Raw genomic sequence first — 54,788 nt, 5'->3', positions numbered from 1 at the left:
CCGCTTTCGAGCAGGCGACAATATCCCTGGAGCGGCCGCAGGGGGGTGAGAGTCAACATTCTAAGGTCGCGCTGGGCGCGCGCTCGGCGGTTGAGCCACTGCACACTTTCCACGATCCGCGACGCGGGGAAGGCTGGCGACGGCCCGATTGCCCGATCTGGGAAGTCACTCGTCGGCTTTCACATCGATGCGCATCTCATCTGAAAAAACGGTTCAACCTTGGAGCCAGCGATATGCAAATTCTAATCATTCCAATGATGCCCGCAATAAATCCTCCAATTAATGAGATCAATGCTGTCAAAACACGGCTGATGGGCCAGTTTTTTCCATAATGGACATCGTGCGGGACCAATAAGTCGTAGACGGACATAGAAAGCACGAACGCGGCGACGGCGCAGATGAAGGTGCCCGCCATGACGACGGCTCCGCCGGTGACGCTTATCAAGGCAGCGACTCCGAACTTGAGCCAGAGCAAGGATTTCACTCCCTCTTTCCTGCTTCGCCGGCTGTGATGACGGCAATCCTAACCCTCTCCACCGCCCAGGAGCGTGTCCCGACCGAGCGATATCGACCACGCGGTGGCGTCGGCGGAGGATCGTGTCTCTGGCCTACGATCATGAGCGCGGGTCAGCGGCCGGAGCCGCGCATCGCCATCTTCAGCCGTCCCTCGAGCAGGGTCCAGCGCGCCGAGATGCTGGACGACACGCAGGCGCCGTAGGTCTGGCCGACGAAGAACCCGCTCTCGGACCGGCTTCGGCAATCGAGGACCGGGGGAAGCGCCAGGATGAGCAGGACGAGTCCGAGGACCATCGCGATGCTGGCCAGGATGCCGAGCAGCCATGCCGATTGGGAGCCGAACGCCTTTTCATCCTCACCCACGCGACCGTCGGACCTCCCGTCGGTGAGATCGCGGGCGATGACCTCCACCTTGCGGCGGTGATCGCGGATGGAGTCCAGGGTGGATTTGCTCGCTGGCCGGGTCACACGTGGTTCTCTCCAAGGGGAGTGACCAATAGGTAGACCGGCAGGATTGAAGGAACATTGAAGGAGAGACGACCCTCCGCCCTTGTCCGGTGAAAAGCGGGATGGCCGGGCTTGAGCATGCGCCGCGTTTGGGCAACATGCGCTGCGCCGGCTTGGTCGACCAGGCCGGACAGGGGCGGGATTTCAGATGTCGGCACTCCATCCAGACCCCCGCGATTCTGATCCCGGCAAGCCGGGTTCCGGCCACCCGGCGGGTACGACGGAGAGCGATGGGGCGCTTTCGCGGCTCGGCATCCGCTTCACCGTCTGGGCCGAGCGCTGGTTTCCCGACGCCTTCATCTTCGTCGCCATCGCCGTGGTCATCGTCGCCCTGGGCGCGCTGGCCAACGGCGCCCCCGCTTTGGTGGTGGCCAAAAGCTTCGGCGACGGCTTCTGGAGCCTGATCCCCTTCACCATGCAGATGGCCTTCGTCACCATCGGCGGCTACGTCGTGGCGACGGCGCCCCCGGTGCAGCGCCTGATCGACCGGCTCGCCCTCGTGCCCAAGACCGGCCGGGGCGCCGTCGGGTTCGTGGCGGCGGCGACCATGCTGTCGTCCTTCCTGAGCTGGGGCCTCAGCCTGATCTTCGGCGGCCTCCTCGCCCGCGCCCTGGCCCGCCGCACCGAATTGCGGATGGATTACCGGGCGGCCGGAGCGGCGGCCTATCTCGGCCTCGGCGCCACCTGGGCCATGGGTCTCAGCTCGTCGGCCGCCCAGCTGCAGGCGAACCCCAAGAGCCTGCCGCCGAGCCTGCTGCCGATCACCGGCGTGATCCCGTTCAGCGAGACGATCTTCCTGTGGCAGTCGATGCTGATCGCGGCGATCCTGTTCGTGATCTCGATCGTCATCGCCTATGTCTCGGCGCCGAAGCCCGGCACGGCCGTGACCGCCGACGACCTCGGCCTCGACGTCTCGCGCGACACGCCCGACGAGTCCCGTCCGAAACAGCCCTCGGAATGGCTGGAGCATTCGCCGATCCTGACCCTGCTCCTCGTCGTCATCGCCGGCGGCTGGCTCTACCAGGAATTCGCACGCCAATCCTGGATCACGGCGATCTCCAACCTCAACACCTACAACCTGCTGTTCCTCAGCCTCGGCCTGCTGCTGCATTGGCGCCCGAGGAACTTCCTCGCCTCGGTGGCGAAGGCGGTGCCCGCCACCGCCGGCGTGCTGATCCAGTTCCCGCTCTACGCGGCGATCAGCGCGATGCTGACGAGCGCCAAGAACGCGGGCGGCACCTCGGTCTCGGACGTGATCACCCACGCTTTCGTGGCGCTGAACACCACGGGCAGCTTCCCGATCTCCATGGGCGTCTACTCGGCGGTGCTCGGGTTCTTCGTGCCGTCGGGCGGCGGCAAGTGGCTGCTGGAAGCCCCCTACGTCATGCAGGCGGCCAACGAGCTGCAGGTCCATCTCGGCTGGGCGGTGATGATCTACAACGCCGCGGAGGCGCTGCCGAACCTGATCAACCCGTTCTGGATGCTGCCGCTCCTCGGTATCCTCGGCCTCAAGGCTCGCGACATCGTCGGCTTCAGCTTCCTGCAGCTCATCGTCCACTTGCCGGTGGTGCTGTTCCTGCTTTGGGCGCTCGCCTTCACCCTGACCTATCACCCGCCGGTGATGCCGTAGGCTTGTCGCGCGTCCTTCCGGAGAGAGCGAATCCCATGCGTTTCATGATCCTTCCGGTCCTGTCGACATTCCTGCTCTGGAGTCTTCCCGCCTTGGCCCAGGACCGAATGCCGGACATCCCGCAGGATCGTCTGAGCGATGCCCAGAAGAAGGCGTCCGAGGACTTCCTGGCTGCCCGCAAGGTGCCGGTTTTCGGACCGTTCGTGCCCTTGCTGCGCAGCCCGGAACTGATGACCAACGCGAGCAACATGGGCCTGCACCTGCGCTATCGCAGCGTGCTTCCCCTCCGTCTCAGCGAATTCATCATCCTGATCACGGCGCGGGAATGGACGCAGCAGCTCGAATGGCACATCCATCAGCCGATCGCGCTGAAGGCCGGCCTCGATCCGGCGGTCGTTTCGTCGATCCAGGAAGGTCGCCGTCCGGACGCGATGGGGAACGAGGAAGCGCTGGTCTACGCGTTCTCGACCGAGCTTCACCGCAACAAGGCCGTGAGTGACACGACCTACCGCCGCGCGGTCGAGGCCTTCGGCGAGCAGGGTGCCATCGAGATGGCGGGGATCAACGGCTACTACACGCTGCTCGCCATGAGCATGAACATGGCGCAGACGGCTCTGCCGGAAGGTACGACCCCGCCATTGCCGCCACTGATCAGGTGACGCGCCGGCACGGGGTGAGTCATTACCCCGGCGTTCGCCGGTCGCCTTGGTCCAGTCGCACGGCGACGTCTCCGATCGCCACGACGAAGGCCGGAATCATGACGAAGGCCACCCGCGACATCGTCGGTGTCAGCTTCCTGCAGCTCATCGGCCACTTGCCGATGGTGCCGTAACACCAAGTCTCCCCGAGCTCGACCCAAAGGTCGGGCTCGACGAGGTCGGGTATAGGGTGAGTGAAATCCTGTTGAGAAGATCGGCCCGATTTCCGTGGGACCTGCAATTGACGGGTTAAGCTGCGGCCAATAGACAGTCCCGATTAGTCGCCAAAGGCGGGACATAAGACGATGGCCGGCACGTATATTACCCCGGGCGGCGACTATTCATCGTCGCTTTCGAGCGTGACGATGGGCGGGGATTATTTCTCCAGCGATGCTTCCATCGACATCCACGTCGATTTCCGATCGGGCGTTCTGGCGATCGGAAATGAAAACGATACGGACGGCCAGGATCTAACCTTCAACTTCGGCACTCTACTGCGCACGACAGGTGGTTTGTTTCTGAATTACGCCGATAGAACCGGCTCGACCACGCTGGTGGGCGGCAATTTCGGCGATGTCCTCCATGGCGGCTCGGGCGACGACATCCTCGAAGGCGGTGCCGGGGCGGATCGCCTCGATGGCGGCGGCGGCGACAACACGGCCAGCTACGAGCATTCCGCAGCCGGCGTGAGGGTGAGCCTCGCCTCGGGCGTTAGTACGGGTGGCGATGCCCAGGGCGATACCCTGACCCATATCGGCAATCTCCTCGGCAGCGGCGGAGCCGACATCCTCGCGGGGAATGCCGGAGACAACCTCCTGGCAGGAGGCGCCGGAAACGACACCCTGCGCGGCGCGGGCGGTCATGACATTCTGCTCGGCGGTGCCGGCGACGACCGGTTGGTCATGACCGGGGCCGGAGCGAGCCTCGACGGCGGAATCGGCAAGGACACGCTGTTCGTCCAGGGATCGGACTATACCGAGTTCGACGATCGGTCCTTTGCCCGCATCGAGAAGGTCTATGTCGGCGATACCTCGACCGTGAACTTCTCGGACGTCACCACGGGGACCATCATCATCTCGCGCGCCGGGGATGACGGCGGCGTCGGCCTGATCGGGTCGCGGGGCAACGACACGATCGTCGGGGGCAGGGGCGCCAACTTTCTCTATGGCGGAGCCGGCGACGACGTCATCAGAGGAGCCAAAGACAGCGGCTTCTCCATATTGGCCGGAGAGGGCGGCGACGACATCATCAAGGCTGGACCCGACCTGTCGCTGATCGTCGGCGGCACCGGCAACGACCGGCTCTATGGCGGCGCCGGACCCAACCTGTTCGTGTTCGAGGACGGTTTCGGGGCGGACGACATCTACAAGTTCAAGATCGGAACCGACAGTCTCGACGTCTCTCTACTCGTCCAGAGCTTCGATGACGTCATCTACCATCAGATCGCCGGGACGAAGGATACTCTGGTGATGTTCGCCGGCATCGATCCTGCGAACGCCATCACGCTTCACAACGTCAATGCGTCAAGGCTGAGCGAAAGCGACTTCAACTTCGTCCCTCCGAACGGTCCCTTTCCCCTGGACCACGTCACATTCCTCGACGCCTTCGTCGTGTGAGCGCCGGATAGGCGGCGCGAAACCCGGCCGATCGCGATCGCGATTGCGATCACCGAGCTCCCTGCGTCGAGCGATCGTAAGAGCCGTGGAACAGCCTGTCGTTTGTCCTAGTCAATCCTCTGACGGCTGACTGTGCTGCAGGCCCTGTTTCGCGGGTCTTGAAAGAATGGTCGAGGCGATGCGTCTGAGATCCTGGCCGGGGAGATGAATGGAGTGTCGTCGACTCCACATGAAGCTCATCTCGTAAAGGCAAGTGCAGATGACCCGCAGGTCTTGGAATATCCAGATGCGTGACGCCGGGTCGCCGTTCCAGATAGTAAAGGATCGATAATGGTCGTCGTTTATGCGTAAGCCCGGCGGAACATCGGTGTACTGCTCCCATCGATAGCCATCGTATCTGTCGACGATCGATTGACCCAGAAGCGTGGCAAGATCGAACTGCACGTTCTCCGAGCGCCAATGTCCTTTCCATTCCGGCTCATGCGTCAGATGGGCTGCGCCGGTCTCACTGACTTTGAGAAAAGCGCCGTACTGCCAAAGCCACCGGTCCAGGTTCGGGATGCCCAGGGCGGTCTCATTGATGTCGACCCGGAACGAGCGGAGGAATGTCCGCAGATTTTGGCTTCGGTCGCCTTTGGTATCGAGAAAATGTCGAAAATTCGCTTCGGCTTGCTCGTCGGTGAGTGTCGGCGGAAATCCTCGAAACGGTGGCGAATAGACTGGATAATCGGCGATGGACGAACGAAACCGTCTTTTCGACAGCCAGAATCGGACATGCGTCATCGGCTCCGGCTTGGCGGCGGAAGGGGTCAGATAGAAGTCGGAGACTTCTCGCGGCGCGCCCTCGATCTCAGCGACGAATTCGTCGGTGACCTCGACTTGGCGATCCACGACGTCGCCATGCGTCGCGGTCGAGATCAGGGGGAAGTCATAGCCGTCATCCGCGAGAACGAGCCGGAAGTTCAACGATGGAAAGTTCCGTGACAGATGCCCGATCAGAGGATGAACCGTCACGCTCTTTGTCGTCAGCCTGATCGTGATCTCGGTCGCGTTCTCGTAAACGAGACCGAAGGACAGGACGAGACACTCCATGTCCTCCGCGCTGCCACCCCAATTGGCGGTCTGCCATTCCTGACGCGACCAGTGGGCGGTGAGTTCATAGGCTGCGAGAGCCGCTCGACCTATCTCGAGAGCGCCCGGATCGTTCTCCCATAGCCACGCCTTCAGCCCGCCGTGAGTCGTCAGACCCAAAGATCGAGCGTCCTCGCTCTCGAGTATGCTCGCCGAGGTCAGTCCGAGTTCCGCCCTATCCGGTGACGATCGCGCGCGGCCCGTCAGCGCCTCGACTCCCACATCGACGTCACAGCCGAGGCGACCGATCGTATTCCCTTCCGGGAGGCATACCGGTGTGGGAGCAATTCGCTCGAAAGCAATGCCGATTGGAACATCGTCACTGCCGATGTCGATACATCGGGCGACAAAATGCAGAAGAGTACTTTTAGATCCAGAAATCGATAGTTTCTGTTCGAAGTATACGCCCATCCCGTCATCTCCGAATAGGGCCTATCATCAATCATCGGAGATATGTCAGATCGATGTGTCCGACCCTAGAGGCGGGCCTCGACGCACGCGAAATCGTGATGCTTCTCGGGCCCGGCTGCTATCGCTTCGCTATAGGCAATGGCGTGCCGCGACATGGACATTCGCCGCCGAGCGATCCCGAAGGATCGACGATCGAGTAGCAAAAACCAGCATGGGCGGCTTGCCCGACCCGGCCGCGCCGCTGCCGGTTTCAAACGCTCGAAGGCGACGTCCGCCCTCGTCGGGCCGTATCGTTGTCCGCGCGGAGTTGGTCGAAGGTGGTGACGAAGGCTCAGACAGCCGGGTTCGCGGACGACCGAGCGATCTTCCGGTCACTCCTGCCGGAGCGTGATCGTTCGCCCGCAAGCGTCAGCCGCGCCGCACCGGAACGAGAGCCGCGATCGCCGCTACCAGCCACCCGCCCATCAGCAGGAACCCGCCGCTCGGTGCGGCCATCGGGAAGAGCGGCGTGCCGTGTAGCGCGCGCAGGGCCAGGTCGCCGCAGAACAGCGCGAGTCCGAGGACGAGCGCGGAGGCCGCGATGCGGGTGGTGAGGCGGTGCGTCGTTCCAGTGGCGATGAGCGCCACCAGGGCGAGGATCGCGGGGGCATGGAAGAGCAGGAACTGCGCGGCCGTCTTCAGGCTGTCGGCGCCCTGGATGTGGGCGGCGGCGGCGCTGGCGGCGACGCCGAGCAGGCCCGCGAGGGCGCCGAGCGACAGCAGGATGCGATCGGGCAGGCCGAGGCTCATGCGCCGCGCTCGGCCAGGAGCCGGGCCACGCTGGCGCGCAGTTCCGGCACGCCGCGGTCGTCGCGGCTCGACGTGATCAGGATTTCCGGATAGGCCGCCGGGCGCTTGGCGATGGCCGCGCGGATGCCGGCGATGCGGGCCTCGACCTCGGCCTTCTTCAGGGCGTCGCCCTTGGTCAGCACGATCTGATAGCTCACGGCCGCCTTGTCGAGCCCGTCGAGCACGTCGGTGTCGATGCTCTTCAGGCCGTGGCGCGAATCGATCAGCATGAAGACGCGGGCGAGGTTGGCGCGGCCCTTCAGGTAATCGTGGATCAGGTCGGTCCAGGCCTCGACCTTGGTCTTCTCCACCGCCGCGTAGCCGTAGCCCGGCATGTCCACCAGGGTCAGGCGGCCACCGATATCGAAGAAGTTGAGCTGCTGGGTCCGCCCCGGCGTGTGCGAGGTCCGGGCCAGGGTGTTGCGGCCGGTCAGGGCGTTGACGAGGCTCGACTTGCCGACGTTGGAGCGCCCGGCAAACGCGATCTCGACGCCCTTCATCGGCGGCAGGGCGGCCACGTTGGGCGCGGAGGACAGGAAGTCGGCGACGCCCGCGAACAGCAGCCGGCCGGATTCGAGAAGGGCCGCGTCGGCCTCGGCTTGGGACATGGTGCGGCTCCGGAAGGCGAAGGTCTGTAGGGGTACCCGACCGGAACACCTCATCCTGAGGCGCTTCGCAAAGCGAAGGCCTCGATGGAGCCCTCCAGGGCTCGGGGAGCGGACTGGAGAGTTCCTTCGAGGCCGCTCGCGGCACCTCAGGATGAGGGCTTCGGTCTGGATCGTCCGAAGGACAGGATCAGCGCGCGCTGGTCAACTCCCTCGGACCGGCTCTCGCCGGTCAGCTCTTGCCGGTCAGCTCTTGGCGACCGCGCCCTTGCCGGCTGGCTTCTTCTTGAACATCCCCGAGATGTTGTCCCACAACTCCACCTTCACGCCGTTGCGGCGCATGATGACGTATTGCTGGATCACCGAGAGGGTGTTGTTCCAGGCCCAGTAGATCACCAGACCGGCCGGGAACGAGCCGAGCATGAATGTGAACACGATCGGCATGAAGGTGAAGATCTGCGCCTGGACCGGGTCCGGCGGCGCGGGGTTCATCTTCATCTGGATGAACATCGTGATGCCCATCACGATCGGCCAGATGCCGAGATGGATGAAGTCCGGGGCGGCGAAGGGCAGCAGGCCGAACAGGTTGAGGATGTTGGTCGGATCGGGTGCCGCCAGATCCTGGATCCAGCCGAAGAACGGCGCGTGCCGCATCTCGATGGTGATGAACAGGACCTTGTAGAGCGCGAAGAAGACCGGGATCTGGATCAGCACCGGCCAGCAGCCGGCGACCGGGTTGATCTTCTCCTTCTTGTACAGCTCCATCATCGCCTGTTGCTGCTTCATCTTGTCGTCGCCGTAGCGCTCGCGGATCGAGGCCATCTCCGGCTGCACGGCCTTCATCTTGGCCATGGACTGGTACGACTTGTTGGCGATCGGCAGGAACAGCAGCTTGAGGCAGAAGGTCACCACCAGGATCGACACGCCGAAATTGCCGAACAGGTGGAAGAAGAAGTCCAGAGCCCGGAACATCGGCTTGGTGATGAAGTGGAACCAGCCCCAGTCGATCATCAGATCGAACTGCTTGATGCCGAGATCCTTCTGGTAGTTGTTGATCGCGTTGACTTCCTTGGCGCCGGCGAAGAGCTGCTGGGTCGACGTCACGGTGGCGCCCGGATCGACGCTGCGGCCGTCGCCGCGCACGCTGGCCTGGTAGACCTTGGTCGCGCCGTCGGTGCGCTCGGTGAAGCTGCCGGTATAGGAGGTCGCCTGGTCCGGGATGGTGGCCGCGGCCCAGTACTTGTCGGTGATGCCGACGAAGCCGCCGGTCACGTTCGCCCAGGCCTTGCCCTTGGTGCCGGCATTGCCGAGCGCCGGCTCCTTGGCGACGTGGTCGTAGGTGTATTCCTGCAGGCCGTCGGCGCCGAGGACGCCGATCATGCCCTCGTGCAGCACGTAATAGCCCTGCGTCGTCGGCTTGCCCCAGCGCGAGACCAGCCCGTAGGGGTAGAGCATGACCGCGGCCGAGCCCTTGTTCTCGACCTCGTCGCGGATCGTGAACATGAACTTGTCGTCGACGGCGACGATCCGGCGGAACAGCAGGCCGGCGCCGTTATCATAGCTGAGGGTCAGGGGCTTGGCCGGCGTCAGCACGGTCCCGTCGGCGGTCCAGACGGTGTCGCCGGTGGGGAGCGGACCGGAATTCTGGCCGACCCAGCCGAACTCGGCATAATACGGGTTGGCGCTGCCCGTGGGCGAGAGCAGCACGATGCGCGGGCTCGAGTCGCTGACGGTCTCATGGTAGTTTTTCAGCGACACGTCGTCGACCCGGCCGCCCTTGAGGGCGATCGAGCCGGCGAGAGCCGGGGTATCGATGGCGACGCGCGGCGAGCGGGCGAGCGCCGCCTCACGGCTCTCCACCGTCACGGTCGCGTTCGGCAGGGTGCCCGGCACGGGCGCCGAGGGACCGCCTTCCGCCGGGCTCGCCGAGGGAGCGCCGGTCGGGTTGGCGGCCTCGGTCGCCGCCTTGTTCTGAAGCGTCGCCTGACGCTGCTGCTCCACGCGGGGAGCGGCGATAAAGTAGTTCCACCCGAGCAGGACCGCCAGTGACAAGGCGATCGCGACGATCATGTTCGTCTTGTCATTACCCATCGAGAGATCCGTCGCGTGTGTTCGAAGGAGGGGAGGGGCTGAAGGCTCCGCTCGCGGCGCGAGGCACGGGCGGCGCCTCGTGCTGCGCGGGTGCTTCGGCCGCATGGGGGGACGATTGGGAGTCGGACGATTTGTACGTGCGTGCGGACGCGGACGCCTTCCCGGCGTCGGCCGTATTGCCGCGGCCCTTTCCGCGACCCGGGCGGTTCTGGCCGCCGGGCCTGCCGTCGCGGGGTTTGCCGTCGCCCGGCTTGATCACGGCGCCGATGGAGCGGCGCAGATCCGTGACGAGCGTCTCGAACGGCGCATGCAGGGCGGGGCGGCGCGCGACGAGGACGACATCCGCCGCCGCCGCCGGCAGGTCCGCCGAGGCGCGCTGCACAGCATCGCGCAGCCGCCGGCGAATGCGGTTGCGCTCCGTGGCGTGACCGACCCGCTTGGTGATCGTGAAACCGATGCGCAGACCCTCGATCGCCGCCTCATCCGTCGACGCAGGCACAGAAATGCCGGCCGCGTTGCGCAGCCGACCCTGGGCACTCATGTGCTCGGTATGAAAACGGCGCCCGCCCGCTGCTGCGAGAAAGTCCGGTCGCCGCTTCAGCCGTCCGATCGTCGACACTGCCGGTTCGATCCTGCGGCCAAGGGGCGAGGTCATCGGTTGAGCGGGGCTCGGCGTGAGCGAGACTCAGTGCGAGTCAAGGCTCGACCCGGCGGATCAGGCCGCCGAGGCGCCGAGACGTCAGGCCGAGAGCTTCTTGCGGCCGTGCGAGCGACGCGCTGCGATGACCTTGCGGCCGCCGGCCGTCGCCATGCGAGCGCGGAAGCCGTGACGGCGTTTGCGCACGAGCTTGCTGGGCTGGTAAGTTCTCTTCATGGCGCGATCTCCGATGGCCGAGGATCGATCCGGCTGGCTGCAGGAGCCCCACCGACATCTTCACTCGCCCTGAAATGTGTCTGCAAGCGCGAAGAGCGCCCACATGGGGCGCGGCGACGCGATGGCGCGGCTTATGGCGGAGAGGGGGGGCGAAGTCAATTCTGGCGCGGCCATTTCCATCGACGCCCCGCCCCGATCGAAGGCCGGCCCGGCGGCGTTAGCGTCGCGTTAACCTTTTCAGCTTATGAAGGAGACATGTCCGGTTTTCCGGATGTGGGGCAGATTTCGATCTGCCGCTGTTTTGATGCCTCTGTCGACTTCACAAAGCCGCCCCTCACGGGCGGCTTTTTTTTCGCCCGTCGATTCCCGCTCCGATTCGGACGATCCGCGGCGTGCGACGGCACCCCGATGGCACCGGCCCTCCCCGTTAACGTTAACATCCGGTCAACGGGGCGGAGCGACGCGTTCGGCGCTAGTGTTGCTCCTCTGGCCGTGAACGCACCGATCGCGTCCCAAATCGGGACGAAAGGGTCCGGCGGCGGCACAGGAGGCAGGATGAACGAGTTCGAGGTCACCTTCCGCGACGAGCGGGATTGGGTCAATTTCGGCGCGACCTATGTCGGCTCGGAGGCTTTCAAGGTCCTGTTCCGCGAAGGCATGACCATGGTCGAGGAGGCGGCGGCCTATCTCGACGGCGACGGGCGCGAGGAATCGCGGCTCCTGTCGCGCGACAGCACCCTGTCCTATGCCAGCGAGAGCATGCGCCTCACCACCCGGCTGATGCAGATCGCCTCCTGGCTGCTGGTGCAGCGCGCGGTGGCGGAAGGCGAGATCACCCCGGCCCAGGCTCTTCAGGAGAAGACCCGGGTCCGGCTCGCGACGCCCGAGACCTTCCGCGCCGAGACGTTCGCGATCATGCCGGCCCGCCTGCAGGATCTGATCGTGCGCTCGCGCCGGCTGCATACCCGCATCCTGCATCTCGACGGCCTGATCTCCGACGACCGCCCGACCCCGATCTACCGCGAGAGCCCCGTCGCCGCCCAGCAGGGCCTGCTCCGCAGCGCGTTCGGCACGGCGCATTGAGGGGAATGGCCTGGGCGCTGACCTGCATTGATCTGCCGGGTTCGAAAGCACGGATCCGCCGTTTTTCCGCGAGGCGAGGTTGTATCGCTTCGATCCCGGAATTAGCGTAGCTACGGTGCCGTGACGATCATCGTATGGGACGAGTCGAAGCGTTTCACGAATCTCGCAAAGCACGGTTTGGACTTCGCCGATTTCGAAGAGGCGTTCGATTTTTCGACAGCCGTCGAGGTGGCTGCCGAGCCGAGTGCGACGGGCCGGACACGTTTCCGGCTCGTCGGTATCTTGGCCGACCGACTCGTCGTCGCGGCGATCATGTCCCCGCTTTTGACAGAGGCGCTGTCACTGATCAGCCTGCGGCCGGCGAGCAGGGCGGAAAGGAGGCTCTATGCCGAAGATTGATCCGACGGTCCCAGAGATCACGGACGAGGACGAGGCGCGGATCCAACGAGGAATCGCGGCAGATCCGGACAATCCCGAAATTACGCCCTCTGAATTCGCCCGGATGCGGCCGATGGCGGATGCGATGCCTCCGGCGCTCTACGAAGCGTTGACGAAGGCCGGACGGGGACGTCCGAAATCGGGCGGAGCGAAGGTCCTGCTGACGTTGAGGATCGATCCGCATGTGGTCGATGCCTACAAGGCGACAGGCACGGGTTGGCAGACCCGGATGAACGACGCGCTGGCGCGATCCGTCAAAGATCTCCCGCGTTGATGCTCCGGAACTAAATTCTCCGCCTCGATCGGCATGGCAAAAGGCCTTCGGGGGACAGATCGAACCCATTTCAGCGGCAGCAACGAAAAACAGGCGGCGCTCTTCCGAGCGCCGCCTGTTTTTATGTTCCGACTAGACCGGCCCCGCCGGATGGCGGGATTGGTCGGTCCCGATGACTTACTTCTTGCCGAAGGACAGCGCGCCGAAGCGCGAGTTGAACCGCGAGACGCGGCCGCCGCGATCGAGCATCTTCTGCTCGCCGCCGGTCCAGGCCGGGTGCGTGTTCGGGTCGATGTCGAGGTTGAGGGTGTCACCCTCCTTGCCGTAGGTCGACCGGGTCATGTAGTCGGACCCATCGGTCATCACGACCTTGATGAAGTGATAGTCGGGATGCTCGGTACCCTTGGCCTTGTCGGCCGCGCTCTTTGCCATGACGAAATCCTTGAATAGCCACGCCGACCGGCCCGCCTGGCGGCCCGCGGCCTTAGATCACGCGCAATCGGATGAAGGCGGGCCTATACCCCACGTGCTTCCTCCGAACAAGCGGTCGGGCGCGGGAGATCGCGGCGACGGGTATTTTGACGGGTATTTTCTTGAGACCGATTCTGTGTCGGGGATGATGACGGGGTCGGGGATGATGACGAGGCACGATGGCTCGCGGGCGTAACAAAATTCGAAGCGGCGATGGTCCAGGTGGGGACAATCGTGGCGGCGACGGACGCGGCAAGGCACCCCTCGGGTCGCTGAAGCCGCTGATTCCCTTCGCCTCCGTCTATCGCGGCCGCATCCTCGCGGCGTTCCTGTCGCTGCTGGCGGCATCCGGCGCGACCCTCGTGGTGCCGATCGCCCTGCGCCGGGTGATCGACCACGGCTTCTCGCCCGAGGGCCACAGCGTCATCGACGCCTATTTCATGGCGCTGATCGGCGTGGTGACGGTGCTCGCCCTGTCGAGTGCGGCGCGCTACTACACCGTGGTGACGCTGGGCGAGCGCGTGGTCGCGGATCTGCGCAGCGCGGTCTTCGCCCGCCTCACCATCCTCGATCCGGCCTTCTTCGACCGCTCGCAATCGGGCGAGATCGTCTCGCGGCTCACCGCCGACGCGACGCAGGTGAAGGCGGTCTTCGGGGTCTCGATCTCGATCCTCCTGCGCAACGCCTTCCTGTTCGTCGGGGCGGTGGCGATGATGGTCATCACCAGCCCCAAACTCTCGATCCTGGTTCTGGTGGCGATCCCGCTCATCGTGTTCCCGCTGATCCTGTCCGGGCGCGGCGTGCGGCGCCGTTCGCGCGCGGCGCAGGACCGGCTCGCCGACGCGTCGGCCTATGCGGCGGAGGCGATCGGGGCGATTCGCACCATGCAGGCCTTCGGCATGGGCCGCGCCACAGCGGAGCATTTCGGGCAGGCCTCCGAGAACGCCTATTCCGCCGCCCGCAACTCGGTGAAGGCCCGTGCCCTGCTCACCGGCGTCGCGATCTTCCTGATCTCGGCCAGCGTGGTCGGGGTGATGTGGTACGGCGCGCAAGGGGTGCTCGCCGGCACCATGACGGCGGGCCAGCTCTCGCAGTTCGTGCTCTATGCGGTGTTCGGCGCCAGCGCGCTCGGCCAGCTCTCGGAGGTCTACGGCGAGCTCGCGCAAGCCGCCGGCGCCGCCGAACGCCTCGGCGAGATCCTGGCCGCCGAGCCCGCGATCCGGGCGCCCGCCGAGCCGGCATTGCTGCCGGTGCCGCCGCGCGGCGAGGTGGCGTTCGAATCGGTCCGCCTCACCTATCCGACCCGGCCCGAGCATCCCTCCCTCGACGAGATCAGCTTCCGGGTGGCGCATGGTGAGCGCGTCGCCCTGGTCGGTCCTTCGGGGGCGGGCAAGACCACGGTGCTCCAGGCGCTGCTGCGCTTCTACGATCCGCAATCCGGCATCGTCCGCGTCGACGGGATCGACATCGCCAGCGTCGACCCGGAGTCCCTGCGTCAGCGCATGTCACTGGTCCCGCAGGACCCGACCGTGTTCTCCGGCTCGGTGATGGACAACATCCGCTACGGCCGGCCGCAGGCGAGCGAGGCCGAAATCCATCGCGCCGCCGAACTCGCCCATGCGGACGGGTTCATCCGGGCCCTGCCGCAGGGTTACGGCACGCAGGTCGGCGAGCGCGGCGTGACCCTCTCCGGCGGTCAGCGCCAGCGCGTCGCCATCGCCCGCGCCATCCTCAAGGACGCGCCGATCCTGCTCCTCGACGAGGCCACATCGGCCCTCGATGCCGAGAGCGAGCGCGCGGTGCAGACCGCCCTCGACACCCTGATGCGCGGGCGGACCACGCTGGTCATCGCCCACCGGCTCGCCACCATCCGCGCGGCCGACCGTATCCTCGTCCTCGACGGCGGCCGCATCGTCGAGACCGGCACCCATGAGAGTCTGCTGGCGCAGGGCGCGCTCTACGCCCAGCTCGCCGCCCTCCAGTTCACCGATGCCCTCGACGAGACGGCGCGCGGCAAGGAATTGAGGTCGGAACCGATGACGAAGCGGCTCGCCCTCCCGGCGGAATAGGGCAGAGGGGACGCAAAGGACGGGAGAGGGGGCGTTGCGCGAAAGGCCCTCTCCACAGGCAATTGCGGCCTGATCGGCGACGTTTGGTTTACGCTAACGAACGACTCGCATTGGTGGGGTCATGGCGCGCATCCTCAAAGATCCCGGCTTCGTCCACCTCCACGTCCACTCGTCGTTCTCGCTCCTTGAAGGAGCGCTGAAGGTCGCCGACATCGTCAAGGCGGCGGTCGCCGACCGGCAGCCGGCCTTGGCCCTCACCGACACCAACAACCTGTTCGGGGCCCTCGAATTCTCCGAGAAGGCCGCCGGTTCGGGCGTCCAGCCCATCGCCGGCATGCAGCTCTCGGTGGCCTTCGAGGCGCCGGACCCGATGGCGCGCCTGTCGCAGATCACCACCGCCAACATCGTCGTGCTGGCGCAGAGCGAGGTCGGCTACGGCAACCTCATGCGCCTGGCGAGCCGAGCCTATTTCGATGGTCCCCTCGGTGACGCGCCCCGGCTCACCATCGCGGCGGTGGAGGAGAACGCGGAGGGGCTCATCGCGTTGACCGGCGGCTCCACCGGCCCCCTCGACACGGCCCTGCGCGGCGGCCGCTCCGAATTGGCCGCGTCCCGCCTCGCCCAGCTCAAACAGGCTTTCGGCGAGGATCGGCTCTATCTCGAGATCCTGCGCCACGGGCTCGACGACGAGGAGATGGTGGAGCGCGAGCTGCTGCGGCTCGCCGATTCCAACGGTCTCTCGATCGTGGCGACCAACGAGCCGTTCTTCGCCAAGCCCGACGATTACGCCGCCCACGACGCGCTGCTCGCCATCGCCGATGGCCGCCTCGTCTCGGACGAGCGCCGGCGCAAGCTGACCCCGCGCCACGGCTTCAAGACCCGCGCCGAGATGGCGAAACTCTTCCACGACCTGCCGGATGCCCTGTCCGCCACCGTCGAGATCGCCATGCGCTGCGCCTACCGCGTGCGCATGCGCAAGCCCATCCTGCCGAATTTCGGCGTGGTCGCCGCCCTCGACGCGCTGCCGGTGGAGACCGTCTCGCCCGAGGTCGCGCAGGAGATCGCCCTCGACGAGCCGTCCGAATTGCGCCGCCAGGCCGAGGCCGGCCTCGAACTGCGCCTCGCCCAGCACGGCCCCTGCGAGGGCATGACCGAACAGGTCTATCGCGACCGTCTCGCCTTCGAGCTCGACGTGATCGTGAGGATGAAGTTCCCCGGCTACTTCCTGATCGTGTCGGACTTCATCAAATGGGCCAAGGACCACGACATTCCGGTCGGCCCCGGCCGCGGCTCGGGTGCCGGCTCGCTGGTCGCCTACGCGCTGCTGATCACCGATCTCGATCCGCTCCGGTTCGGCTTGCTGTTCGAGCGCTTCCTCAACCCCGAGCGCGTCTCGATGCCGGATTTCGACATCGATTTCTGCGTCGAGGGCCGCGAGCGCGTGATCCAGTACGTCCAGCAGCGCTACGGCCACGAGCAGGTCGCCCAGATCATCACCTTCGGTACGCTGCAGGCGCGCGGCGTGCTGCGCGATGTCGGCCGCGTGTTGGAAATGCCCTACGGCCAGGTCGACAAGCTGACCAAGCTGGTGCCGCAGAATCCGGCTAACCCGGTCACCCTGGTCCAGGCCATCGAGGGCGAGCCCAAGCTCCAGCAGGCCATCGAGGAGGAGCCCATCGTGGCCCGCCTCATGGAGATTGCCAAGAAGCTGGAGGGCCTGCACCGCCACGCCTCGACCCATGCGGCAGGCGTCGTCATCGGCGACCGGCCGCTGGAACAGCTCGTCCCCCTCTACCGCGACCCGAAGACGGGGATGCGGGTGACCCAGTTCAACATGAAATGGGCCGAGAATGCGGGTCTGGTGAAGTTCGACTTCCTCGGCCTCAAGACCCTGACGCTCCTGCGCTGCTGCACCGACCTCCTGGCCCGGCGCGGCATCATCGTCGATCTCGCCTCGCTGCCCCTCGACAACGAGGCCACCTACATTCCGATGAAGCGCGGCGAGACGGTGGGCGTGTTCCAGGTGGAATCCGCCGGCATGCGCAAGGCGCTGGTCGAGATGCAGGCCGACCGGTTCGAGGACATCATCGCCCTCGTGGCGCTGTACCGCCCCGGCCCGATGGCCAACATCCCGGTCTATTGCGAGCGCAAGCTCGGCCGCGACGCCGGCAACGAGGCGAATTGGTATCCGCACGAGAAGCTGGAGCCGATCCTGCGCGAGACCTTCGGCATCATCGTCTACCAGGAACAGGTGATGGAGGTGGCCAAGGTCCTGGCCGGCTACTCCCTCGGCGATGCCGATATGCTCCGCCGCGCCATGGGCAAGAAGATCAAGGCCGAGATGGACGCTCAGCGCGACCGTTTCGTGAAGGGCTCCGTCGCGGGCGGTCTCACCGAGGCGAAGGCCAACGAGATCTTCGACCTGCTCGCCAAATTCGCCGATTACGGCTTCAACAAATCACACGCCGCCGCCTATGCGCTGCTGACCTACCAGACCGCCTATCTCAAGGCGAACTACCCGGTGGAGTTCCTGGCCGCCGCGATGCAGCTCGACATCGACGTCACCGACAAGCTCGCCGAATTCCGCCAGGACGCCCAGCGCCTCGGCATCCCGGTGGACCCGCCCTCGATCAACGGGTCGGGCGTCAATTTCGAGGTCCGCGACGGCCGCATCGGCTATGCGCTCGCCGCGATCAAGGGCGTCGGGCGCGCCGCCGTGGAGGCCCTGGTCGAGGCGCGCGGCGAGACCCCGTTCAAGGATCTTGCCTGCCTCGCGCGCCGGCTCAACCCGCGCCTCATCAACAAGCGCACCCTGGAGAACCTCGTCGCGGCCGGTGCCATGGATTGCATCGAGGTCGACCGGGCGCGGGCCTGCGCCGCCGTCGAGCCGATGATGAAACTGGCGCAGGGCGCGGCGGAAGCCGAGAGCACCGGCATCGTCGACATGTTCGGCGGCATCGCCTCCGCCGACGTCACCCTGCGGGTGCCGCCCTACGAGCCGTGGCCGATGGCCGAAAAGCTGAAGAAGGAATACGAGGCCATCGGCTTCTTCCTCTCGGGCCATCCCCTCGATGAATATGCCGGCCTACTGGAGAAGCTCCGCGTCCAGAGCTGGGCCGAGTTCTGCCGCTCGGTCCGCGCCGGCACGTCGAGCGTCGGCAAGGTCGCGGCCTCGGTCCTCGATCGTTCGGAGCGCCGCACCAAATCCGGCAACAAGCTCGGCATCGTCACGCTCTCGGACCAGACCGGTCATTTTGAGGCGATCATCTTCCAGGAGGGTCTCGGCCAGTACCGCGAAATCCTCGAGCCGGGCCGTCCTCTAGTGCTCCAGATCCAGGCCAATCTCGAAGGCGAGGACGTGCGCGCCCGCATCGTCACCGCCGAACCCCTCGACGAGGCGGTGGCCCGCCACCAGAAGGGCATGCGCGTCTATCTCCAGGACGAACGCCCCATCGGCAGCGTGCAGCAGCGCCTGCAGGTGCGCGGCGAGGGCGAGGTCTCGCTGATCCTGATCCTCGACGGCGGCGACCGCGAGGTCGAGGTCAAGCTCCCCGGCCGCTACCAGGCGACGCCGCAGATCGCAGGCGCGCTGCGCGCCGTGCCGGGGGTGGTGCAGGTGGAGGTGAACTGAGGCGATGGCATGCGAGACGGCACGCGTCCGGCGTAACGACGTCTTAATAAGACCTTCAGCATAGTCCATGTTCGGCTGAACACGGCGCGTGCGCGGCGATGCCCGGCATGACGTCGGACGCGCCTCGGTTCGGTGACACGGTTCCATGACGAGAACACTCTTGCGCCTGTCGGTCTTCGTCATCCTCGCGATCCTGATCTTCGTCACGCTGTCGCCGATCGGGCTCCGGCCGGTGGTCGCGTCCGCGAATGTCGAGCGGATGAGCGCCTACGCCCTGTTCGGGTTCCTGCTCATTCTGGCCTATCCCCGGCGCTGGTATCTCGGGCTGGTGGCCGGCATGGCGGTGGCCGGTCTGCTCGAATTCGGCCAGGAACTGTCGCCGACCCGCCATGCCCGGCTCTCCGACTTCGTGGTGAAGGCGGTCGCCGCTGCGTTCGGCAGCCTCGTGGCCGCTCTCGTCCTCGCCGCCTATGCCCGGTTCGAGCGGCCCTCGGCGCCGCGCTGAGACGGGGGCTCGCGGTGGATGTCTCCGACGATCCCGGTTTTTACGCGCTCCTGACCGGGAGTTTCCGTCGTGCCGTCGGCCGGCCGCTGGTGCCGGAGCCGGAATGCGACGCGGCCTGGCTCCAGGCCGAGGCGCCCTTCGCGGTCCTCGCCCATGACGGCGGGGACGACCCCCGCTTCATCTATGCGAACCGGACCGCTCTGCGCATCTTCGGCTACGCGGCGGCCGAACTGATCGGCACGCCCTCGCGCTTCTCGGCGGAGGCCCCGGACCGGGCCGAGCGGCAGCGCCTGCTCGACGCCGTCACCCACGACGGGTTCGTCGCCAATTATGCCGGTATCCGCATCCGCAAGGACGGGACCCGTTTCCCGATCCGGGACGCAATCGTCTGGCAACTCGTGGATGAGGCCGGCCTGCTCCACGGACAGGCCGCGACCTTCGCAGTCTGAGCCCGGACCTCACGCGGTCGCCCGATACCCTGCACCTGCGGAACGGCAACGACCCGTTCCGCCGCCATCGAAACCGGCCGCCTGCCCAGCAGCGCGTCGCCCGCGCGAGGTGAACCTCGATGATCCCTGACATCTATGTCCCATGTCCGCCACACGGATGCCGGGCGTGCCGGCGCCGATCCTTCCCCAGGACCTCATCCCGGCGCGGTGCGTAAGCGGTCCGTCGCGGCCGTGGTGACCGGTCCGCTCCGGAACGCCTGACAATCCGGACGATCTCACGACGGGTGGCCTTACCCGCTGCGATGACAGCAGCCCGAGGCCGCCGCTATGCTGTCCCTCTTCCTGGGAGACCCATGCGATGCGGCGATCGACCCTGTTCCTTGCTGCCGGCCTGATGGTGTGCGGCCTGACCCATGCCGTCGCGGAGACCGCACGGGATGGCGTCGCCGATCTCGGCAGCTACGCCGCTCGCGTCGAGGTCCATCCGTTCGAGAGCCTCACGCTGACCGACCCGCAATTCCTGACCGGCACGTCCGACGGGGCGAAGCCCGTGACCGTCACGGGAATCCTGCGCATCGCCAAGGCCGGGTCCGAACGCCTGCCGACGGTGATCCTGATGCACGGGTCCGGGGGCATGGGCGGCAACATCGAATTCTGGCAGCGGGCGTTGGGCGCTCGCGGCATCTCGACCTTCGCTCTCGACGGCTTCACGGGGCGCGGCCTGACCGTCGTCAACACGGATCAGAGCCTCTTGTCGCGCACGAACCTGATCCTGGACATCTACCGGGCGCTGGGCGTGCTGGCCAAGCACCCCCGGACCGATCCGAAGCGGGTCGCCGTGATGGGGTTCTCGCGCGGCGGGCAAGCGGCGCTCTATGCCAGCCTCAAACGCTTCGACGCAGCCTGGAACCGCTCCGGCATCACACCGGCGCTCTTCCTGCCGGTCTATCCCGACTGCTCGATCCGCTTCCAGGACGACACTACGATCCTCACTCGGCCGATCCGGATGTTCGGGGGCAGCGGCGACGATTACAACCCGGCCGCGTCCTGCGCCGCCTACACCGAGCGCCTGAAGGCGGCCGGGGCCGATGTGAGCCTGACGGTGTTCCCGGGCGCGCAGCACGTCTTCGACAATCCCGCGGGACCGCCCCAGCCGGTGGTCGCCAAGGGCGCGCAGACCGTGCGTGCCTGTCTCCTCCACGAGGAGCGGGATGGCGTGATCGTCGAGGGATCGAAGGACACGCCGTTCACCTATGCCGATCCGTGCGTGCAACGCGATCCGCATATCGGCTCGGACGAAGCGGCGCGCACCGCGACCCTGAAGAGCGTGTCCGAAGCTCTCGAAACGGCGTTCCGGGCGCCTTGAGAATGAGCGTCCGGGAGCCCGTCGGCTGATCCACGGCTCTCGTTCGCCGAGCCCAACTCTCGCCACCCCTCGTTCAAAACCGACGATCGGGCTGCGGGACGCCCCCTCACGATGAGGGGGGCGTCGGCGGTGCAGCGCCATGATTGTCGTCGCCGAGGTTCAACAGGGTGGCATTGCCCCCCGCCGCGGCGGTGTTGGTGCTGACGCTGCGTTCGCGCAGGAGCCATTCCAGGGGAAACTCCTCGGCTTGCCCTTCCAGCCCGCCCGGCGACAGGCCGAGGACCGGGATGATGGCGCCGGGGCGTGCGGCGGCCCGGCGCGTCGCTGAGAGGATCGCGTCGGCCTCACCCTCCACCAGGATCGCGGCGCAGCCCACGCTCTCCGGCTCGTCCGCCAGCTCGATGACGCGCCGAAGCTCCGTCGGCAGCGTGTCGAGGGCGGGGCGCAGGCCGGCAGGCGGGGCGAGCCGGATCGCATTGCCGGTGGCGAGGCAGGCGGCGATCTGCGCGAACAATCCGGCCTCCGAGGCCGGCAGGCAGAGAACCCGCCCGCGCGGATGCAGGCTGTAGCGATTGCTCTCGCCGACCGGGCCGGGCAGGGCGATGTCGAGGCCGACGAGGCTGCGGCCGGCATAGGCCTCGCACCGCGCCGCATCCCGCTCCCGCCCCGCCGCCCTCAGCGCGTCGCGCAGGGATGTCAGCATGTCGGGCATCGCGGTGGAGGGCAGGCCGGTTGAGGGCAGGCCGTTCTCCGCGGGCGCGGCGGCCAGGAGCCGGCGCAGATAGAGCGGGCCGCCGGCCTTCGGTCCCGTCCCCGACAGACCCTCGCCGCCGAAGGGCTGGAGGCCGACCACGGCGCCGATGAGCGTGCGGTTGACGTAGAGGTTGCCCGCATCGACCCGCTCCACGAGGTGCGCGACGGTGGCGTCGATCCGGCTATGGACGCCGAAGGTCAGGCCGTAGCCGGTCTCGTTGATGGCGCCGACGAGCCTGTCGAGCCCGCCGCGCTCGAAACGCAGGACGTGGAGCACCGGGCCGAACACTTCGCCGGCGAGATCGTCGAGACCGTCGATGGCGATGAGGGTCGGCGGGACGAAATGGCCCGCCGCGCAGGCGGGCGGTAGCGCGACCCGGTGGACGGCATGGCCGCGCTCCCGCATCCGCGCCACATGCGCCTCGATCGACTGCCGGGCCTCCTCGCTGATCACCGGCCCGACATCGGTGGCGAGCCGGTCGGGATTGCCGACGGTCAGCTCGGCCATGGCCCCTTCGAGCATGGTGAGGGTTCGGTCGGCGATGTCTTCCTGCAGGCAGAGCACGCGCAGCGCCGAACAGCGCTGGCCGGCCGAGTCGAAGGCCGACATCACCACATCGGCGACGACCTGTTCCGGCAGGGCGGAGGAATCGACCACCATGACGTTCTGGCCGCCGGTCTCGGCCACGAACGGGATCGGTCGCCCATCGGGACCGAGCCGCCCGGCGAGTTCGGCCTGGATCCGCTTGGCGACCTCGGTCGAGCCGGTGAACAGGACGCCGCCGATACGCGTGTCGGCGACGAGGCGGGCGCCGACACGTCCGTCTCCCGGCAGCAGCGCGAGCACGCCGTCCGGAATCCCGGCCTCGATCAGGATCTCCACTGCGAGCCCGGCCACCAGGGGCGTCTCCTCGGCGGGCTTGGCGAGAACGGCGTTGCCGGCGGCGAGCGCCGCCGCGACCTGCCCGGTGAAGATGGCGAGGGGGAAATTCCACGGACTGATACAGGCGACCGCTCCGAGGGGCCGGTGGGTCGAGGTCTCGAAGTCCATCGCCTGCGCCGCGTAATAGCGCAGGAAATCCACCGCCTCGCGGATCTCGCCGACGGCATTGGCGAGGGACTTGCCCGCTTCGCGCACCAGCAGACCGAGGAACGCGTCGCGCCGCGTCTCGATCCGGTCGGCCGCCGCGTTCAGGATCTCGGCCCGCCGCGACGGCGGCGTCGCGGCCCAGCCGGCAGCGGCTGGCCCCGCCAGCGCGAGGGCGGCATCCACGGTGGCATCATCCGCCTCGACCACGTGGCCGACGAGATCGTCTGTGTCGGCCGGGTTGGGCACGGCGCGTCCCTTGCCCTCGCCGCCATCGCCCGGAACCGGCCGGCACAGTCGCGGTGTCGCCGCGCCCATCCGCAGGGCCGCGCCGAGCGCCGCGAGCACGCCCTCGTCGGCAAGGTCGAGGCCGCGCGAGTTCCTGCGGCTCGGGCCGAAGATGTCGCGCGGGAGGGCGATCCCCGGATGGCCCGACCCCGGCGGCACCACCCGGCGCGCCCGCTCGACGGGGTTGGCGACGAGGTCGCCCACCGGCACCGCCGGGTCGGCGATGCGGTTGACGAAGGAGGAATTGGCGCCGTTCTCGAGGAGGCGCCGGACGAGATAGGCGAGCAGGGTTTCGTGCGTGCCCACCGGCGCGTAGATCCGGCACGGCCGGTCGATGACCGTGCCGCCGACGACCTCCTCGTAGAGCGTCTCGCCCATGCCGTGGAGGCATTGGAACTCGTAATCGCCGGACTCGAAATCCTCTCCCGCCAGGGCGACGATGTCGGCGAGCGTGCGGGCATTGTGGGTCGCGAATTGGGGAAACACCGCCTCGCCGGCCGCCAGCAGCCTGCGGGCGCAGGCGAGATACGACACGTCGGTATGCAGCTTCCGGGTGAAGACCGGGAAACCGTCGAGCCCATCGACCTGCGCGCGCTTGATCTCCGAATCCCAGTACGCGCCCTTGACCAGGCGGACCATGAGGCGGTGCCCGCTCCGGCGCGCGAGATCGATGACGAAGTCCAGCACCGGGAGCGCGCGTTTCTGGTAGGCCTGGACGACGAAGCCGAGCCCGTCCCAGCCGGCGAGGCGCTCGTCCATCGCCAGGGCTTCGAGAAGGTCGAGGGACAGGTCGAGCCGTTCGGTCTCCTCGGCGTCGATGTTGAATCCGATATCGTGGCGGCTCGCCGCGAGAGCGAGTTCCATCAGGCGCGGCAGCAGCTCGTCCATCACCCTCTTGCGCTGGGCCCGGGCATAACGCGGATGCAGCGCGGAGAGCTTGACCGAGATGCCCGGCCCGGCGAGCGGACCGCGCCCGCGCGAGGCCGCGCCGATCGCCGCGATGGCCTCGGCATAATCCTGGCCATAGCGGGTCGCGTCCGCTGCGGTCACCGCCGCCTCGCCGAGCATGTCGTAGGAATAGCGGAAGCCCTTGGCCTCCCTCTGCCGGCTGTTGCGAAGCGCCTCGCCGATGCTGCGGCCGGTGACGAACTGGCCGCCGAGCATCCGCATCGCCAGATCGATGCCCATGCGGATGGCCGGCTCGCCCGCGCGCCTCAGGACGCGCGTCAGTGCCGCCGGAAGGCCGGCCTCGTCCTCGGCCCGGACCACCCGCCCCGTCAGGACGAGGCCCCAGGTGGCCGCGCCGGTGAACAGGGACGTGGCATGGCCGAGATGCGACCGCCAATCGCCATGTCCGATCTTGTCGCGGATCAGCGCATCGCGGCTCGCCGAATCCGGGATGCGCAGAAGCGCTTCGGCGAGGCACATCAGGGCGACGCCCTCGGCGCTCGACAGGCTGAACTCGCGCATCAGCTCCTCGACCGGGCCGCGCGAGCCCTTTGCGCGCAGGGTCGCGACGAGATGGGTCGCCAGGCGCGTCGCCTCGGCATCCTCGGCCAGGCTCTGATCCGCCTCGTCCATCAGGGAGGTGAGGCAGCCGGATTCAGGGAGACGATGGGCGGCCCGGATTCTGGCCCGGAGCGCCTCGATCGGGGCTTTCGGCCCCTCCAATCCGGTGAAAGGCGCCCTCCGATCCGGCGTCGTCGGCGCAAGGTCCAGGCCGTGGTTCATGGTGTCGAGGCTTTCCCGCCGTTGCACCGGGCGGCCGCCGGTGTTCTGCCTTCCCTGACGGACGATGCTCCAAAAGCGCCCGTCCGCCGCCGTGGAAACCGGACGCGTCAAGGATCGAACGCTGATCATGCCGCATCGCCTGCGGCGTGTCAGGAGGGGAAGAAGTCGCCCATCTTGCGAAAAAAAGTAAGACGGGACAACGGGTTGAGCTATCGCTGCGCAGTCTCGAGACGTTCGGCCACGAGATGCTGCAAGCGCCAGAGATGGTCGTCGAGGATGCCGGCTTCCGCGCAGGCCTGCGCCGTGCGGAAGAGATATTCCGCGCTGGGTCCGAGATGCCCCGCCCCCGTGGCGATCCTGTCGGCGATCGCCTCCTCGCCGAGCCGCCCGGTATAGCGGTCGCTGGTGCGATTCACCACGAAGGTCAGTGCCGTCACCGGCCCGGTTTCGGTCTCGACCACGACCCAGCGTCCCTCGTAGCCGCTGCCGCGCATCTCCCGGCGCCAGACCGGCATCAGGGTCGCGGCCGGGTCCAACCCCTTCAGGCGAAACACGATTCCGCGACAGATGCCGCCCCGGTCGAGGGCGAGGACGAGGCCCGGCCGGTCGCGGCTCCCGCGAAATCGCCGTTGCAACAGGCAGAAGCGGCGATGATAGCCCCGCACCGTGCCGATGCGCCGCTCGGCCACGGCGAATTCCGGCTGCCAGATCAACGAGCCGTAGCCGAACACCCAGAGTCCTTCATCCCCCGCGGGCCTGTGCCCGAGCATCCGCTCGAGGCCCGGCGCAAGGTCGAGATCGCTGAGGAGATGCAGGGCGCTCGCATCGTCGGCGACCGGTGTCGGATGGGCGCGGGCGATGAGATCCAGGGTCAGTGAGAGTGTACGATGCCGCATGGATCGTATCGGACCATCCGCGGTCGGGATGGACAACCCGTTCGGAAACGGTTTGCCGTCAACTTTTCGCGTTCCCCAGCGCCTCCAACTCCTTGAAAGGCTCCGTCCGGTGGCCCTCGCAGACCTCCTCGACATCATCGAGGATGCTGAGCTTGCCGGCTTCCTCGCGGATCACGGCCTTGGCCTTCTCGCCCTTGAGGAAGCGGCGGCCCATCATCCGGCTCGACACGCAGTAGAGTGTACGGCCGTCATCCTGGAACGGCCCGGCGATGCGGCTGTGCTCGAACCGCACCGGAATGACGGAGATCGAGCCGAAGGCGCTCTGGCGCAGTGCCAGGGCCGCCACCCGCTCGCGCAGGGTGAAGGTGGCGCCGGGAGCGGGCGCCGGATCGGGCCGCCCGCATCCACCGAGCGTGACGGCGACGAAGCCGATCGTTGCGCCGACAAGGCATCGCAGCATCGACATCCGCTCGTCCCCCATGAGGCCGCGTCGGTAAAGAATGATGACAGGCGAGAACCCGACGGAGGCGCGCGAAGCTTAGCCTTAAACACGCTGAACGGGAATGTAGTAGGTCGTACAATCTAGGGGGGGCACCGAACTGTCGGCCCGTTTCCAACGCAACCGCAGCGCCTTATGGAAGGGCCATGCAATGGACCGACGACGGCGTGGTGCTGGGGCTGCGCAGGCAGGGCGAGACGGGCGTCATCCTCGAAGTGATGACCGCCCGGCACGGCCGCCATCTCGGCCTCGTCCATGGCGGCCGGTCGCGGCGGATGCAGCCGGTGCTTCAGGCCGGCAACCATGTCCGTCTCACCTGGCGCGCGCGCCTCGACGACAGCCTCGGTGCCTTCGCGGTGGAGCCCCTCGAATCCGTTGCCGCGCGGCTCATGGGCTCGGGTCTCGCTCTTTACGGCGTGACTCATATGGCGGCGCTTCTTCGGCTCCTGCCCGAGCGCGATCCCCATTCTGCCCTCTACGAGGCGGCCCGGGTGCTCATCGCCCATCTCGACGACCGCGTGATCGCGCCCCTCCTGATGGTACGGTTCGAACTCGCGATCCTCTCCGAACTCGGCTTCGGGCTCGATCTCACGGCTTGCGCCGCCACCGGCGGCAACGACGCCCTGATCTACGTCTCGCCCAGGACCGGGCGGGCCGTCAGCGCTTCGGCCGGGGAGCCGTTTCGCGACAGATTGCTGGCGTTGCCGGGCTTCCTTCTCGATCGGGATGGTGGGCGAACCGGCTTCATGCCTCCCGACGAGAAGGACGTGACCAATGGATTTACCTTGACGGGGTATTTCCTCGACCAGCACATCTGGGGACCGCGCGCGATCGCCCCCCCAGCGGAGCGGGCGCGATTCGTTGCGCTTGGGACGCAGAGCGCTTAAGCTCCGTTCTTCTTTTGTTCTGAAATGGGTCCTGTCTGGCCCAGGAGTTCGCCATGGGCCAGCCCTTCGATCCACCGTCGGGATCCGACGGTATCGAGAGCGTCGAACTGAAGTCGGCGCTGGAAGAGCGCTACTTCGCCTATGCGCTCTCGACCATCATGAACCGGGCGCTGCCCGATGCCCGCGACGGTCTCAAGCCGGTCCATCGCCGTATCCTCTACGGTATGCGGCTCCTGCGTCTCGACCCGAACACCGCCTTCAAGAAATGCGCGAAGATCGTCGGCGACGTGATGGGCGACTTCCATCCCCATGGCGACCAGGCGATCTACGACGCGCTGGTGCGCCTCTCGCAGGATTTCGCGCAGCGTTATCCGCTGGTCGACGGTCAGGGCAATTTCGGCAACATCGACGGCGATGGGCCCGCCGCCTACCGCTACACCGAGGCCCGCCTGACGGAAGTGGCGCGCCTGCTGCTCGACGGGATCGACGAGGACACGGTCGATTTCCGGCCCTCCTATAACGGCGAGAAGGATGAGCCCATCGTCCTGCCGGCGGCCTTCCCGAACCTTCTCGCCAACGGCAGCCAAGGCATCGCGGTGGGCATGGCCACCTCGATTCCACCCCACAATGCGGCCGAGCTGTGTGACGCGGCGCTCTACCTCATCGGCCATCGCGAGGCGACCTCGGCCCAGCTCCTCACGTTCGTGAAGGGACCGGATTTTCCCACCGGCGGTATCCTCATCGACAGCGCGGAGTCGATCGCCGAAGCCTATCGCACCGGGCGAGGCGGCTTCCGGGTACGGGCGCGCTGGGCGAAGGAGGATCTCGGGCGCGGCACCTGGACCATCGTCGTCACCGAGATTCCCTACGGCGTTCCGAAGGCGCGGCTCATCGAGAAACTGGCCGAGCTACTGCAGGAGAAGAAGCTGCCGCTGCTGGCCGACGTTCGCGACGAATCGGCCGAGGACGTCCGCGTGGTGCTGGAGCCGCGCTCACGCAGCGTCGATCCGGTGATCCTGATGGAATCGCTGTTCCGGCTCACCGAACTCGAAGCCCGCATTCCGCTCAACATGAACGTGCTCGTGGGCGGCCTCGTCCCGCGTGTGATCGGCCTCGCCGAAGCTCTGCGCGAATGGCTCGACCATCGTCGCGTCGTGCTCCAGCGCCGTTCGCGCCACCGCCTGGCACAGATCGAGCGCCGGCTCGAAATCCTCGGCGGCCTGCTCATCGTCTATCTCGACCTCGACGAGGTGATCCGCATCATCCGCGAGGAGGACGAGCCGAAGCCGTCCCTGATGAAGCGGTTCGAACTCACCGAGCTTCAGGCCAACGCCATCCTCGACACCCGCCTGCGCTCCTTGCGCAAGCTCGAGGAGATGGAGCTGAAGCGCGAGCTCGATACGCTGACGAAGGAAAAGGACGGTCTCGAAGAGCTGCTCGGCTCCGAGAAGATGCAGTGGACGGATATCACCAAGCAGATCCGCGCGGTGAAGAAGACCTTCGGCCCGGAGACCAAGCTCGGCGCTCGCCGCACCACCTTGGAGAACCCACCCGACACCGCGGGCATCGACTTCACCTCGGCCATGGTCGAGCGCGAGCCGATCACCGTCATCGTCTCCAACAAGGGCTGGGTCCGCGCGCTGAAGGGCCATGTCGCCGATCTGTCGGGCGTCGCGTTCAGGGGCGATGACGGTCTGAAGATCTCGTTCTTCAGCGAAACCACGGCCAAGATCCTCGTCCTCGCCTCCAACGGCAAGGTGTTCACCCTCGAGGCCGCCAAGCTTCCCGGCGGCCGCGGCTTCGGTGACCCGATCCGGCTGATGGTGGATTTCGACGATGGTGCCGAGATCGTCGCCGCTCTGCCGTATCAGCCGAGCGGCAAGCTCCTCGTGGCGGGCTCGGATGGGCGTGGCTTCCTCGCCCCGGCCGATGCGCTGGTGGCCAATACCCGCAAGGGCAAGGGCATCATCGGCCTCGACGAGCCCTCCGAAGCAGGCCTGCTCGTACCTGCCGGGACCGGTGACCACGTAGCGGTGTGCAGCGCCGACAGGCTGTTACTCGTCTTCCCGATCTCCGAACTGCCGGAACTGTCACGCGGCAAGGGCGTGCGCCTGCAGCGGTGCCGCCAGAGCACGCTGACGGACGCATACGTCTTCACCCTTGCCGAGGGCCTGCCCTGGCGCGACGGCGCCGGCCAGGAGCGTCTCGCCAATGCCGCTCTGCTGGAGAAATGGATGGGCCACCGGGCCGAAGCCGGCACTCTGATGACCCGCAGCTTCCCGAAATTCGATCGGTTCGGGAAGTGAACAGGGCGGACGGCGCGTAGGGCGTCCGGATGTTCAAGGCCGATTCATCGTCCCGGGGCCGCGCGGCGGAGCCCGGGATCGGTCGACGCGGACAATCGCCGAAGTCCGGCGCTGTCGTTCGCTCAGCGTCCCCGGCCTTCCCGCTGCAGCACAGCACGAAGGGACGAGACGCGGGTCGCGGGAGAGGAAAAGTTCAGCGGCGGCGGAACTGACCGCGGATCGGCGGACGCGGGCCGGAGGAGCGCTCATCCTTGTGACGGAAGACGAGGCGGCCCTTCTCGAGGTCGTAAGGCGACATCTCGACGGTGACGCGGTCGCCCGCCAGAGTCTTGATGCGGTTCTTCTTCATCTTGCCGGCCGTGTAGGCCACGATCTCGTGGCCCTGGTCGAGCTGCACGCGGTAGCGTGCGTCCGGCAGGATCTCGATCACGAGACCGTCGAACTGCATCAACTCTTCTTTCGCCATCCACACTCTCCAGCCGGAACGCCAGAACGGGGCATTCCGGGACACCAAAAACATAGCCGTTCGGCAAAACGCTACGGGCGGCGGGTCCGATCCCATCGGATGCGCAACACCGGCGAGCGTCGGCACGACATAATGTTCACGCCGCCCGTAAGCAAGCTTTTACCGCCGGCAACGCTATCCCGTCGACAGAAAAGCACGCTGTGTCCTGATGCCAGGAAATCTTCGCGGGCCTTCAACTGAGCGATCACCCCGGCAGCCACGGCTGCATCTGCGGGGAGCCGTGGTCGAGATGCGATCTGACTGCAGGCATCAAGGCGTGACGCCATTGCCGAGATAATCGATGCGGCCATCGGGCGTCTTCTTCCAAACCTGCAGCGCATAGCCGGGACTCTTGGGATCGCCCTTTTGATCGAAGGCGACCTCTCCGATGGCTGTCTTCAGCGGCAAGCCTCCGTGGAGGAAGGCGGCGACCTTGTGGCCATCCGCCGATCTTGCCTGATCCACCGCCTGTTTGAGAATTTCCACCGCTGCATAGCCCTGCGCCGCGAACATGTCGGCCTCGGGCGTGCGTGATCTAGCCGCCAGCCCCTTCGATTCAGGCAGCTTTCGCGGCTCCGGCAGGGTGGTCATCACGGTCCCCTCGGCGCCTGGGCCCGCTCCGGCGGCGAAATCCTTGTCGAGCAATCCGTCGCTCCCGACGAGGGGAACGGAGAGACCGGCCTCCCGCAAGGCCCGGATCAGCATCCCTGCTTCCGGAGCGAGGCCGCCGAAATAGACGACCTCGACCTGTGCGCGCTTCAGGCGGGCGACGAGGGCCGACAGGTCCTTGTCGCCACGATTCAGGCTCTCGAAGGCGGCTTCCGTCTGCCCGTTCGCCTTGAGGGTGCGGGCCACGTCGTCGACGAGACCGCGACCGAACGTACTCTTGTCGTGGACGAGGCCGATCCGCCGGGCGCGGAATCGCTCCGCGAGATAGCTTCCTGCGATCGGGCCCTGCTCGGCATCGCTGCCGCCGATGCGGAAGACGTTCCAGGCTCCGCGTGCCGTCAGCCTCGGCCACGTGATGCCGGGCGTCACTGCGACAATCCCCGCCTCCTCGTAAATCGGAAGCGCCGTGGCTGCCACGGCAGCGTTGAATGGCCCGACGACGAGGCCGATCCGATCCGCTGCGAACTTTCTCGCCGTTGCGAGACCCAGTTTGCCGTCGCTGGCATCGTCGGCAACCACAAGGGTAATCTTCCGGCCCGTCGTGCCGCTCGCGCGGTTGAGGTCCGCCGCCGCCTGTTCGGCTCCCGCCCGAAGTCCCTGCCCGAAAGCGGCGTCCGGCCCGGTGAGGGGGAGCGAGAGCCCGATCCGGATCGGGGCCTGAGCCGGACTTTGTGCGGAGGCGTCCAAGGAGAAGGCCGCGAGGGCGGACAGGATCGCTACGGCGCCGGCAGTGAAGATGCGTCTCATGGGAAAAGGTCCGAGTATCGGCGACAAGCTCGTCCATGCTCCATAGCGTGGCCTGGGAGACTTGGCGCCACTCATTGGGAGACTTGGCGCCACTCATGATGGGTGGAGACCATGTGCTCCTTGGCACGCTCCGCGGAAGGAGCATGGCATGGGCTTCGCCTCCGCATTGTGCCATCGGCTTCGGAGCTTATCTCCCTGGGGCGACGTTGCGTGAGTGGCGTCGTGCCATTCGACCGCATTGCGCGGGGTGTCTCATGCTCTCCACCGAAACCGATATCCTCAACGCGGCCGAGGCCTGGCGACGTGGCGGGCGCGGCGTCGCCCTCGCGACCGTCGTTGAAACCTGGGGCTCCGCGCCCCGCCCGGTCGGGAGTCATCTCGTCATCGACGAGGAGGGCAACTTTCTCGGCTCGGTCTCGGGCGGTTGTGTCGAGGGGGCGGTCATCACCGAGGCACTCGACGCCATCGCCGATGGTCGGCCCCGAGTGATCGAATTCGGCGTCGCCGATGAGACCGCTTGGCGGGTGGGGCTCTCCTGCGGCGGACGCATCCGCGTTTTCGTCGAACGGATTGACTGAAGAAGGGCCATGAAGCTCGATTCCCTCCATGCCCTTAACGCCGAGCGCGCCGCGCGCCGCGCTGCTGTGCTCGTGACCGATCTCGATGATGGAAGTCAGCGGCTGGTCCGAGAGATCGAGATTTCGACCGACCCGCTCGCCGATATCCTGTCGCGACGCCTCGCGTCGGGGAAGAGCGGCCTCGTCGAGGCGGAAGGGCGGCAGCTCTTCCTCAACGTCCAGGCGCCGGCTGTGCGGCTCGTCCTCATCGGTGCGGTTCACATCAGTCAGGCGCTGTGCCCGATGGCGGCGGCTCTGGACCTTTCCGTGAGCGTCATCGATCCGCGCACCGCCTTTGCCACGCCCGAGCGATTTCCGGAGGTGCCGCTCGTGCCGCTATGGCCCGACGAGGCCTTGGCGGGTCCTCTGCCGCCGCTTGATCGCTATTGCGCGGTCGCTGCCCTGACGCATGATCCGAAGATCGACGATCCGGGGCTGATCGCGGCGCTGAAGGCCGAATGCTTCTATGTCGGCGCCCTCGGCTCTCGGAAGACCCATGCCGCGCGGGTCGGGCGTCTCTCGCAGGCCGGTCTCTCCCCTGAGCAGATCGGGCGGATCGCGGCGCCGATCGGCCTCGACATCGGAGCAGTCAGCCCGGCCGAGATCGCCGTCTCCATTCTGGCGCAGATCGTCTCGACCCTGCGCGTCGCCCGCCCGCATGCCGCGAAGAGCGGAGTGCTTGCGTGAAGTTCGGGACGGTCGCGATCACACAAGCCGCCGGGCTCATCGCGGCCCATACTCTGCGTGCCGATGATGTGATCGTGCGCAAGGGGCGACCGATCCCGGACGAGGATGCGCGCCGTCTCGGTGAGGCCGGCCTGGACAGCGTGGTCGCAGTGACGCTTGAAACAGGTGACGTCGGCGAGGACGAAGCCGCCGCTTGCCTGGCCGCGCGGGTGACGGGCACAGGCCTTTCCGCCAGCTCCGCTTTCACCGGACGTTGCAACCTGCACGCCGATGTGGCGGGCATCCTGATGATCGAACGCGCGGTCATCGATGCGGTGAATGCGGTGGACGAGGCGATCACTTTGGCGACCTTGCCGCCGTTCCGGCCAGTGGTTCCCGGCGAGATGGTGGCGACCGTCAAGATCATTCCCTACGCCGTCTCCGGTTCCGCCCTCGATCATGCTTGCGGGATCGCGACGCCGGAAGCCCTGTCGATCATTCCCTATCGCCGCCGCCGCGTAGGCGTCGTCTCGACCGTGCTGCCGGGACTGAAACAGGCCACCGTGGTCAAGACACTGCGTAATCTGGAACACCGGTTGGCACCGACCGGAGCGCAGATCGTGTCCGACATCCGGGTTTCGCACGAGGCTTCTGCGGTGGCGGCCGCCATCCGCGAGTCCGTCGTCGACGACGGGGCGGATCTCGTGGTGGTGTTCGGCGCATCGGCCATCGCCGATCGACGCGACGTGATCCCGGTCGGCATCGAGGCGGCGGGCGGGGAGGTCGAGCATTTCGGCATGCCCGTCGATCCCGGCAACCTGCTGCTCATCGGCCGGCTCGGAGAGGTTCCGGTGATCGGCGCGCCGGGTTGCGCCCGCTCGCCTGCCGAGAACGGATTCGACTGGATTCTCCACCGCCTTCTCGCGGGCCTTGTGGTCAGCCGCAGCGACATCGTAGGGCTCGGAGTCGGAGGTCTTCTCATGGAGATCGTGTCTCGACCACAGCCGCGCTCAGGGCTGGAGAGGGCGGCGGAGGAGAATGCGGGGGAGGATGCCTAAGACGATCGGCATCGTCCTCCTCGCCGCGGGGCAGGGCACGCGCTTTGGTGTGGCACCGAAGATGCTCGGTCTCCTCGACGGCAAGCCACTCGTCCGCCATGCCGCCGAGGCGGCCGTCGCCGCCGCATGTGGATCGATCGCGGTCGTGCTCGGCGCTCATGCCGTTGCGGTCCGGGAGGCGCTGTCCGGCCTCGACGTTCGATTCGTCGACAACCCGGCTTATGCCGAGGGCCTGTCCTCGTCCTTGCGATGCGGGATGGATGCCTTGCCGGACGTGGCGGGCGCCATCGTAATGCTCGGGGACATGCCCCGCATCCGGGCAATGCATCTCAGATCCCTCGTCGAGGTCTTTCAGGCCCGCGACCCGGCGCCGGCCGCGATCGTCCCGATCCATCGCGGGTTGCGCGGAAACCCGGTTCTCCTCAACCGTCACCTCCTCGGGCGGGATCTGGCGGCGCTCACCGGAGATCACGGCGCCGGGCGCATCCTCGCGGCCCGGCAGGACATCGTCGAGCTGGAGATGGACGCGGCCGTCGCCTTCGACATCGATACCCGCGCCGCCTTGATGGACGCTGCGCGCGGCTGATCAGGAGGTTTTGACCGGCCGCTTGGCTTCGGCCCGGCATCGGTCGGAGCAATAGCGCACCTCCTCCCAGACCCGTTCCCATTTCTTGCGCCAGGCAAAAGGTTTGCCGCAGGTGACACAGACCTTGGTGGGCAGATCCGCCTTCTTGCGCATGCGCGGCATGGGAAAGCCTCCTGCTATCGCCCGAGTTGCCCGGCATCCGAGACCGCGACTGGACTCCAGCGGGTGATCTGGATGAAGCCGTCGCGAGCGGCGACGACGACGTGGCGGCGGTAGCGGTGGACGATCGTTCCAGGCGAGTGGCGGTGCGGCTCGCGCCAGCCTTCCGCCGCGGCGACGAAGACGCGGTTGTCGCCGAGGCGCGCGATGGTCTCGATGGTGCCGAAGGCCCGCATGCGCCGCAGGATCGCGTCGACATCGGCCCGGAAATCGAGCGTCCTGTCCGCGTCGGTGACGCGAGGCCAGTAGGAGCCTTTCCCTTGCGCCTGTGCCACGCGCCAGCGCGCCGGAAGGTCACGCGCGATCGGCCCCGAGGCCAGCCGCCGGGCTGCGATCTGGCATTTGGCGAGAAGGGTCTCGTGGGTCTCCTGCTGCGACATCGCGAAGGTCTCCTGCGCAAGGATGTCGCCCGTATCGAACCCTTCCTCGGCCAGCACGTGCGCCGTCACGCCCCAGCTCTCGCGTGCGTCCGTGATCGCCTTGAAAAGCGGATAGGGTCCGCGCCCGACGGGCAGCGGCGAGGGATGGAAATTGAGGGCGTAGTCGGCACGGTCGCGCCAGCCCTTGATGAGCCAGGGATAGCCGGCCACCACCAACGCCCAGTCGGTGCCGTGAGCCTGCGTCAAGGCGTCGAGATCCGCGAGCTTGATCCGCGACAGCTGCATCGGAATGCGGTGCCGGCGGCTTTGGGCCACCACCGCCTCGTTGTGATCGTAGAGCCCATCGCAGGGCCGGGTGAACAGCTTGATCGGCGTCCATCCGGCTTCCACCAGGGCTTCGAATACGCCGCCGAGAAAATCGATGCCGGCGAAGGCGAACTTCATGGAGGTCCCCGGGAGCGGTTGCGAGGCGTGCGACTCTACGGATGGGGCCTCACGGGCTCCACGGCAGCATGGAGCGCCTTACCTAACCGATCCGGCACGGATTGGGAGCGGTCATGAATCGGGTTGTGATCTATGGTGGGACGGGCGGCATTGGCTTCGCGACGGCCCAGGCCCTGCGGAAGCGTGGCGTCCCGCTGCATCTGGCGGCACGTGATGCCGGGCGGCTCGAAGAGGCCGCTGCCAGTCTCGGCGATACCACCTTCACGGCCGGCGATGTCTTAGACCCCTCGCATTTCGCGGCCGTGACGCGAGAGGCTGGCGACACCCTGGCCGGGCTCGTCTACGCGGTCGGAACCATCAACCTTCGGCCCCTGGCGAGACTCACCGCGGACGACGCGGTGACGGATTTCAAGCTCAACGCACTCGGCGCCTTCCTTGCCCTGCAGGCTGCGGCGCCGGCGCTCAAGGCCGGTGCGGGCGAGACGGGAGCGGGTGTCGTCCTGTTCTCGACCGTGGCGGTGGCGCAGGGATTTCCAGCCCATGCCTCGGTCGCCATGGCCAAGGGCGCTGTGGAGGGGCTCGCTTTGTCGCTCGCCGCCGAATTGAGCCCTCAGATCCGGATCAATGTCGTCGCCCCCTCGCTGACTCGCACGCCGCTCGCCGCCGCGATTACCGGCAACGAGACACTGGCTTCGGGGATCGCCGCCATGCACGCCTTACAGCGACTTGGCACTCCCGACGATATCGGCGGACTCGCCGCTTTCCTCGTCTCCGCGGAGGCGGGCTGGATCACCGGGCAGATCATCGGTGCGGATGGTGGCCGCTCGGCGCTGCGCACGAAGGGGTGACCACTCCGCGCACTCTCCGCTTCGTCCTCGGAGATCAACTCCATCGGCGCATCTCTTCCCTCGTCGATCTCGATCCTAAGACCGATGTTGTTCTCATGGTGGAGGTGTGGGAGGAGGCGACCCATGTCCGCCATCACAAGCAGAAGATCGTCTTCCTGCTTTCCGCCATGCGCCATTTCGCGGCCGATCTGGAGGCGGACGGCATCACCGTCGATTACGTGCGCCTCGATGCGCCGGGGAATACAGGCTCGTTCACCGGCGAACTTGAGCGGGCGATTGCCCGGCACGCTCCCGACAGGATCGTCGTCACCGAGCCCAGCGAATGGCGCGTTTGGGATATGATGCAGGATTGGCGGAGTGCCCTGCCGGTGCCCGTCGAAATTCGCGACGATCATCGCTTCCTTTGCCCGCGCGCGGACTTCGCGACGTGGGCAGAAGGCCGTCACGCCTTGCGGATGGAGACGTTCTATCGGGGCATGAGGAAGCGTACCGGGTTCCTGATGAAGGACGGCGAGCCGGTGGGCGGGCAGTGGAACTTCGATCACGACAACCGCAAGGCGCTACCTCGTGGACATCGACCGCCGGAGCGCCCCGGATTCGAGCCCACCGCGATCACGTCCGAGGTCATCGCCCTGGTATCGGAGACGTTCGCCGACCATTTCGGCGATCTCGATGGATTCCGCTGGCCGGTGACGCGCCGCGACGCGATCATCGCCCTGAAGCACTTCCTGGACGAATGCCTACCGCATTTCGGCGACTACCAGGACGCGATGAAGACGGGAGCTCCGTTTCTCTATCACGCCCTTCTTGCCCCAGCGCTCAACGCTGGCCTGCTCACCGGGGGAGAGGTCTGTCGAGCCGCTGCCCGCGCCTACGACGAGGGACGTGCGCCGCTAAACTGTGTCGAGGGCTTCATCCGCCAGATCCTCGGATGGCGCGAATACGTCCGGGGTCTCTATTGGGCGCGGATGCCGGACTATGCCGAGACCAATGCGCTCGACGCCGAGCGCGACCTGCCGTGGTTCTACTGGTCCGGCGAGACGCGCATGAACTGCCTCGCGCAATGCGTTGCCGATACCCGTGCCCATGCCTATGCCCATCACATTCAGAGGCTGATGGTGACGGGCAACTTCGCCCTCCTCGCCGGGCTCGCCCCAGCGCAGGTTGAGGCATGGTATCTCGTCGTCTACGCCGATGCCTACGAATGGGTCGAGCTGCCGAACGTCCATGGCATGGCTCTGTGGGCCGATGGCGGGGTGATGGGCTCGAAGCCCTATGCGGCCTCCGGCGCCTACATCAACCGGATGTCGGATTACTGCACGGCCTGCGCCTACGACGTCTCGGCCAAAGCCGGCGAGGGCGCCTGTCCCTTCAACTATCTCTACTGGAACTTCCTGATCGAAAATGCGGATCGCCTGCAGGGGAACCCTCGGCTGGCGATGCCCTACCGCACCCTCGGCGGGATGAGCCCTTCGCGTCGGAGCGAGATTGCCGCCGATGCAGCCCGTTTCCTCGGCGGTCCCGAGATGCGCTCGGCTCCGGTCTGACATCACCAGGGCTGCCAGATGCCGAGCGTGAGATAGGGGCCTCCATCGCCTGAGGATTCCGTCTGGTAGCCGAGCGACGCCCTGAACCTGACGTCGCCGATGCGAAAGTCGGTGGCATGCACGCCGATACCGAATTTGGAATAGCCGGTCCCGTCCACGTAGAGGGCGACCTCGGGGCCGAGATAAGCACCCCAGATCTCGTGGCCCCAGGCGAGCCGGCCCCATGCGCTCTGCCGTGTCGAGCCAAGGATCGCGGTGACGGTGAGAAGGGTGGCATCCGTCGGGCGTGCCCAGACTTCTCCGTGCAGCCTGATGCCGTAGCGAAACGGCTGCACGACATTGCCGACGACGCTCCGCTCCAGCTCGATGCTTCCTTCAGGGCCGGCGAAGGCGGCTACGACACCCCAATCATGGAACCATTGGTATCCGGCGAGCACGGCTCCTATTGCTGTCTGGCGGGTGAGATTCGTGGTGATGCCCCGGATCGTCGGACCGCGCTCGGTTCTCGCTCCTCCGCCGCCACTCGCGAGAATGGCGAAACCGTCGCGGTCGGACCCATCGAACGTGATTTTCGTGCCCGCGGACATGAAGGCGGACGGACCGGCATCGAGACTGCCGAAGATCAGCGCCGACATCGAAGCGTCCTCCGCCCGTACCGGCCCGTTTTCCAGGACCAGAAAGACGGCCATGGAATACGCGAGTGCACGATGGCACGAGCGCCCGGATCTCATCGTCGCTGCACATGGCTCCCTCACGTGCCGCTGCTCTCCCCTGGTCAAACCGGGAGTTTATGAAGTCGATCATAAATTGCATCCATTGATGCAAAACAGGCTGTGAGTTGTGGCGTCGGCCGGACTTGGCGATCTGCGCTACAGACCGATTCAATGGGCCTGATGGGTGCAATTTATACTTGAGGTTTGAAGGCCGTCGGTTGCGTGATCTGAGGTGGGGATCGTGCTCGCCCGCGTGGGCCGAGGTTTTCGCCGATCGCGGACCGGCGATGCGTCGCCAGCAACATCCCTGATTCGGTTGGCGCCGGACGGGGACTAGGATAGAGCCCGCGGCAGGACCGTCGCCAAAGGCCGAGTTGTCTTGTCACCAGCTGCACGAACGTCCGAAGTTCTCACAGTGCTCGCGGCACAGGAGACGGATCGGCTGACGATCGGCGACATCCTCGCGGTGCTGAAGGACCGTGCCTTCGCGCTGCTGATCGTCATCCTAGGTCTCCCCAACTGCCTGCCGATGCCGCCGCCGATTCCCCTCGTCTGCGGGCTGCTACTGCTGCTCGTGGCCGTTCAGATCACGGCGGGGATGTCGTCTCCGTGGCTTCCTCGCATGCTGCTGCGCCGCTCGATCGCACGGAGCGACGTGGAGCGGGCCGCCAAGCGCGCGGTGCCATTGCTGCGGCGCCTGGAGCGCTGGTCGCGCCCGCGGATGAGCCTGTTCGAGACTGGGCTCGGCATGCGGACGGTGGGGTTGATCCTGCTCACCCTGTCTTTGGCGCTGGTCGTGGCAGCGCCGCTGGTGGGTCAGATTCCGCTCGGGCTCGCGATCTGCCTCGTCGGCCTCGGTCTCGTGGAGCGCGACGGGCTCCTCGTCGTTCTCGGTCTCGGCGTTGGCGTGATCGGCGTGCTGCTCAATGCGGGCTTCGTCTACGCCATCGTCTCGGGCATCATGAGCCTGTTCGCCGCGTAGGATTTCAGCCTTCGAGGTGGCGCGGCCGGAACAGGCGCCAGACGACGCCGCCCCTCGGTCCGAACAGGAGCGAGAGGAGGTAGAGGCTGCCCGCCGCCAGCACGATCGCCGGACCCGTCGGCAGGTCGGCGCGGTAAGAGGCGGTGAGGCCGGCAAAACTCGACACCATCGCCACCAGCATGGCCATGGGAATCAGGCCTGACAGGTCGGCAGCCCAAAATCTTGCGGTAATCGCCGGAAGCAGCATCAGCCCGACAGCGAGCAGCGTCCCGAGGGCCTGGAACCCTCCGACGAGGTTCATCACCACAAGACCGAGGAACGCGTAATGGACCGGGCCGCCGGCCCGGCTCACCGTGCGCAGGAATAGCGGATCGACGCATTCCATGACGAGGGGCCGATAGAGCGCCGCCAGCGCGAACAACGTCACGGTGGCGATACCGCCCAGCAGCACCAACGCCGGGTCGTCGAGGGCCAGCACCGTCCCGAACAGGATATGCAGGAGGTCGATCTGCGAGCCGCGCAGCGAGACGAGCAGTACGCCGGCCGCCAGCGAGATCAGGTAGAAGGCGGCGAGGCTCGCATCCTCCTTGATCGACGTCGTGCGGGTCACGAAGCCCGCGAGCAGTGCGACCAGCAGGCCGGCGGCGAGACCGCCGATGGTCATGGCCGGAAGCGACAGGCCGGCGACGAGGAAGCCGATGGCGGCGCCCGGCAGAATGGCGTGGCTCATGGCGTCGCTCATCAGGCTCATGCGCCGCAGCATGAGGAAGACGCCCACGGGCGGTGCCGAGAGCGACAGGGCGAAACAGCCTGCGAGAGCCCGGCGCATGAAGCCGAACTCGATGAAGGGACCAAACAGAAGATCAATCACGCGGCGTGCCCGTGATCGTGGCGATGATCGTGATCATGAGGGTGGTCGTGACTGTGGGCATGCCCATGCCCATCGTCCGATCCCGGCGCTGCGTGGTGATGACCGTCGCCGCGTCCGCAGATGGCGGCATCCTCGTCCCAGGCCTCAGACAGGGCTTGGGCGCGGGCGAGGTTTTTTTCCGTCAGCACCATTCCGGTATCGCCCCAGGCCACCGGCTCGCGGGCGAGCAGCAGCGTCGTTGGAAAATACCCCATGACCTGATGCAGGTCATGGAGAGCGGCGACGATCGTGCGGCCTTCCTTGTGCCAAGCTCGGATCAGCGCGAGCAGGTCGGATGTGGTCCGGCCGTCGATGCCGGTGAACGGTTCGTCGAGAAGGATGATCCGGGCATCCTGCACGATCAGGCGGGCGAACAAGGCGCGCTGGAACTGGCCGCCCGACAGGGTTCCGATCAGTCGGTCCTCGAAGCCGAGGAGACCGACGGCCGAGAGGGCGAGGACCAGAGCCTGGCGATCGGGACGCGCACTGCGCCAGGCGCCGAGCCGGCGCCAGCGCCCCATCGCCACGAGGTCGAGGACGCTCAGGGGAAAGCTGCGGTCGATCTCCGCGGCCTGGGGCAGGTAGGCGATGCCATCGAGGTCGGGCCGATCGATTCGACCGTCGAGGCAGCGGATTTCGCCGATGATCCCCTTCAGCAGGGTCGATTTGCCGGCGCCGTTGGGACCGACGAGGGCAAGAAGAGCTCCGGCAGGGATGGTCCCGTCGAGGTGATGGACGGCGGGATGGCGGTCGTAGCCGAGAGTCAGACCGCGCAGGGCGATGGCACCGGGTTGAACGGGGGCATCCCCGATGAGGGCATCTGTCATCGTTATCCCATGGCCCAGAAGATCGCGCCCCAGAGCAGTCCAGACAGGATCGCGGCGATCAGCAGTCGCGCCGATGCGCCGGCCTGGAACAGGGAACGGCGGGGAGAGGGCTTGGTCTGGGGAGGACGCGTCACGGCGGTTCGGGTACCAGGAAGGGGCCGATTGCCCGAACGAGAGCGGCGAACTATCTCTGGCGCTGATACACTGTAACATCGCATGAGTTCAACGTGCCGGAACGCATCGACCGTCGATCAGAGGAGGATGGCGTGCACGACCATGGTGCCGTCCACGATCATGGGGCTTGCTGCGGCAGTGCCGCAGATGCCCTCGCGCGGGCGGAGCGCCTCTGTGCTGACCGCGATCTGCAATTCACGCGGCTGCGGCGCGACGTGCTCGAAGCCGTGGCGACCGAAGCCAAACCGCTCGGTGCCTACGACATCGCGGAACGGCTGAGCGGGCAAGGGCGCCGGGTTGCGGCCGTGTCTGTCTACCGGGCCCTCGACTTCCTCACCGAGAACGGCCTCGTCCACCGCATCGCCAGCCGCAATGCCTTCGTGTCGTGCGCCCACCAGCATGGAGAGGGGGCCGGGCTCGTCTTCCTCATCTGCCGCACCTGCGGCAGCATCGACGAGACGACCTCGCCTGAGGTGGATGACCAGCTCGACAGAACTCTGGCGAAGGCTGGTTTCAAGCCATCGAGCCGAATCCTCGAAGTGGAGGGCGAGTGCGGCGCCTGCCTCGGCCGGGAGCCGCACTCGTAACGACGAAGGTCAGGCTTTAGCAGGCGTTGCGATAGGCTCGCCGCGAGACGACCGTCTGAAACATGATCTGGATGTCGAGCCAGACCGACCAGTTGTCGATGTAGTGGAGGTCGTGGCTCACGCGCCGCTCCATATCGAGGTCGGTCAGGGTCTCGCCGCGCAGGCCGTTCACCTGGGCCCAGCCAGTGATGCCGGGCATCACATTGTGACGACGTGCATAGAGCGCGATCCGCCGCTCGAAGCTGCGATCGTGAGCAAGGGCATGGGGGCGTGGACCTACGAGTGACATCTCCCCCATGAGGACGTTGAGGAGCTGTGGCAACTCGTCGAGATTCGTCCGCCTGAGGATGGCGCCGATCTTGGTGATGCGCGAGTCGTTACGCGTCGCCTGACGGAACACGGCATTCTGCTCCGTCTTCATGCTGCGGAACTTGAAGACGCCGAATGCTTGCTGATTGAAGCCGTAGCGCCGTTGGCGGAAGAAGATCGGGCCGGGGCTGTCGAGCTTGATCAGCATGGCGATGGCTGCAAAGAGCGGCGCGAGCATCACCAGTGCGACGGCGGACAGAATCATGTCGAGGCCGCGCTTGAGGGTGATCTCGCTGAAATTGAGCGGCCGGCGGCCGATATTGATACCCGATAAACGACCGACCCGCGCGAGTGTGAGATCGGGAAATCGGTCCATCACGGAACCCGGTCGAAGGTGCAGGGCGGCCGGGACGCGCAGAAACGCATCGACGCAGCGCTCGATATCCGCGGCATCCGTCCAGGGAACCAAGATGAAGACATCGTCTGGACGCAGGAAGCGCACGACCGAGACCGCGAGGTCGAGATCTTCCGACATCTGCGCCTGGCGCACGGATGCATCTTCCCGCGTGTCGATGCGGCGGAGGTAGCTCGTGCCTACCACGCGTAGGCCCAGGGCCTCCGCGTCGTGGCTGGCGTAGAATCCGGCGATGTCTTCCTCGAAACCGACAAGGTGGACGCGATTGATCGACGACGAGCTCGGGCTGGTCGCCCTACGGACAAGGCCCACCATGGCGAGGCGGGACAGGTACAACACCGGGAGACCTGCGATGAAGAAGCCGATGGCCACCGCACGCGAGAAGTCGTTGGTGGTCTTGGTCGCGAAACCGACGACGAGAACGATACCCCAGGCGGCGAGCCAGAGGCTTGCCATGCGACGGCGTTGAGGGCCGCGGGTGAGCTGCGTCTCGATGCTGTATTCCTCTCGGACGAGGTTCGTCAGCAACACGAAGACCGCCACGAGGCCTGCCAGCTGGAAGCTCCCGGTCATGCCCGTGGCGAGCTGCTGGTCGAAGGCGAACTCGTAATAGATGACCTCGGTGAGATAGGCCGTCACGAAAATCGCCAGGAGGTCCGAGGTGGCCAATGCCGTGGATAGCCCAAGACGGAGTGCGCCTCGCCACCGTCGCGGTAGAACGGCTGCCCACGCGTCGCGTCGGGCGCCACGTGCGGCCGGCAGGCTCTGGTAGACTTCGGGAAGAGGTTGCTGGAACATCTGAGGCGCTATGTACCGAAGTGAGGCTGTGATTGTATCAGGGTGGGACAATGTCTCGCCCGACCGTCTCGATGCTTTGTAGGACTGCAAACCTCGGACCCGCCCACGGAGCGCGGACCTTCTGGTCATGTAAATGCGAGGTCCCCACCTCCACCGATCAATCGACGGAATGAATCGCTTGCGGGAGACCCGTGTAGGAATTCGTTAACCTATTAACGGCTGCGACCGTGCGATTGGGTTCAGAAGTTTTCGAGAAATTTGTTTCAGAGGTCACGATCCCGTCACTGGGGGGATCGAAAGCTTGGCATCGGGATCGCCGGGCCTGGCGGAGTCCGTTAGACAATGCGCGAAACTGCAGCCTCTGCCACGACAGAGGCGCGCGCATCGAAGCGACTCATGTCCGATTCTCCTCGCTTGGCTCCTGATTCGCAGATCTTGCCAACCTTGAAGGAGCCCGCACCGCTCTCAGGGGCGGCGCCGCCGGCCTTCGCCGTCCTCGGCGCCCTCAGCCTCTCGCATTTGCTCAACGACCTCATCCAATCGCTGCTGCCGGCGATCTACCCGCTCCTGAAATCGGGCTTCAAGCTCGATTTCGGGCAGATCGGACTGATCACCATGGTGTTTCAGGTCACCGCTTCCGTTCTTCAACCCATCGTTGGCTTGCAGACGGATCGCAGGCCGATGCCATTCTCGCTCGCTCTCGGCATGGCGTCGTCTCTCGTCGGCCTGCTGCTGCTCTCCGTGGCCTGGACTTACGGAATGCTGCTCCTCGCTGCGGGGCTCGTGGGACTCGGCTCGGCCGTCTTCCATCCCGAGGCCACCCGGATGGCGCGGCTGGCATCGGGCGGACGTTTCGGCCTCGCTCAATCGCTGTTTCAGGTTGGCGGCAATGCAGGGACTGCGTTCGGTCCGCTTCTGGCCGCCTTCATCGTCGTGCCGAAGGGGCAGTCCAGCGTCGCGTGGTTCTCACTTGCCGCGCTCGTGGGGATCGGCGTCCTCACCCTGGTGGGACGCTGGTATCGCGAGCGGCTGGCGGGAACGGCGCGGCTGGCGGCGCGGACGAAGACCCTCGCGCCTACCGATCTTTCGAAGACGAGGATCGTTGCCACCATCGCGGTCCTGCTGGCTCTGATTTTCTCCAAGTACTTCTATATGGCGAGTTTTTCGTCCTACTATACGTTCTATCTGATCCACCGTTTCGGGGTGCCGGTCGCCGAGAGCCAGATCTACCTGTTCGTCTTCCTCGGCGCGGCTGCTGCCGGCACGATCTTGGGTGGCCCGATCGGCGACCGGTTCGGTCGCAAGCCGGTGATCTGGGCCTCGATTCTCGGCGTGGTGCCGTTCACCCTCGCCTTGCCCCATGCCGACCTCGCCTGGACCGTGATCCTCACGGTGCCGATCGGCCTGATCCTCGCCTCTGCGATGCCGGCGATCCTAGTCTACGCGCAGGAACTCCTGCCCGGCCGCATCGGCCTCGTCGGGGGATTGTTCTTCGGATTTGCGTTCGGGATGGGCGGGCTCGGCGCGGCCATCTTCGGAGAACTTGCCGATCGAACCAGCATCGAGTTCGTCTACGGTCTCTGCGCGTATCTTCCCCTCATCGGCCTGATCGCGGCACTCCTGCCGCGGCTCGGCCGATGATGTGAGAGGCACCTCACCGCGCGATGTCACAGGATGAGGATACCGCCCGAGGAACAGGAACGGTCAGGCAACCGCTTCGGACGTCAACTCTGATTGAGGCTTGGCGACCGATTGGATCGTCTCGAACCCTTCGAATTGCGGATGACCGAGGTAGAGGGGTTTCGTCGCGGGTGCCCGGCTGTGCGCCTTGCGGAACTGCTCCGACCGGGTCCACGCCTCGAAGGCCGATTTGGAGGCCCAGACGGTATGCGATGCATACAATACGTAGTCGTCGTGCTCGGGACCACGCAAAAGCTGAAACTCGACGAAGCCTTCCATCTCGCCGAGATGGCTGTCGCGTCCGAGCCAAACCTGCTCGAACTCTGTCGTTGCGTCTCGAACGACTTTGAAACGGTTCATGGCGATGAACATAGAGACCCTTTTGATGGTGTTGGCTTGCGACCTCGGCAATATCTTAGTCCGCTTCGATCAGATTGAAAAATGATCGTAAATAACTCAATCTGTCCTATATAAATGATATTTTTCGTGTCAAAAATTTGTTAGACATAAGAATGGTTCCATTCCTCCGGCGCAACCCTCGAGCCGGGGTTTCACCGTTTGCAACGGCGAGTTTGCGCTCACTCTTGCCATCCCTGCCTAGTTTGTGGTCAAGCTGTTTTCGCGCATGCTGAATGCGTCGGTTTGGTCGCCTTTCTTCGGGTGGTTTCTGGGGTGCTATCCATCCTGGGGGTGGATTGTGTGAAGGCTTCGAACGCGCGTTCTTTTTGATTTTTAGCCTTGCCGAGTAAGCCGTGTCTAAGATGGCGAGCCGGGTGTGAAGATCGAAGTGGCTGTCGAATACCGTATTGAGCATTGAAACGAGTGATGATGCCTAAGCAAACCACCGATGTCGACCGCCTGGTTGGGCTGCGAATCACTGCCTTGCGCAAGGCACGTGGCCTTAGCCAGACTGCGCTCGGAACCGCCGTTGGCGTAACCTTCCAGCAGGTGCAGAAGTACGAAAAGGGACAGAACCGGGTCGGCGCAGGGCGTCTCCGCGAAATCGCCCGCCTCCTCGAAGTGCCCGTCTCAGCCTTTTTCGAAGAGGATGAGATGGGAGGCACACAGTCGGAAGTCTTCGGCTTTCTCACGGCTCAGGGCGCGATTGAGTTGCTTCAGGCTTATGCTCTGATCGATGACGACCAGCTGCGCCGCGATGTGTTGGCGATCGTGCGGACAGCCGCAAAGATGGGAAAACGAGCAGAGGTCGCCGTGGTCGCGTGACAGGTTTTCCGCTATCCGATGAGGTGGAAGAAACTACCCGACACAGAACCGCGTCTGTGGCCGGCCATCCCCAACTGTTTTCCCTCTGCGTCGGTCACCAGCGCGAGGGCGATGTCTTCACTCGGAGGTTCGGTCAGCTCGCTGGCATAGTGGAATTCGTGGCCGACGAGACGCGCCCCTGCGCGTCCGAGAATGCCACCGTCGATGAGCGTCGCCACCCGGTATCCGAGATGTAGCTTCCGCGCCTTGTACGATGTCGCGACAGGGAGCAGGCCCGCCATCGGATGTGTGATGCCCGCTGCGTCCTCCAGGCTGGTGCCCAGCACCATGTAGCCGCCGCATTCTCCGTGGATCGGCTTATGCTCGCCGAAGGCGCGCACACCATTCAGGAACTTGCTGGACGCCGCCAATTTTGCCGCGTGGAGTTCGGGATATCCTCCCGGTAGCCAGCAGGCGTCGCAGGTTTCCGATGGCGCCTCGTCGGCCAGCGGCGAGAAAGCGACGAGTTCGGCACCCGCGGCGCGCCAGCCGGCTTCCATATGCGGGTAGAGGAACGAGAACGCTTCATCCGTGGCGATGGCGACGCGCTGTCCCGGGGGAGGGGGCAGGACGAAGTCCGAGACCTCCGGAAGGTGGCCCGAAGCTGCGGCGAGGATGGCGTCGAGGTCGAGACTTGCCTCCGCAAGATCTGCGAGACGGTCGAGCCGTGCGGTCAGGTCGCCGGTTTCGCGGGCTTGGACCAGCCCGAGATGGCGCTCGGGCAGGGCAAGGGTCGCATCGCGCATCAGCACCCCGAGGACGGGAATGCCGACTTGCGCGAGACCTGCCTCTACGAGACGGCGATGGCGGGCACTGGCAACCTTGTTCAGCACGACGCCGGCGATGCGGATGCGGGCATCGTAGCGTGCAAAGCCGAGCGCCACGGCCGCGGCCGATTGGGCTGCTCCGGACACGTCCAGGACGAGAAGGACGGGCCAGCCGTAGCGTGCCGCGATGTCGGCATTGGCTCCCGTTCGACCCTCTCCCGCGACGATGCCGTCGAAGAGGCCCATGGAGCCTTCCGCAATCACGATGTCGGCATTGCGTCCGGCCATTGCTGCCACGGAATCGAGCATGGCATCGGGCATGGCGAAGCTGTCGAGGTTGACGCTGGGATAGCCCGTCGCTGCCTGATGGAAGGCCGGGTCGATATAGTCCGGCCCACATTTGGCGCCGCGCACCGCAAGACCGCGTCGGGCGAGGGCCCGCATCAGCGCCAGGGTCACGGTAGTCTTGCCGGAACTCGACCGTGGGGCGGCGACGAGGAGGCCCGGCGGATGCGGTCTTCCCGGCATCGTCATGCGCCGGCTTTCGAGATCGACGGCCCCGTTGGGCGGAAGCGCCTGTCGTAATCGGTCGAATAGAGTGCGCTCTCGCGAAACTCTTCGGCGGCAAGGGCGGGCCCGACGAAGATCAATGCCGTGCGCTCGAGCGCTGCGGCGCGCACATCCGCCGCGATGGTGGCGAGCGTGCCGGTGATGACGCGTTCATCCGGCCAGGTGACTCGGAACACCACGGCGGCGGCGCAATCCACTCCGTAGAATGGCACGAGCCCGGCGACCACATCCTCGATCACATGAATGGACAGGTGCAAGGCCAGCGTTGCGCCCGTGGCGGCGAAGGCAGCAAGGGTCTCGCGCTCCGGCATGGCGCTGGCCCGGCCGGAGGTACGGGTCAGGACCACCGACTGGGCGAGGCCGGGGACCGTGAGTTCGCGCCTGAGCACGGCAGCAGCGGCGGCGAAGGACGGCACGCCCGGCGTCACCGTGTAGGGAATGCCGATCCGATCGAGCCGCCGGGTCTGCTCGGCGAGCGCACTCCAGATCGAAAGGTCGCCGGAATGCAGCCGCGCCACATCCTGGCCGGCCTCGTGCGCGGCCACGATCTCATCCACGATCCCGTCGAGATCGAGCGGAGCGGTATCGACGATACGGGTGCCGGCCGGGCACCATGACAGGATTTCCGGCGCGACCAGCGAGCCGGCATAGAGGCAGACGGGGCAGCGCCCGATGAGGTCGCGTCCGCGTATCGTGATGAGGTCGGCGGCACCCGGGCCGGCGCCGATGAAGTGAACGGTCATGGCGTCTGAGTGGCGAAATGCGTGGAAAGCGCAAGGGCGCATGTTGCCGTCGGGCAAGAGATGCGCGGCAGGACGAGTGTTCCTTTCTCGCCCGCGGCGGCCAAGGCGGCCGCCTCGGCTACCGATCCGACCTGCCGGCTCGCTTCGATCCGCTGCGAGCGGGTCGGCACGCGGGAATCGACCGCGATCATCGCCGTGGCCGGGATGGCGGTGGGGACAAGTCCGAACGCGGCGGCGGCGTCGCGGATCGCCGGCTCGCCGGCGCGATCCGCGGCGGTGGCGATGACGGTGAGATCCTCCCGCGCATGGCCGCTTTCCGCCAGCGCCCGGAGAATCAGGGCGACGATGTCATCGGCCGCAGCGCCATGTCGAAAGCCGATCCCCGCTACGAGCGAGCGCCTATCCGGGTTTTGGCGATGGCCTGGCATCTCCCGTCCCCTTTCGGCGCGAATAGCAGGGCGTCGATTCCGTCGGGTGAAGCGAAGAATCGATGCACGATCCATCGGCAGGATACCCGACCGCATCTCGTAACGAGCGTCTACGGCTTCGTCCAAACCCACTGCGTCACCGGCATGGCGGTCCGCCACCCATGGAGATGACCGACCGGGTCGGCATGAGCGATCGACAGGCGCTTCAAGCGTCCGCCATGGCGAGCGAAGGCCGCCAAAAGGACCGCTTCGCCTTCCAGGGTTACGACGTTGGCGACGAGCCGGCCGCCTGTTGCCAGTGCGTCGATGGCGAGATCGAGCACGCCCGGACGCGTGATGCCGCCACCGATGAAGATCGCGTCGGGCCGGTCGAGCCCCCTCATGGCGGCGGGCGCTTCGCCTTCGACCACGCGCAGATCCGGCACGCCGAGGCGCGCGGCATTCCGTGCGATCCGTAAGGCACGGCTCGGATTCGCCTCGATGGCGAGGGAGCGCAGGCTCGGATGGCGCAGCATCCACTCGATGGAGATGGAGCCTGCTCCCGCGCCGATATCCCACAGCAACTGCCCGGCGCGGGGGCGCAGGGCGGCCAGCGTCACGGCACGGATGTCGGCCTTGGTGAGTTGCCCATCATGCTCGAACCAGGAATCGTCGAGGCCGGCGCTTAACGCCATGACCCGCGCATCGGCATCGGCGACCACGTCCACCGCCAGAGTATTGAGCGGATCGATGTCGGTCAGCGCGAAGGCATCGGCCTTTGCCTCGTGCCGGCGCTCGCGCGGCCCCCCCATGGCTTCGAGGATGGTGAGGAGCGAGCCCCCGAAGCCGCGATCCGTCAGCAGGGTGGCGACGGCTTCCGGCGTGGTCCCGTCCCAGGTCAAGACGAGGAGCCGAGCACCGGGCTGGAGATGGGGAACGATCCGCTCCAGCGCCCGCCCGTGCAGAGTGAGGCACACGGTTTCGGCCAGCGGCCAGCCGAGTCGCGCCGCCGCGAGGCTGAACGCCGAAGGGTGCGGGAACACCCGCATCTCGGCAGCCGGCAGCAGCCGGGCGATCTCGGCGCCGATGCCGTAATGGAACGGGTCGCCGGTGGCGAGAATGCAGGTCGGCTGGCCGCGCCGGGCCAGAAGGCCGGGATAGGCATCCGAGATCGGGCGCGGCCAGACCCGAACGTCCGCATTCACCGGTGCGGCAAGGGCGATGTGCCGGCTGCCGCCATAGACCATTCCCGCCTCGTCGAGGGCGGCGATGGCAGCGGGGCTGAGGCCGGCGCGGCCGTCTTCGCCGATCCCGACGATGGTGAGCCAGGGTGATAGGCTCGACAGGGCGTCGTCGCTCATGGAGAAGGCTCCGTCTCCGAACGATGACCGGTGAACCGACGACGATGAGACTTCTGATCCTCGGTGGTACCAGCGAGGCGAGCGCCCTGGTGAAGGCGCTCGATGCACGGATCGATGCGATCCTGTCGCTCGCCGGACGCACCAGCGCGCCCAAGCGCGAGCCGGTGCGCACCCGCATCGGCGGATTTGGCGGCAGCGAAGGACTCGCGGCCTGGATCACCGATCACCGCATCGAGGCCGTGATCGACGCGACGCATCCGTTCGCCGCGCGGATCAGCGGCAATGCGGCGCTGGCCTGCCAACGCGCCGCGGTCCCGCTCCTGGCCGTCCGCCGTCCGCCTTGGGAGCGGTGTGAGGGAGATCGCTGGACCGAGGTCGATACCATGGCGGAGGCTGCGCTCACTCTCGGCCCCGCGCCCCGGCGCGTGTTCCTGACGATCGGCCGCCTTGAGGTCGGGGCCTTCTCGGTTGCTCCGCAGCACGATTACGTTGTCCGCGCCATCGAGCCGATCGGCGATGCCCTGTCGGTTCCCCGCCTCACGGAAATCGCGGCGCGCGGGCCATTCGACGAGGCCGCGGAGGCGGCGTTCCTCGCCGAGCGACGGATCGAGGTTCTCGTGAGCAAGAATTCCGGCGGCGGGGCCACCTATGGCAAGATCGCAGCGGCCCGTGCGGCCGGACTGCCGGTGATCATCCTGAGGCCGCCGGCCAAGCCGGACGTGGCCAGCGTGCCGGATGCTGCGGGAGCACTGGCGTGGTTGAGCACACGCCTGGATCCTTGCCGTTCCTCCTAGCACCTCGAGATACCCGCGAGGCGGGCGTCGCCGGGTGAGGCGATCGGGTTGGGTCGAGGGCGGCAGCAGGCGGCCCATTCTTACGCCGGCACGCTGCGCGGGGTGTAGACGAAGGGCGGTGCGTCCTCGCCACGTGCGATCAGGCGAGTGGCCGAGGCGCCGATGATCACCATCGTCGCCATGTCGGCCGTCGTCTCCCGTGCCTGTGCCAGGGTGAGGATGCGGATCGCCTCGTCCGGCCGCGAGACGGCGCGAGCGAAGACGACCGGTGTCTCGGGTGAGCGGTATTCGGCGGCGAGGCCGAGCGCGGCGCCGAGCTGCCACGGCCGGGCCGAAGAGATCGGGTTGTAGAGCGAGATCACGAAATCCGCGCGCAGCACCGCGTCCAGCCGGGCGGTGATGACCTCCCACGGCTTGAGATTGTCGGACAGGGACATCGCGCAGAAATCGCCGCCGAGCGGAGCACCCAGGCGAGCGGCGGCCGCCAGCATCGCGGTGATGCCGGGCTCGACGGTGATGGCGAGATGACGCCATGCCGGATCGCCGTTCTCGACGGCCTCGAAGATCGCCGCCGCCATGGCGAAGACGCCGGGATCGCCCCCCGACACTACCGCGACCCTGCGGCCGGAGGCGGCGAGCTTGAGGGCGTGGCCTGCACGGTCGATCTCGACGCGGTTATCGGTGGCGTGCTTGGTCAGCCCCGGCCGGTCTGGAACGCGGGCGACGTAGGGAATGTAGCCGATGAGGTCCTGCGCCTGCGCCAGGGCTTCGCTCGCCGCCTGAGTGAGCAGGCGCGGATCGCCCGGCCCGAGGCCGACGACCGTCACGGAGCCGGTCACGGACGGCGCCCTTCGCCGGGCACCAGGACCATGGAGAAGTAGGGGGCCTCGTCGTCGGGCTTCTCGGCCAGTGCGATCACCTTCTCGCCGGCCATCGTGCCGCGCTCGACATAGACGGCACGGTCGAGAAGGCCGGTTTCGGCCAGTGCCTGACGGACCTTCGGCAGATGGCGGCCGAGCTTCATGATGACGGCGGCGTCGGTGATGCGCAGCCGCTCGACCAGGGCGTCATGACCAAGGGTCGCCGGCAGGATCGTCAGAACGTCATCGCCCCAGGTGATCGGGGTGCCGGCCCTCGTCCAGCAGCCGGACATTCCCGTCACGCCGGGCACCACTTCCACCGGGAAGCGGTCCTTCAGGCGGCGCCAGAGGTGCATGAAGGATCCATAGAAGAACGGATCGCCCTCCGACAGGATCGCCACGTCGCGCCCGGCGTCGAGATGGTCTGCGATCTGCGCCGCCGCGTCCTCGTAGAAGGCTGCCAGCGCCGAGACGTACTCGCCGTGCTCGGGCGGCAATTCCGTGGTGTAGGGATAAACCAGCGGCATTTCGCGGGCGGGATCGCGCATCACCGCGTCGGCGATGGTGCGGGAATTGCCGCGACGCCCCTTCTTGCAGAAATGCACCAGGACCGGTGCCTCCGCGAGAAGCTTCATGGCGCGAACGGTGAGATAATCCGGGTCGCCCGGTCCCATTCCGACGCCGTAGAGCGTGCCGGTGGTGACTGTCCGGGGAATGTCGGTGAACTCCGTCAAATCGGCGGGGCGAGGCCGCTCGTTCGAATCCATCACTCGATCTCGTTGGCGAGGGCGTTGATCGCCGAGGCGGTCATGGCGCTGCCGCCGCGGCGGCCGTGGACGACGATGAAGGGTATACGCCCGTCGCGAGCGAGCGCCTCCTTCGATTCAGCGGCACCGACGAATCCGACAGGGATTCCGATGACGGCAGCCGGCGGGGCCACGCCCTCGTCCAGCAGTTCGAGCAGCCGGAACAGAGCGGTCGGTGCATTGCCGACGGCAACGATGCTGCCGGGAAGATGCTCGCGCCAGAGTTCCATCGCGGCGGCCGTGCGGGTGGTGCCCATCTCTGCGGCGAGCCCTGGCACGCGCGGATCGGTCAGGGTGCAGATCACCCGGTTGTCGGCTGGCAGGCGGGAGCGGGTGACACCGTCGGCGACCATTCGGACGTCGCACAGGATCGGTGCGCCGGCCTTCAGCGCGGCCTCGCCGCTGGCGGCGAAGTCCTCGGAGGCCTCGACGTCCTTCGGCAGGTCGGTCATGCCACAGGCATGGATCATCCGTACGACGACGCGCTCGGCGGTGCCGTTGAAGCGAGTGAGGTCGGCCTCGGCGCGGATCATGGCGAAGGAGCGGGCGTAGATCGCCTGGCCGTCGCGCAGATAGTCGAGGCGCGAACTCATGTCTGTGTCCTGAAAGCGTGTGCGAGGGCGTCGAGCCGGGGGTATTCGGCACTCCTTACGCGGTCCAGCGCCGCGTCGAAAGTGAGGAGCGTCGTCGGCAACGCATCGGGCCGTCCGTCGAGGACGATGCCGTAGTACCCATCGCGTCCGACGAGGGTGAGCGAGGCGGCACCCGGATGCGCGCAGCCTTTGGAACAGCCCGAAACATGGGCCGACAAGCCTCTTGCCGCGAGGGGCTCGAAAACAGCAGCCAGCCGCGCTGCGTCGACGAGCGTCGATGTCGAGCCGGAACCGCAGGCCGGCGCGCCGGGGCAGGCGGCCACTGCGCGTCTCGGATCGTCGGGCTCGGTGATGAAGAGGTCGGCGAGGGCATCTCGGGCTGAGCGAAGGGCGGTTTCATCGGCCGCGAGGATGGCAAATCCGCGGGTCGGCGAGAGATGGATCTCGCTGTCCATGGCCTCCGCTTGATCCGCGAGCCTGTCGAGGGCGTCCGCCGTGCAGCGCCCGAAGGGCGTGTCGAGGAGGAGAGCGGTCCTGCCATCGGCCAATGGCGAGATGCCGGCAGGCCGCAACGGTGAGAGCGGTGGCATCGAACGGGAGCGAAGGCCGAGGGAGGCTGCCAGATCGCCCGTGTGAAGGTCGCGCATCCGCCGTTGACCGCTTGCCGCCAGAATGCGCAGAGCGGCACCGACGATCACCGGAAGCCGCTCCACCTCGATGTCGCCGTGCCAGTCCGAACCGGCAAAGGCCACGGCGAAGCGATCAGGCGCCACGACGACGAGCCGGATATCCGGCTCTGTTCCCCAAAAATCCCCAGCGCGTTCCGGCTGTCCACGAACGGGCAAGGTCGCGACGGCTTCGATCGTCACGACGGCTTTCGCCGGCAGGTGGGGGATGCCCACGCCGATCTGTTCGACCGCGTGCGCGAGGGCGATCACATCCCGTCCGGACAATGGTGCCGTCAGTGTCAGTCGCTGTGGACCGCCATCGTTGCGGACATCGCCCAGACCGGCCACATCGAGCAGCGCCGCGAGCTTCGGACCGGTCTCCTCGGACACACCCCTGACCTGCAGGTTGGCCCGCGCGGTCACATCGATATGGCCGTTCCCGTACCGGCGCGCACCTGTCGCTACCGTCCGTGCCTGGGTGGGCGAGATCACGCCGAGTGGTGGGTGGATGCGGGCCAGCAGCCCGTCTCCGGTCGGCATCGGGCGGGCCAGACTAGGGCACCAGCCCCGACGCGCGGGCTCCGGCGAGACCCGGCGCGGGGCGTTCATTCGGCCGCCTCCGGCATCAGCTCGTC

55 protein-coding genes (1 of these 55 running past the window's edge) are annotated in these 54,788 nt (G+C 66.6%); 24 read left to right on the top strand and 31 right to left on the bottom strand.

Annotation, left to right across the window (positions count from 1 at the left end):
* Window positions 1-196: 196 nt before the first annotated feature.
* Complete coding sequence (locus A3OK_RS0114690; protein WP_019905645.1) at window positions 197-484, bottom strand: hypothetical protein; 288 nt, start codon at window positions 482-484, stop codon at window positions 197-199.
* Window positions 485-627: 143 nt separating this feature from the next.
* A complete protein-coding gene (locus tag A3OK_RS0114685) occupies window positions 628-984 on the bottom strand; it encodes a hypothetical protein (RefSeq protein WP_019905644.1) in 357 nt (118 codons plus the stop codon).
* A 187-nt stretch (window positions 985-1,171) separates the two neighbouring features.
* Between A3OK_RS0114685 and A3OK_RS0114680 the strand changes: the two genes are divergently transcribed.
* The 3 genes from A3OK_RS0114680 (at window position 1,172) to A3OK_RS22780 (ending at window position 4,967) form a co-directional block, all read left to right on the top strand.
* Window positions 1,172-2,653, top strand: coding sequence for a TIGR00366 family protein (locus A3OK_RS0114680; protein WP_019905643.1), 1,482 nt, complete (start codon window positions 1,172-1,174; stop codon window positions 2,651-2,653).
* Between the two features lie 35 nt (window positions 2,654-2,688).
* The gene (locus A3OK_RS0114675) at window positions 2,689-3,312 is read left to right on the top strand and encodes a hypothetical protein (RefSeq protein ID WP_019905642.1); all 624 of its coding nucleotides are present in this window, start codon (window positions 2,689-2,691) and stop codon (window positions 3,310-3,312) included.
* Between the two features lie 344 nt (window positions 3,313-3,656).
* The gene (locus A3OK_RS22780; protein ID WP_155912027.1) at window positions 3,657-4,967 is read left to right on the top strand and encodes a calcium-binding protein; all 1,311 of its coding nucleotides are present in this window, start codon (window positions 3,657-3,659) and stop codon (window positions 4,965-4,967) included.
* 111 nt (window positions 4,968-5,078) lie between these two features.
* Here A3OK_RS22780 and A3OK_RS0114660 read toward each other — a convergent pair whose 3' ends face one another.
* From A3OK_RS0114660 to rpmH, 6 genes are all read right to left on the bottom strand, one after another.
* The gene (locus A3OK_RS0114660) at window positions 5,079-6,509 is read right to left on the bottom strand and encodes a hypothetical protein (RefSeq protein WP_155912026.1); all 1,431 of its coding nucleotides are present in this window, start codon (window positions 6,507-6,509) and stop codon (window positions 5,079-5,081) included.
* A 408-nt stretch (window positions 6,510-6,917) separates the two neighbouring features.
* Window positions 6,918-7,298 (bottom strand): DUF423 domain-containing protein, encoded by a 381-nt coding sequence (locus A3OK_RS0114650; RefSeq protein ID WP_019905637.1) that lies wholly within the window; start codon window positions 7,296-7,298, stop codon window positions 6,918-6,920.
* Entirely contained in the window at window positions 7,295-7,945 is a 651-nt protein-coding gene (gene yihA / locus A3OK_RS0114645; RefSeq protein ID WP_019905636.1) for a ribosome biogenesis GTP-binding protein YihA/YsxC, read from the bottom strand. The genes A3OK_RS0114650 and yihA overlap by 4 nt, the downstream gene beginning before the upstream one ends.
* Window positions 7,946-8,188: 243 nt before the next feature.
* Window positions 8,189-10,033: a membrane protein insertase YidC gene (gene yidC / locus A3OK_RS0114640; protein WP_019905635.1), complete on the bottom strand. Its 1,845-nt coding sequence runs from the start codon at window positions 10,031-10,033 to the stop codon at window positions 8,189-8,191.
* Window positions 10,026-10,688 (bottom strand): ribonuclease P protein component, encoded by a 663-nt coding sequence (gene rnpA, locus A3OK_RS22775; protein ID WP_019905634.1) that lies wholly within the window; start codon window positions 10,686-10,688, stop codon window positions 10,026-10,028. Before rnpA ends, yidC begins: the two co-directional genes overlap by 8 nt.
* A gap of 84 nt (window positions 10,689-10,772) precedes the next feature.
* Complete coding sequence (gene rpmH, locus A3OK_RS0114630) at window positions 10,773-10,907, bottom strand: 50S ribosomal protein L34 (RefSeq protein ID WP_018045311.1); 135 nt, start codon at window positions 10,905-10,907, stop codon at window positions 10,773-10,775.
* 555 nt (window positions 10,908-11,462) lie between these two features.
* Here rpmH and A3OK_RS0114625 point away from each other — a divergent pair.
* From A3OK_RS0114625 to A3OK_RS24745, 3 genes are all read left to right on the top strand, one after another.
* The gene (locus tag A3OK_RS0114625; RefSeq protein ID WP_019905633.1) at window positions 11,463-11,990 is read left to right on the top strand and encodes a DUF1465 family protein; all 528 of its coding nucleotides are present in this window, start codon (window positions 11,463-11,465) and stop codon (window positions 11,988-11,990) included.
* 120 nt (window positions 11,991-12,110) lie between these two features.
* Window positions 12,111-12,389: a BrnT family toxin gene (locus tag A3OK_RS0114620; RefSeq protein ID WP_019905632.1), complete on the top strand. Its 279-nt coding sequence runs from the start codon at window positions 12,111-12,113 to the stop codon at window positions 12,387-12,389.
* On the top strand, window positions 12,376-12,702 hold the full coding sequence (locus A3OK_RS24745; protein WP_019905631.1) for a BrnA antitoxin family protein: 327 nt from the start codon (window positions 12,376-12,378) through the stop codon (window positions 12,700-12,702). The genes A3OK_RS0114620 and A3OK_RS24745 overlap by 14 nt, the downstream gene beginning before the upstream one ends.
* 177 nt (window positions 12,703-12,879) lie before the next feature.
* On the opposite strand, the gene rpmE is transcribed toward A3OK_RS24745, so the two are convergent.
* The gene (gene rpmE, locus A3OK_RS0114610) at window positions 12,880-13,134 is read right to left on the bottom strand and encodes a 50S ribosomal protein L31 (protein ID WP_018045309.1); all 255 of its coding nucleotides are present in this window, start codon (window positions 13,132-13,134) and stop codon (window positions 12,880-12,882) included.
* A 218-nt stretch (window positions 13,135-13,352) separates the two neighbouring features.
* Between rpmE and A3OK_RS0114605 the strand changes: the two genes are divergently transcribed.
* The 5 genes from A3OK_RS0114605 (at window position 13,353) to A3OK_RS0114585 (ending at window position 21,193) form a co-directional block, all read left to right on the top strand.
* Complete coding sequence (locus tag A3OK_RS0114605) at window positions 13,353-15,242, top strand: ABC transporter transmembrane domain-containing protein (RefSeq protein ID WP_019905630.1); 1,890 nt, start codon at window positions 13,353-13,355, stop codon at window positions 15,240-15,242.
* Between the two features lie 121 nt (window positions 15,243-15,363).
* A complete protein-coding gene (gene dnaE, locus A3OK_RS0114600) occupies window positions 15,364-18,873 on the top strand; it encodes a DNA polymerase III subunit alpha (protein ID WP_019905629.1) in 3,510 nt (1,169 codons plus the stop codon).
* A 145-nt stretch (window positions 18,874-19,018) separates the two neighbouring features.
* Window positions 19,019-19,378 (top strand): hypothetical protein, encoded by a 360-nt coding sequence (locus A3OK_RS0114595; RefSeq protein WP_036302307.1) that lies wholly within the window; start codon window positions 19,019-19,021, stop codon window positions 19,376-19,378.
* A 14-nt stretch (window positions 19,379-19,392) separates the two neighbouring features.
* Window positions 19,393-19,827, top strand: a complete 435-nt coding sequence (locus tag A3OK_RS0114590; RefSeq protein ID WP_019905627.1) for an MEKHLA domain-containing protein — start codon at window positions 19,393-19,395, stop codon at window positions 19,825-19,827.
* A gap of 358 nt (window positions 19,828-20,185) precedes the next feature.
* The gene (locus A3OK_RS0114585) at window positions 20,186-21,193 is read left to right on the top strand and encodes a dienelactone hydrolase family protein (protein WP_019905626.1); all 1,008 of its coding nucleotides are present in this window, start codon (window positions 20,186-20,188) and stop codon (window positions 21,191-21,193) included.
* A gap of 106 nt (window positions 21,194-21,299) precedes the next feature.
* Here the strand turns inward: A3OK_RS0114585 and putA are convergent, their stop codons facing one another.
* The 3 genes from putA to A3OK_RS0114570 all read right to left on the bottom strand — a co-directional run bounded on the left by putA (window position 21,300) and on the right by A3OK_RS0114570 (window position 26,408).
* On the bottom strand, window positions 21,300-25,052 hold the full coding sequence (putA, locus tag A3OK_RS0114580; RefSeq protein ID WP_196805441.1) for a trifunctional transcriptional regulator/proline dehydrogenase/L-glutamate gamma-semialdehyde dehydrogenase: 3,753 nt from the start codon (window positions 25,050-25,052) through the stop codon (window positions 21,300-21,302).
* 209 nt (window positions 25,053-25,261) lie between these two features.
* Window positions 25,262-25,948 carry a gamma-glutamylcyclotransferase gene (locus tag A3OK_RS0114575; RefSeq protein WP_019905624.1) on the bottom strand — a complete coding sequence of 229 codons (687 nt, stop codon included), beginning with the start codon at window positions 25,946-25,948 and terminating at the stop codon, window positions 25,262-25,264.
* Window positions 25,949-26,006: 58 nt separating this feature from the next.
* Entirely contained in the window at window positions 26,007-26,408 is a 402-nt protein-coding gene (locus A3OK_RS0114570) for a hypothetical protein (protein WP_051093020.1), read from the bottom strand.
* Window positions 26,409-26,593: 185 nt separating this feature from the next.
* Between A3OK_RS0114570 and recO the strand changes: the two genes are divergently transcribed.
* Together recO and parC are read left to right on the top strand one after the other, a co-directional pair.
* The gene (gene recO / locus A3OK_RS0114565) at window positions 26,594-27,334 is read left to right on the top strand and encodes a DNA repair protein RecO (protein ID WP_019905622.1); all 741 of its coding nucleotides are present in this window, start codon (window positions 26,594-26,596) and stop codon (window positions 27,332-27,334) included.
* A gap of 53 nt (window positions 27,335-27,387) precedes the next feature.
* Window positions 27,388-29,640 carry a DNA topoisomerase IV subunit A gene (gene parC, locus A3OK_RS0114560; RefSeq protein WP_019905621.1) on the top strand — a complete coding sequence of 751 codons (2,253 nt, stop codon included), beginning with the start codon at window positions 27,388-27,390 and terminating at the stop codon, window positions 29,638-29,640.
* A gap of 193 nt (window positions 29,641-29,833) precedes the next feature.
* Here the strand turns inward: parC and infA are convergent, their stop codons facing one another.
* Together infA and A3OK_RS0114550 are read right to left on the bottom strand one after the other, a co-directional pair.
* Window positions 29,834-30,106, bottom strand: coding sequence for a translation initiation factor IF-1 (gene infA, locus A3OK_RS0114555; protein ID WP_018045296.1), 273 nt, complete (start codon window positions 30,104-30,106; stop codon window positions 29,834-29,836).
* 309 nt (window positions 30,107-30,415) lie between these two features.
* Entirely contained in the window at window positions 30,416-31,561 is a 1,146-nt protein-coding gene (locus tag A3OK_RS0114550; protein WP_019905620.1) for a branched-chain amino acid ABC transporter substrate-binding protein, read from the bottom strand.
* Window positions 31,562-31,815: 254 nt separating this feature from the next.
* On the opposite strand from A3OK_RS0114550, the gene A3OK_RS0114545 reads away from it, so the two are divergent.
* From A3OK_RS0114545 to A3OK_RS0114530, 4 genes are read left to right on the top strand one after another with little or no spacing between them, the layout of a single operon-like run.
* Window positions 31,816-32,139, top strand: coding sequence for an XdhC family protein (locus tag A3OK_RS0114545; RefSeq protein WP_019905619.1), 324 nt, complete (start codon window positions 31,816-31,818; stop codon window positions 32,137-32,139).
* A gap of 9 nt (window positions 32,140-32,148) precedes the next feature.
* Window positions 32,149-32,865, top strand: coding sequence for an XdhC family protein (locus A3OK_RS0114540; protein ID WP_019905618.1), 717 nt, complete (start codon window positions 32,149-32,151; stop codon window positions 32,863-32,865).
* Window positions 32,862-33,902, top strand: coding sequence for a molybdopterin-binding protein (locus tag A3OK_RS0114535; protein WP_019905617.1), 1,041 nt, complete (start codon window positions 32,862-32,864; stop codon window positions 33,900-33,902). Before A3OK_RS0114540 ends, A3OK_RS0114535 begins: the two co-directional genes overlap by 4 nt.
* Window positions 33,895-34,488 carry a nucleotidyltransferase family protein gene (locus tag A3OK_RS0114530; RefSeq protein WP_019905616.1) on the top strand — a complete coding sequence of 198 codons (594 nt, stop codon included), beginning with the start codon at window positions 33,895-33,897 and terminating at the stop codon, window positions 34,486-34,488. The genes A3OK_RS0114535 and A3OK_RS0114530 overlap by 8 nt, the downstream gene beginning before the upstream one ends.
* Here A3OK_RS0114530 and A3OK_RS23625 read toward each other — a convergent pair whose 3' ends face one another.
* Entirely contained in the window at window positions 34,489-34,650 is a 162-nt protein-coding gene (locus tag A3OK_RS23625; protein WP_019905615.1) for a DUF2256 domain-containing protein, read from the bottom strand.
* 14 nt (window positions 34,651-34,664) lie between these two features.
* Window positions 34,665-35,531, bottom strand: coding sequence for a formyltransferase family protein (locus A3OK_RS0114520; protein WP_019905614.1), 867 nt, complete (start codon window positions 35,529-35,531; stop codon window positions 34,665-34,667).
* Window positions 35,532-35,644: 113 nt separating this feature from the next.
* Here A3OK_RS0114520 and A3OK_RS0114515 point away from each other — a divergent pair, with 113 nt between their 5' ends.
* Together A3OK_RS0114515 and A3OK_RS0114510 are read left to right on the top strand one after the other, a co-directional pair.
* Window positions 35,645-36,379 carry an SDR family oxidoreductase gene (locus A3OK_RS0114515; protein WP_019905613.1) on the top strand — a complete coding sequence of 245 codons (735 nt, stop codon included), beginning with the start codon at window positions 35,645-35,647 and terminating at the stop codon, window positions 36,377-36,379.
* Window positions 36,376-37,926 (top strand): cryptochrome/photolyase family protein, encoded by a 1,551-nt coding sequence (locus tag A3OK_RS0114510; RefSeq protein ID WP_019905612.1) that lies wholly within the window; start codon window positions 36,376-36,378, stop codon window positions 37,924-37,926. The genes A3OK_RS0114515 and A3OK_RS0114510 overlap by 4 nt, the downstream gene beginning before the upstream one ends.
* A 2-nt stretch (window positions 37,927-37,928) precedes the next feature.
* On the opposite strand, the gene bcsS is transcribed toward A3OK_RS0114510, so the two are convergent.
* Complete coding sequence (gene bcsS, locus A3OK_RS0114505; protein ID WP_019905611.1) at window positions 37,929-38,561, bottom strand: cellulose biosynthesis protein BcsS; 633 nt, start codon at window positions 38,559-38,561, stop codon at window positions 37,929-37,931.
* A gap of 457 nt (window positions 38,562-39,018) precedes the next feature.
* On the opposite strand from bcsS, the gene A3OK_RS0114500 reads away from it, so the two are divergent.
* Window positions 39,019-39,621: an exopolysaccharide biosynthesis protein gene (locus A3OK_RS0114500; protein WP_280791123.1), complete on the top strand. Its 603-nt coding sequence runs from the start codon at window positions 39,019-39,021 to the stop codon at window positions 39,619-39,621.
* A gap of 4 nt (window positions 39,622-39,625) precedes the next feature.
* Here A3OK_RS0114500 and A3OK_RS0114495 read toward each other — a convergent pair whose 3' ends face one another.
* The 3 genes from A3OK_RS0114495 to A3OK_RS24740 are packed head-to-tail and all read right to left on the bottom strand — an operon-like array spanning window position 39,626 to window position 41,492.
* Window positions 39,626-40,450, bottom strand: a complete 825-nt coding sequence (locus tag A3OK_RS0114495; RefSeq protein ID WP_196805489.1) for a metal ABC transporter permease — start codon at window positions 40,448-40,450, stop codon at window positions 39,626-39,628.
* Between the two features lie 38 nt (window positions 40,451-40,488).
* Window positions 40,489-41,358: an ABC transporter ATP-binding protein gene (locus tag A3OK_RS0114490; RefSeq protein ID WP_019905608.1), complete on the bottom strand. Its 870-nt coding sequence runs from the start codon at window positions 41,356-41,358 to the stop codon at window positions 40,489-40,491.
* Window positions 41,359-41,360: 2 nt separating this feature from the next.
* Window positions 41,361-41,492: a hypothetical protein gene (locus A3OK_RS24740; RefSeq protein WP_019905607.1), complete on the bottom strand. Its 132-nt coding sequence runs from the start codon at window positions 41,490-41,492 to the stop codon at window positions 41,361-41,363.
* 132 nt (window positions 41,493-41,624) lie between these two features.
* Here A3OK_RS24740 and A3OK_RS0114480 point away from each other — a divergent pair, with 132 nt between their 5' ends.
* Complete coding sequence (locus tag A3OK_RS0114480) at window positions 41,625-42,119, top strand: Fur family transcriptional regulator (RefSeq protein WP_036302865.1); 495 nt, start codon at window positions 41,625-41,627, stop codon at window positions 42,117-42,119.
* A gap of 16 nt (window positions 42,120-42,135) precedes the next feature.
* On the opposite strand, the gene A3OK_RS0114475 is transcribed toward A3OK_RS0114480, so the two are convergent.
* On the bottom strand, window positions 42,136-43,641 hold the full coding sequence (locus A3OK_RS0114475) for an exopolysaccharide biosynthesis polyprenyl glycosylphosphotransferase (RefSeq protein ID WP_026597283.1): 1,506 nt from the start codon (window positions 43,639-43,641) through the stop codon (window positions 42,136-42,138).
* A 435-nt stretch (window positions 43,642-44,076) separates the two neighbouring features.
* On the opposite strand from A3OK_RS0114475, the gene A3OK_RS0114470 reads away from it, so the two are divergent.
* The gene (locus A3OK_RS0114470; protein WP_196805440.1) at window positions 44,077-45,282 is read left to right on the top strand and encodes an MFS transporter; all 1,206 of its coding nucleotides are present in this window, start codon (window positions 44,077-44,079) and stop codon (window positions 45,280-45,282) included.
* 63 nt (window positions 45,283-45,345) lie between these two features.
* Here A3OK_RS0114470 and A3OK_RS0114465 read toward each other — a convergent pair whose 3' ends face one another.
* Window positions 45,346-45,693 (bottom strand): antibiotic biosynthesis monooxygenase, encoded by a 348-nt coding sequence (locus A3OK_RS0114465; protein ID WP_019905603.1) that lies wholly within the window; start codon window positions 45,691-45,693, stop codon window positions 45,346-45,348.
* Window positions 45,694-46,146: 453 nt separating this feature from the next.
* Between A3OK_RS0114465 and A3OK_RS0114455 the strand changes: the two genes are divergently transcribed.
* The gene (locus tag A3OK_RS0114455; RefSeq protein ID WP_019905602.1) at window positions 46,147-46,545 is read left to right on the top strand and encodes a helix-turn-helix transcriptional regulator; all 399 of its coding nucleotides are present in this window, start codon (window positions 46,147-46,149) and stop codon (window positions 46,543-46,545) included.
* An 11-nt stretch (window positions 46,546-46,556) separates the two neighbouring features.
* Here A3OK_RS0114455 and A3OK_RS0114450 read toward each other — a convergent pair whose 3' ends face one another.
* The 4 genes from A3OK_RS0114450 to cbiE all read right to left on the bottom strand — a co-directional run bounded on the left by A3OK_RS0114450 (window position 46,557) and on the right by cbiE (window position 50,432).
* Window positions 46,557-47,885, bottom strand: a complete 1,329-nt coding sequence (locus A3OK_RS0114450) for a cobyrinate a,c-diamide synthase (protein WP_019905601.1) — start codon at window positions 47,883-47,885, stop codon at window positions 46,557-46,559.
* On the bottom strand, window positions 47,882-48,664 hold the full coding sequence (cobM, locus tag A3OK_RS0114445) for a precorrin-4 C(11)-methyltransferase (protein WP_019905600.1): 783 nt from the start codon (window positions 48,662-48,664) through the stop codon (window positions 47,882-47,884). The genes A3OK_RS0114450 and cobM overlap by 4 nt, the downstream gene beginning before the upstream one ends.
* Entirely contained in the window at window positions 48,661-49,092 is a 432-nt protein-coding gene (locus tag A3OK_RS0114440; protein WP_019905599.1) for a cobalamin biosynthesis protein, read from the bottom strand. The genes cobM and A3OK_RS0114440 overlap by 4 nt, the downstream gene beginning before the upstream one ends.
* Window positions 49,093-49,202: 110 nt before the next feature.
* The gene (cbiE, locus tag A3OK_RS0114435) at window positions 49,203-50,432 is read right to left on the bottom strand and encodes a precorrin-6y C5,15-methyltransferase (decarboxylating) subunit CbiE (RefSeq protein ID WP_019905598.1); all 1,230 of its coding nucleotides are present in this window, start codon (window positions 50,430-50,432) and stop codon (window positions 49,203-49,205) included.
* A gap of 44 nt (window positions 50,433-50,476) precedes the next feature.
* Here cbiE and A3OK_RS0114430 point away from each other — a divergent pair, with 44 nt between their 5' ends.
* A complete protein-coding gene (locus A3OK_RS0114430) occupies window positions 50,477-51,226 on the top strand; it encodes a cobalt-precorrin-6A reductase (protein ID WP_155912025.1) in 750 nt (249 codons plus the stop codon).
* 80 nt (window positions 51,227-51,306) lie between these two features.
* Here A3OK_RS0114430 and cobJ read toward each other — a convergent pair whose 3' ends face one another.
* The 5 genes in view from cobJ to cobN are tightly spaced (each overlapping or abutting the next) and all read right to left on the bottom strand, a layout consistent with a single transcriptional unit that may run on beyond the window.
* Complete coding sequence (cobJ, locus tag A3OK_RS0114425; protein WP_019905596.1) at window positions 51,307-52,065, bottom strand: precorrin-3B C(17)-methyltransferase; 759 nt, start codon at window positions 52,063-52,065, stop codon at window positions 51,307-51,309.
* Entirely contained in the window at window positions 52,062-52,853 is a 792-nt protein-coding gene (locus A3OK_RS0114420; RefSeq protein WP_019905595.1) for a precorrin-2 C(20)-methyltransferase, read from the bottom strand. Before A3OK_RS0114420 ends, cobJ begins: the two co-directional genes overlap by 4 nt.
* Complete coding sequence (locus A3OK_RS0114415) at window positions 52,853-53,485, bottom strand: precorrin-8X methylmutase (protein WP_019905594.1); 633 nt, start codon at window positions 53,483-53,485, stop codon at window positions 52,853-52,855. Before A3OK_RS0114415 ends, A3OK_RS0114420 begins: the two co-directional genes overlap by 1 nt.
* Window positions 53,482-54,762 carry a hypothetical protein gene (locus A3OK_RS0114410; protein WP_026597282.1) on the bottom strand — a complete coding sequence of 427 codons (1,281 nt, stop codon included), beginning with the start codon at window positions 54,760-54,762 and terminating at the stop codon, window positions 53,482-53,484. The genes A3OK_RS0114415 and A3OK_RS0114410 overlap by 4 nt, the downstream gene beginning before the upstream one ends.
* On the bottom strand, window positions 54,759-54,788 hold the end of the coding sequence (gene cobN, locus A3OK_RS0114405) for a cobaltochelatase subunit CobN (RefSeq protein ID WP_019905592.1). 3,348 nt of this gene lie beyond the right edge of the window; only the last 30 of its 3,378 coding nucleotides appear in the window; the start codon falls outside the window, past its right edge — the gene reads right to left on this strand; its stop codon occupies window positions 54,759-54,761. The genes A3OK_RS0114410 and cobN overlap by 4 nt, the downstream gene beginning before the upstream one ends.

This window comes from Methylobacterium sp. 77, from assembly GCF_000372825.1.
Lineage (GTDB): Bacteria > Pseudomonadota > Alphaproteobacteria > Rhizobiales > Beijerinckiaceae > Methylobacterium.
Note: the sequence above shows the minus strand (reverse complement) of the source record. Positions and strands in the feature narration are given on the sequence as shown.

Excerpts from the sequence above, each read along its gene's own strand:
- A3OK_RS0114680 (WP_019905643.1), top strand. The coding sequence starts at position 1,172 with ATGTCGGCACTCCATCCAGACCCCCGCGATTCTGATCCCGGCAAGCCG.
- A3OK_RS0114675 (WP_019905642.1), top strand. The coding sequence starts at position 2,689 with ATGCGTTTCATGATCCTTCCGGTCCTGTCGACATTCCTGCTCTGGAGT.
- A3OK_RS22780 (WP_155912027.1), top strand. The coding sequence starts at position 3,657 with ATGGCCGGCACGTATATTACCCCGGGCGGCGACTATTCATCGTCGCTT.
- A3OK_RS0114660 (WP_155912026.1), bottom strand. The coding sequence starts at position 6,509 with ATGGGCGTATACTTCGAACAGAAACTATCGATTTCTGGATCTAAAAGT.
- A3OK_RS0114650 (WP_019905637.1), bottom strand. The coding sequence starts at position 7,298 with ATGAGCCTCGGCCTGCCCGATCGCATCCTGCTGTCGCTCGGCGCCCTC.
- yihA (WP_019905636.1), bottom strand. The coding sequence starts at position 7,945 with ATGTCCCAAGCCGAGGCCGACGCGGCCCTTCTCGAATCCGGCCGGCTG.
- yidC (WP_019905635.1), bottom strand. The coding sequence starts at position 10,033 with ATGGGTAATGACAAGACGAACATGATCGTCGCGATCGCCTTGTCACTG.
- rnpA (WP_019905634.1), bottom strand. The coding sequence starts at position 10,688 with ATGACCTCGCCCCTTGGCCGCAGGATCGAACCGGCAGTGTCGACGATC.
- rpmH (WP_018045311.1), bottom strand. The coding sequence starts at position 10,907 with ATGAAGAGAACTTACCAGCCCAGCAAGCTCGTGCGCAAACGCCGTCAC.
- A3OK_RS0114625 (WP_019905633.1), top strand. The coding sequence starts at position 11,463 with ATGAACGAGTTCGAGGTCACCTTCCGCGACGAGCGGGATTGGGTCAAT.
- A3OK_RS24745 (WP_019905631.1), top strand. The coding sequence starts at position 12,376 with ATGCCGAAGATTGATCCGACGGTCCCAGAGATCACGGACGAGGACGAG.
- rpmE (WP_018045309.1), bottom strand. The coding sequence starts at position 13,134 with ATGGCAAAGAGCGCGGCCGACAAGGCCAAGGGTACCGAGCATCCCGAC.
- A3OK_RS0114605 (WP_019905630.1), top strand. The coding sequence starts at position 13,353 with ATGGCTCGCGGGCGTAACAAAATTCGAAGCGGCGATGGTCCAGGTGGG.
- dnaE (WP_019905629.1), top strand. The coding sequence starts at position 15,364 with ATGGCGCGCATCCTCAAAGATCCCGGCTTCGTCCACCTCCACGTCCAC.
- A3OK_RS0114595 (WP_036302307.1), top strand. The coding sequence starts at position 19,019 with ATGACGAGAACACTCTTGCGCCTGTCGGTCTTCGTCATCCTCGCGATC.
- A3OK_RS0114585 (WP_019905626.1), top strand. The coding sequence starts at position 20,186 with ATGCGGCGATCGACCCTGTTCCTTGCTGCCGGCCTGATGGTGTGCGGC.
- putA (WP_196805441.1), bottom strand. The coding sequence starts at position 25,052 with ATGAACCACGGCCTGGACCTTGCGCCGACGACGCCGGATCGGAGGGCG.
- A3OK_RS0114575 (WP_019905624.1), bottom strand. The coding sequence starts at position 25,948 with ATGCGGCATCGTACACTCTCACTGACCCTGGATCTCATCGCCCGCGCC.
- A3OK_RS0114570 (WP_051093020.1), bottom strand. The coding sequence starts at position 26,408 with ATGCTGCGATGCCTTGTCGGCGCAACGATCGGCTTCGTCGCCGTCACG.
- recO (WP_019905622.1), top strand. The coding sequence starts at position 26,594 with ATGCAATGGACCGACGACGGCGTGGTGCTGGGGCTGCGCAGGCAGGGC.
- parC (WP_019905621.1), top strand. The coding sequence starts at position 27,388 with ATGGGCCAGCCCTTCGATCCACCGTCGGGATCCGACGGTATCGAGAGC.
- infA (WP_018045296.1), bottom strand. The coding sequence starts at position 30,106 with ATGGCGAAAGAAGAGTTGATGCAGTTCGACGGTCTCGTGATCGAGATC.
- A3OK_RS0114550 (WP_019905620.1), bottom strand. The coding sequence starts at position 31,561 with ATGAGACGCATCTTCACTGCCGGCGCCGTAGCGATCCTGTCCGCCCTC.
- A3OK_RS0114545 (WP_019905619.1), top strand. The coding sequence starts at position 31,816 with ATGCTCTCCACCGAAACCGATATCCTCAACGCGGCCGAGGCCTGGCGA.
- A3OK_RS0114540 (WP_019905618.1), top strand. The coding sequence starts at position 32,149 with ATGAAGCTCGATTCCCTCCATGCCCTTAACGCCGAGCGCGCCGCGCGC.
- A3OK_RS0114530 (WP_019905616.1), top strand. The coding sequence starts at position 33,895 with ATGCCTAAGACGATCGGCATCGTCCTCCTCGCCGCGGGGCAGGGCACG.
- A3OK_RS23625 (WP_019905615.1), bottom strand. The coding sequence starts at position 34,650 with ATGCCGCGCATGCGCAAGAAGGCGGATCTGCCCACCAAGGTCTGTGTC.
- A3OK_RS0114520 (WP_019905614.1), bottom strand. The coding sequence starts at position 35,531 with ATGAAGTTCGCCTTCGCCGGCATCGATTTTCTCGGCGGCGTATTCGAA.
- A3OK_RS0114515 (WP_019905613.1), top strand. The coding sequence starts at position 35,645 with ATGAATCGGGTTGTGATCTATGGTGGGACGGGCGGCATTGGCTTCGCG.
- bcsS (WP_019905611.1), bottom strand. The coding sequence starts at position 38,561 with ATGTCGGCGCTGATCTTCGGCAGTCTCGATGCCGGTCCGTCCGCCTTC.
- A3OK_RS0114495 (WP_196805489.1), bottom strand. The coding sequence starts at position 40,450 with ATGCGCCGGGCTCTCGCAGGCTGTTTCGCCCTGTCGCTCTCGGCACCG.
- A3OK_RS0114490 (WP_019905608.1), bottom strand. The coding sequence starts at position 41,358 with ATGACAGATGCCCTCATCGGGGATGCCCCCGTTCAACCCGGTGCCATC.
- A3OK_RS0114475 (WP_026597283.1), bottom strand. The coding sequence starts at position 43,641 with ATGTTCCAGCAACCTCTTCCCGAAGTCTACCAGAGCCTGCCGGCCGCA.
- A3OK_RS0114465 (WP_019905603.1), bottom strand. The coding sequence starts at position 45,693 with ATGTTCATCGCCATGAACCGTTTCAAAGTCGTTCGAGACGCAACGACA.
- A3OK_RS0114455 (WP_019905602.1), top strand. The coding sequence starts at position 46,147 with ATGATGCCTAAGCAAACCACCGATGTCGACCGCCTGGTTGGGCTGCGA.
- A3OK_RS0114450 (WP_019905601.1), bottom strand. The coding sequence starts at position 47,885 with ATGACGATGCCGGGAAGACCGCATCCGCCGGGCCTCCTCGTCGCCGCC.
- cobM (WP_019905600.1), bottom strand. The coding sequence starts at position 48,664 with ATGACCGTTCACTTCATCGGCGCCGGCCCGGGTGCCGCCGACCTCATC.
- A3OK_RS0114440 (WP_019905599.1), bottom strand. The coding sequence starts at position 49,092 with ATGCCAGGCCATCGCCAAAACCCGGATAGGCGCTCGCTCGTAGCGGGG.
- cbiE (WP_019905598.1), bottom strand. The coding sequence starts at position 50,432 with ATGAGCGACGACGCCCTGTCGAGCCTATCACCCTGGCTCACCATCGTC.
- A3OK_RS0114430 (WP_155912025.1), top strand. The coding sequence starts at position 50,477 with ATGAGACTTCTGATCCTCGGTGGTACCAGCGAGGCGAGCGCCCTGGTG.
- A3OK_RS0114420 (WP_019905595.1), bottom strand. The coding sequence starts at position 52,853 with ATGGATTCGAACGAGCGGCCTCGCCCCGCCGATTTGACGGAGTTCACC.
- A3OK_RS0114415 (WP_019905594.1), bottom strand. The coding sequence starts at position 53,485 with ATGAGTTCGCGCCTCGACTATCTGCGCGACGGCCAGGCGATCTACGCC.
- A3OK_RS0114410 (WP_026597282.1), bottom strand. The coding sequence starts at position 54,762 with ATGAACGCCCCGCGCCGGGTCTCGCCGGAGCCCGCGCGTCGGGGCTGG.